The following is a 56,627-nucleotide window of genomic DNA, read 5'->3' as shown; positions in this document are numbered from 1 at the left end:
CATTTGGAATTGCTACCGAGTTAATTGCAAATGGGAATGTAAATAAAATGGGTGTTGTTACGCCTGAAGAAGCTTTCGAAAACCCACAACTTGTTTTTGATGAACTAGAAAAGCGCGGCATTTATATTCATGAAGAGGTTTTCACTGAAAAAGAAAATTATAATTTTGTATAAGCAAGGAACTTTATGAGGTAGATACAAATGGGGTGAAGCTATGTCTGTAGTAGGAGAAGAAAGAAAGCGGACTATTCTTGAAAAAGTAGAGTTTAAAGGAAAAGTAAAGGTTTCAGAATTAGCGAGAGAATTCGCTGTATCAACAGAAACAATTCGTCGATATTTAGAAGAGTTAGATCGTGAAAAAAAGTTGAAGAAAGTGTATGGTGGAGCTGTTCAACTTCCAGGTGCCGGGATAGAGGCGCCGATGTTAGAAAGAGAAATGCTACATATAGAAGAGAAGAAAAGAATTGGTTATAAAGCAGCAACATTTGTAGAAGATGGTGATGTCATTGCAATTGATGACGGAAGTACACCACTTCAGATGGTTCCATATCTTGTTCATCGAAAAAATTTAACGATTGTTACGAGTTCTTTTCCAGTAGCGACACAATTAATCTCTTCTATTAATAAAAAGATGTTTCACGGTGAAGTTTTATTTATTGGTGGAAAAGTATCACCAAAGCATTCGCGTGTATCAGGATCTATTTCTCAGCAAGTGATTCATCAATTTCATTTTCATAAAGCGTTTGTTTCGATTGATGGGTTATTACCTAGTTTTGGCGTTTCCAGTTTTGAATTAGAAAAAGCAAAACTGTCGGAAGCGATGATGAAATTAGCTGAGAAAACATATATTTTATGCGACCATACAAAAGTAGGTGTAAAAGGGAATTATAGAATAGCAGGATTTTCTCGTATTCAACATGTTATTTGTGATAAGAAAATGCCATATAGTTTTGAAGAAGAAGTTAAGAAGCATAATATTCAATGGACAGTGTGTTAAATAAAGTGAAAGCAGTAATGAAATAAAAGGTTTGCATTCATGCAAAAAGTGGACACATTTTCTCATTTCCTTCATATAATTTACCAATATAAAAAAAGTTGGCTGAAGGAAAGAAGGGGGAATATGTCAGAACGCATATATAATAAACTTGTATTGTATGCAAATATTTTACAAAAAATTGGTTTTATTAATGAGAAAGAAAAAAGTGAAATTCTTCATACGATAGGTAAAAAATCCCTTTGAATAAAGGGATTTTTATTGTGTATCGCTAGAAACATATTTTACATGTAATATTGCAGTTATCAATATAAGGGAATTTTATTTTGAAAAAATTATATTAAGGCGCTAGTAGTAGCAACATTAGGCGACAAAGAAACAGAGAAAGCAGATGATAACTCTAATTCATGCCATACGGAAACAAAGAATCAAGTGGATAGCCAAAATATGATAACAGATAAATAATTAAGAGAATTTGTTAATAAAAAAGTATGTAATAGAAAAGATTTAAATACACCAATTACGAAAGAAGAGTTATTGCAAGTAAAGGACTTGTTTTTAAATACGAATGAGATTATTGATTATCGTGCATTGAAATATATGCCGCATTTTAAATTTTTAACAGTTGCGAATGCGAAGATAAAAGATCCGTCATTCTTTACGAACTTAAAGCAAATGAGAAAAATACGTTATTCTTTCATTAGAAGAATAACGTATTTTTTATTGTAACATGAAGTAGGACATGGACGGCGGGATTGGTATGTGAGTAGCCTATTTTTACGAGGAGCGTTGAAATCATATTGACAAAAAAGCATTCTCATGTGATAATTCAATTAAATTTTTAGAATAATCAAAAAATACTCCTTTTACATAGAAAGGATTCGAACATTATATAAATATTACGACGGGGGTGACGAAATGTTATTTTTTCTGAAGAAATGGAATGAATTAAAAGATGTGAAATCTGAATTGGCACTTCGTGATTGGTTTTATGGTACAAAAATTAGTTTATCGTTATGTACGTCAAAAGAGCCATTAACATTTTTAGTGAATGTCGAGGGAAGAGATAAAGGATTGTTTTCAGAAGAGGATTTTATTGTTGTCAATTGCATGTGTGAGCCAGTGTTTGAAAACGAGGAAAAACCAGCGGCAGAGTCATTTATGCATGCGGATATTTATAAAAAAAGCAGTGCGGAATGTATTTTACAAGTACAGACTGTAGATAGCCATTTAATATCAGAGTTATACGGAGAAGAAAGAGAAGTAACATTCGATAAACGTAGCGTGGAACGTGTTTTTGGAAAAGAAGGTATAACAGAAATGACAATTCCAATTGTAGAAGATGAAAAGAAATTTGCTGATTTGTTAGAAAGTAATGTTCCGAATTTTATTGAAGGTGGAGGAGTAGTTCTCGTTCATAATTACGGCATGATTGTGTGGGGGAAAACGCCAGAAGAAGCGAAAAAATGGCTAGAGGGTATAGAATATTTAATGAACTATCATGTAAAGTTGTTAATGATAAAAGGTGCGAAGAGCTCTGTTATATAAAAATGTTTGCGATGTTGTTACAATTCCATAAATAAATGAAAGCGTTTTAAAAATAATTTTACTCATAAAATATAGGTCTCCTTATTATATATAGATTACATGTTGACATGTAAGGAGGAACATATTTTGCGAGTTAAATATCATTTTCTGCCAAAACAGCAGGTGACTTATTGCAAGATAAATGATACTGGTGAAAAAGCATTACAAATTATGAATGAAACGGGATTTCGAGCAATCCCTGTATTAGCAGAAGATGAGAAGCTATTCATGGGGATTATTTATAAAGTAGATTTATTAGAAAAGAAGTGTAATAGCGGATTAGAGCATGTAAGTACAGGAGATATGTTAGAAAATTCCTCTGCATTTATTTTTGAAAAGGATTCTTTCTTCAGAGCTTTTTATGTGATTCGTCGTCTCCCATTTTTAGCGGTGCTAAATGATTATAATGAATTTGTTGGTATCTTAACACATTCCAATGTATTTGATGTTATTGAAGACTCATTCGGTATGCGGACGGGTGGTTATATATTAACAATTGCAACACAAGATTGTAAGGGAACGATTAAAGAGCTTGGGACATTGTTAAAAGCATATAATATCGGTGGGTTGTTTACGCTAGATAACGGTGATCAATATATTCGCCGTATTATCGTAAATATATCAGATGAGTTAGATGAAAAAAGATTAAAGAAATTAATCGAAAAAATAGAAAAAAAAGGATTCAGAGTGAGTCATGTAGATTATATTTAAGTGAAAAGGAAAGGTACCAATCTGCTATATGTAGAGTGGTACCTTTTTTTCGTGTAAGTGATGAATTGTCTCCCACTATTTTTGGGAGCACCGCCGCCCGTAAACGCCCGATTGGTGAGGGCTAATAATTAGTGGTGAATGCCCCACTAATTAAAGTTTCACTTTATTTTGAAACAGCAGGTGGAGATAATGCTAAATCAGACAAAAAAATAAAGTCTGCATGCTCGCGAATTTTGGGAATAGAGGTTTCTATAACACGTGATGTAATTTCACCTGGAGGCCCAACGTGTCCGATAGCTACCATAATTGGTTTTTCTTGAATTTTTTTGATAAGTAATTGAGCTTGTTTTGAAATATGTCCTGCTGTATAAACATCATCAAAAAATAGTTGGTTTTCAATAATAGGCACCCCTAATTCTTTTCCGATTTGTGGGACGACACTATTAGGGTTTGTTTTGCTATCTAAATAAAATAAACCGTGTTTTTTACAAGCTGTAAGTATAAGACGTACAATTCTTTCGTCAGCTGTTACTTTTGATCCCATATGATTGTTCATTCCAATTGCATGCGGTACTTCTTTAATCGCTTGTTCGAGTCGGTTGTTTATTTCTTCATCGCTTAAATCAGTTGTAAGTGCTTTTGGTCCAAGCCATTCTTTTTTACCTTTAATAGGTTCCATTGGCATATGTATAATAACTTCATGGCCTTTTTTATGGGCTGCTATTGCATCTTCTTTTGTAGAAGGAAGGAAAGGCATAACAGCAACAGTCAGTGGAATGGGAAGTGATAACATTTTATCAGTTCCCTTCATATTATTTCCGAAGTCGTCAATGACAATAGCTACTTTATTTGTATGGGCATTGGCTTGAATCGGAAACAAGAAGGATGGTAAGAACATAGTAAAAATGAGCAATGCAATCGTATATTTGCGCATATAAATATTTCCTTTCTATTTTATCCCGCTATTTGCGGGCAGTAAGATTCTCACCTCAAAATTCGGCTGGAGCAAAGAAGTTAGGGGGAGATCCACTGCTCGTAAACGCCCGATTGGTGATTGATAAGGTTTCACTTTATCAATCATCATTATGTTTTGCGTTTTTATATAAATTAAACAAAAAATGTCGAAGAAAAGTATATGTTAAATAGAGAAACCGCTATTTAATTGGTATTTGTAAAAAAAGAAGATGAAAAAAATGTCTATTATTGCGAATGTATTTACAAAGATAGAATAATTTGTAATAATTCTCAAAGTGAGGGTAAAGATTTGTAAATTACAGGGAGAAAATGTTTAATTTTCTGATTCTTCAAATTTGAATATGATTAAGCAGGTAAAAGGTCAATAGTGAAGTTGAGAGCATGGAAGAATAATAAGGGGGATATGGATGTTTACTGTAAAAAGGAAGTACACATTAGAAAAGCTTTCACGTGATATTCATATGAAGCGTGAAGAAATGATTCAACTAGGATTAACAAGCGGGTTAACTAGTAGGGAAACAATTCAAGTTAGTCAAGAATTGGACAAGCTTATTTTACAATACCAGCGCTATAAAGAAAAACAAACACCAAAATGGTTTTCCATTATAAAGGTACCTATTTTCCAAATCGGATATGAAGGAAAATCGAATAATTTTTGGCGAATGCTTGTGGCGGGTTTTATGAAATAAGTATAATTACCCTTTTGTGATAAGGATAATTATACTTTATGTAACGGTATTTCGATATGAACTGTCGTTCCTTCGTTTTCTTTACTGTCAATAAAAATATGCCCATCGTACATCTCTACAATTCGTTTACATATGACAAGTCCAAGACCTGTTCCAGTATCTTTATTAGTAAAGAACGGATGAAAGAGGTGTTTTTGAATATGTTTTGGAATACCTTTTCCAGTATCAATAATTTGCAATTGTGCGTGTGTTTCATTGTCTGTTATGACAATGGTTAGTGTGTCACTAGAAGTCATGGCTTCAATTGCATTTTTTGTAATGTTTAAAACCACTTGTTTCATATGGTCTTTTGAGCAACGGATATGAACAGGATGGTCTGGCAAATGTAGATGGAATACAATGTTATGTAGATTCGCCTCAGATTGAATAATCAATGCTACCTCATTTAGAATAGTTCTCACATCATATGTTTGTTCAATGATAGCAGTTGGCTTTCCAAGAATAAGAAATTCACTTACAATTTCATTAATTCTCTCTATTTCTTGTTCGATGATGGAAAAGTAAAACTGATCCTGTTCATCTTTATATTTTTCTTTTAATAGCGCAACGAGTCCTTTAATTCCCGTAAGAGGATTGCGGATTTCGTGGGCTGTACTCGCTGCAAAAGTTCCAACCAATTCAATTTTTTGCAGTTCATTTTGTTGTCTTTCCAGCTTTGTTTGCCGTTTTAATAACATATATTGAGCGAGTAAAAATAAGATAGACATTAAAAATAAAGTAGCTATACATTCTATTGCAACCCATTGGTATAAAGTTTGCTTGTGGATAGGTAATGGAGAAACAGAGACCTTCCAATTTAACCTTTGGAGTGGGGTAGTGAGCATATTAGAATGCGCATCGCTTGTTTCATTATTGTCATCAGTTAGAAAAACTACATCATGTTTATCAGTTACTTCGAAATGGTATTGTGGTTTAATAGCATTTAAAGAAGATGAAATGTAGTCAAAGCGTAAACTTGCTAACAATAAGCCTGAGAGTTCCTTCTGTTTGTTAAATATTGGGGAAGCGATTATAATAGCTTGATGTCCAAGGACGCGATCTGTAATGACGGATGATACAGTTGTTTTCTTAGTTTGTAATGCGTCTTGAATATACTTGCGGTCTGAGACGTCTACAGGTCTTGATTCGCTTTCTGATGCGATGGTAATGATTCCTTCTGGTGTAACGTAATATAGACCAGAAAAGCGCGCATCGTTTCCATCTGTATCATGTACAATTTGTTTAATCCCATTTATGTTACCAGTCTCGGTACCTACGACTTTTGCAAGCATTTCTAAGGCAGAAATTGCTTCACCAAGGTGATGATCTAAATAGTCTCTATATAAAAAGAGAACCGTATGAGCAGATGTTTTGTTTTCCTGCTTCATTTTATACGTATGATAGGAATAAAATGTAGCACCAATCACTATCGTTGGTAGGATAACAAGCAATATATATAAAACTATGCTTTGGAATTTGACTTTCAAATGTGGTACTCCTTCTTTTTTTATTATCATTATATATAAACTATGTTAAAATTGTCATGTTTTTATTCAAGAATCATTCGTAATATATTAGGGGAGAGGAAATGGATGAGTGAATGCTCATTCGGAACTCACATGAAGTATTAAGCTGTATTTTCTTTTTATTGCTGAGAATTTAAGTGAAGGGTTGAAAGTTGTATGACATCAAATAATGAACGAGAAGATATTTCTCAATCTTTAAAAGTATTTATTGCATTATCTCGTGTACACCGTTCTGTTATGGATACTACAAATAAATCTATACAAAGTAACGGGTTAAATCCAACTGAATTTGCTGTATTAGAACTGCTATATCATAAAGGTGGTCAACCACTTCAGCAAATTGGTGAGCGCATTTTAATAGCTAGTGGCAGCATTACATATGTTGTAGATAAGCTGGAAAAAAAGGGATTAGTAAAGAGAATCCCATGTCCGAATGACAGACGTGTTATTTATGCGCAATTAACGGAGTCTGGGGAGAGTTTTATTGCTTCTATTTTTCCGGGGCATGAGCAAGTTATACATCAGTCTTTTGAAATGTTAACGAAGGATGAAAAGGATGAATTACTTGATTTGTTGAAAAAAATTGGAAAGTATGAAAAGTGATACTATGTTCCAAAGGAGCTTTGGATAAAAAATCCAAGGCTTTTTTGCATATAAGTAAGTAAGATGGCAGCTGCCGAATTTTGTTGAAAACTAAGAGGGGATTTGGGAAGAAGTATTGAATTATAGTAAAGGTATACATAATGGAGAGGAGGCTCGTTCATGTCATTTAAAGACTATGAATATAAACGGCCAAATATTGAAGAATTAAAAGAGAAATTTACTGTTGCTTTAGAGAAATTTGATAACACAAAAACTGTAGAAGAACAAAAACAAGTTATCAATTCAATTAATGAAATTCGCAATGATTTTGGTACAATGGGGAATCTTTGTTACATTCGTCATTCTGTTGATACGACAGATGCTTTTTATAAGGAGGAGCAAGATTTCTTTGATGAATACTCTCCAGTTGTACAAGGATATGGAACAAAATATTATAAGGCGTTAATTAGTTCTCCATTTCGTGAAGAATTAGAAGCCTATTACGGAAAGCAATTATTCGCTCTAGCAGAATGTGATTTAAAAACATATTCAGATGAAATCGTGAAAGATTTACAATTAGAGAATAAATTGTCTTCACAATATACACAGTTGTTAGCATCTGCAAAAATTGACTTTGCAGGAGAAGAAAGAACATTATCGCAACTGATTCCATTTATGCAAGGAAAAGAAAGAAGTGAACGTAAATCAGCAAGTGAAGCATACTACGGATTTTTAGCTGGAAATGAGGAAGAACTAGATCGTATTTATGATGAGCTTGTTAAAGTAAGAACGAAAATTGCGAAATCTTTAGGTTTCAAAAACTTTGTTGAACTAGGATATGCAAGAATGTATCGTACAGATTACAATGCGGAGATGGTTGCGAATTATCGTCAGCAAGTACTTGATTATATCGTTCCAGTTACAACGGAATTAAGAAAGAGACAAAAAGCACGTATCGGTGTAGAAAAGCTAGCATATTACGATGAAAACTTTGAATTTGCTACAGGTAATCCAACTCCAAAAGGAGATGCAGATTGGATTATTAATCATGGGAAAACGATGTATAAAGAGTTATCAGCTGAAACAGATGAATTTTTCAATTTCATGTTAGATAATGATTTATTAGACTTAGTTGCGAAAAAAGGAAAAGCTGGTGGCGGATATTGTACATATATCGAAAATTATAAAGCGCCATTTATTTTCTCAAACTTCAATGGAACATCTGGTGACATTGATGTATTAACACATGAAGCTGGTCATGCTTTCCAAGTATATGAAAGTCGTAAATTTGAAATTCCAGAATATAATTGGCCAACATATGAAGCGTGTGAGATTCATTCTATGAGTATGGAATTCTTTACATGGCCATGGATGAAACTATTCTTTGAAGAAGATGCAGATAAATATTATTTCTCACACTTAAGTTCAGCACTTCTGTTTTTACCATATGGTGTATCTGTCGACGAATACCAACATTATGTATATGAAAATCCAGAAGCATCACCAGCAGAGCGTAAGACAGCATGGCGTAACATAGAGAAGAAATATTTACCGCATCGTGATTATGAAGATAATGATTATTTAGAGCGCGGTGGCTTCTGGCAACGTCAGGGACATATTTATAGCTCGCCGTTCTACTATATTGACTACACGTTAGCTCAAATTTGTGCACTGCAATTTTGGAAGCGCGCAAGAGATAATAGACAAGAGGCATGGGAAGATTATGTGAACCTTTGCCAACAAGGTGGAAGTAAATCATTCTTGGAATTAGTAGAAGTGGCAAATTTAACATCACCATTTGCTGAAGGTTGTGTGAAAAGTGTCATTACAGAAATTGAAGCATGGCTACATGCGATTGACGACACAAAATTGTAAAAAACATGCGCTTTTTTTCACATGTTTAACATCGACATAATGGGGAAATGATGAGATAATAAAAGAAAATTCAGAATACTAAAGAGGTGTTTCTAAGAAGGAACACCTCTTTTCACCAACAAAAAAGGGGGAAAGAAGTATGCTTCAATCTAATATGGATGTGAGTTTAGAAAGTTTGGTGAACTCATTGCAGTCTACCCGAAGCACGCTATTATCAGAAATTGAAATGTTAAATGATACAGAAGTGAATGTAAAGCCACGCCGTGATAAATGGAGTATTATTCAAATTTTACATCACTTACATTTAGTTGAACAATCTGTCACATCTGCCCTTGTATATGCTCTACACAAAAATGAAAGAAATGCGACTCCATTTAAAGACCTCCAACTTACGCTTGATCGCACACATAAAAGAGAAGCTCCTCAGCAAATGCAACCAACAGAAACTTTAATGAAAAAACAGCAAGGAATTCAATTGCTAGAACATTCACGACAAGAACTATTACATGCGCTTCATAGTATCATAGATGAAAAAGAATTAGTTGCAAATGGATTAAAGCATCCTGTTTTTAATGATTTGAATTTGTATCAGTGGGCTCAATTTCTTGATTTGCATGAGCAAAGGCATCTTACACAGTTAAAAGAGGCGAAATACGCAATTTTGCAGCGATAAAGTGGAAGAAGTGGGAAACCACTTCTTTTTTTGATACATGCATAGTTTTCTTTCTTACTTTGGAATACTACATGGAGAAAGAAAAGAAGGAGTTGAAAAGTATGTCCAAGAAAAAGAGAGAAGAAGAGCGTGCTTGGAAAGCACGTAAAGAGAATCAAAAACCACATGGAAAAGTGAAAGCTTTTGCTGAATTAGTTGAAGGAACAGAAAAAACGTGATGATTATTTCATCACGTTTTTTGTATGAGTGGAAAGGTTAATAAGAAGGTTGTACCGATTCCTTTTTCACTTATAATATCAATTTTTCCATTCATAGCTTGAACAACACTGAATACAACCATCATTCCAAGACCAGTCCCTTTTTCTTTCGTTGAATAGAAAGGAGAACCGAGGCGCTTCACTTGTTCTTGATCCATACCAACTCCTGTATCTTTTATATATAGCTGGATATGCTTATGATCAGGAACTAATGTGAAATAAAGATCGCCGCCTTTTGGCATAGCTTCAATGCAGTTTTTTAAAATATTTAATAAGCATTGGTTTAGTTTTTGCTTCTCTCCAGCGATAAAGAAAGAAGTACTTTGCTTTATGTAATGAGTACGGACATTTGTTAAATTGGCAAGTGGTGTAATTAAAGATAGTGCATGCAGTAATTCTTCCTCGAGTTGTAGTGTTTGTTCTTTTTCAATACTCGGTTTTGCAAAGGTTAAATAGTCTGTGAGAACATGATTTGCTTGCTCGATACCATTAATGGCAATATCGATATATAATTTCCGTTCTTGCTCGGTACATGTATCAGACTGCAATAGTTGTAAAAATCCTTTCGTTGAAGTTAAAGGATTGCGAATTTCGTGCGAGATGGAAGCTGCCATTTCACCGATTAAATGAAATTTCTCAGCGTTCATAAGCTCATTTTGGAGACGAACCTGAGTTTGTAATATGTGTAGTAAATATAAAATAAGGATCGTACCAAGCATCGTACATAACTCATACACAATAATATGGGGTATATAATCTACCTTATTTGTAACTTCTGAAAGGAAGAAGGGTATCCAGCTAAATCCATATGTGAGACTGTAAATAATAGCAAGTGCTATTTTTATACGATTAGAAGTTCGATTGAAAAATTTGTACGTTAATAGTAGAACAATAAATAGAACAATAGAAGCGATAAGGGATGGGAAAACACCTATTCCTCCTAATAAGAAGCGATATATGTTTAATACAGCTAAAATAGAACCACCAGCAATAGGCCCTCCTGTCAATGTACCGACAATTAATACGATATGACGCATATCAAATTGAAAACCATTATTTGTTTTTGCTGCAAAAGTGATACATAGTATTGTAGCGAGGCAACACAGTACAATAAATATAGCCGAATTTAATTTAGGAGACCGTTTCCCTTTTTGATTCCAAAATAAGTGATAAATAAGCATTGTAACGAGAATGGATAAAATATTTAAAAAGAGGTAAATAATAAAGTGTTTCAGTGGGATGCCTCCTCTCTCCGAATAGTAAATTAATCATACTATAAAATGAAAGAAATGGAATATAAAATAGCGGAAAAATCAGAAATTTTTTCTGATAGTATACAATATGTTACAATATGTTTTGTCAATGAAAGAAGAAATTCCATGCACCGCATGGGAGAGGTTCGCGAACTCCCTCTATAAAAAACTATGGAAACAACAATATCCTTAGGTATTGTTTTGTTTTTTTATTGTGACAGTTCAAGAACGTTCTTTCTTCTTATTCGTAGTAGAGAAGGAGAATGAGTGAAATGAAAAAAGAAAAAGCAGTTGTTGTTTTTAGTGGTGGACAAGATAGTACAACATGTTTATTTTGGGCAATAGAGCAGTTTGCAGAAGTAGAAGCTGTAACATTTAATTACAATCAACGTCATAAATTAGAAATTGATTGTGCAGTGGAAATTGCGAAAGAGCTAGGAATTAAACATACGGTACTAGATATGAGTCTATTAAATCAACTTGCTCCAAATGCGTTAACGAGAACGGATATGGAGATTATACATGAAGAAGGTGAATTGCCATCGACATTTGTAGATGGACGAAATTTACTATTCTTATCATTTGCTGCTGTATTAGCAAAACAAGTTGAGGCACGTCATATTGTAACGGGTGTATGTGAAACTGATTTTAGTGGTTATCCAGATTGCCGTGACGTGTTTGTGAAATCGTTAAACGTTACATTAAATTTATCTATGGATTATCCATTTGTCATTCATACACCACTTATGTGGATTGATAAAGCAGACACGTGGAAATTATCTGATGAACTTGGCGCATTCGAGTTTGTTAGAGAAAAAACATTAACATGTTATAACGGAATCATTGGTGATGGTTGCGGTGAATGTCCAGCATGTCAACTTCGTAAAGCAGGATTAGATACGTACTTACAAGAACGCGAAGGAGCGAACAACTAATGGATAATTTCTTTGGATTTCGCATCGTAGAAAATTTGCAAAAAATGGACAAGGATATTCAACGTAAACAACTCAAATATCATAATAAAAGAGTAATGGTCAGCAAGGAATTTACATTTGATGCAGCACACCATTTACACTGTTATGAAGGAAAATGTAAAAACTTACATGGTCACACATATAAAGTTGTATTTGGGATTAGTGGATATGTAAATGAAATAGGCCTTGCAATTGACTTTGGAGATATAAAAGAAATTTGGAAAAACGAAATTGAAATATATTTAGATCATCGTTATTTAAACGAAACATTACCAGCGATGAATACGACTGCTGAGAATATGGTCGTTTGGATTTATGAAAAGATGGCAGAAGCATTAACGAAAGATAATCGTGTGAACGAATATAAAGGAGCTCGTGTTGAATTTGTTCGTCTATTTGAGACGCCAACTAGTTATGCGGAAGTAAGACGGGAGTGGATGCTCGATGAGTAAAATCCCTGTCTTAGAAATATTCGGTCCGACTATTCAAGGAGAAGGCATGGTTGTCGGGCAAAAGACTATGTTTATTCGAACTGCTGGCTGTGACTATAGCTGTTCTTGGTGTGATTCTGCTTTTACATGGGATGGATCGGCAAAAGATCAAATTAGACAAATGCCAGCGGAAGACATTTGGAATGAGCTTGTTGAAATTGGAGGAGAAAATTTCTCTCATGTTACGATTTCGGGTGGGAATCCTGTTTTATTGAAAAATATTGAGTCGCTTCTTTCTATATTAAAAGAGAATGGGATGCGAACGGCGATAGAAACACAAGGGAGTAAATGGCAAGATTGGTTACTTCAAATTGATGAGATAACCATTTCGCCAAAACCACCAAGTTCGGGAATGAAAACAGATTATCAAAAGTTAGATGCTGTAATTCAGAAACTAGCAGGAAAAGATATTAGTTTAAAAGTAGTAGTATTCGATGATCGCGACTTTGAATATGCAGTTAAGATGCACGAACGTTATCCATCTGTACCATTTTTCTTACAAGTAGGGAACGATGATACGAAAACAGTGGATGATGCAATGCTTATTAAAAAATTATTAGATAAGTATGAGTGGCTTATTGAAAAAGCTGTTAATTGTAAAAAAATGAATGATGCGAAAGTATTGCCGCAGCTTCATGCGTTAGTATGGGGAAATAAACGAGGCGTATAAAGAGAAGGGATGTTTAAAATGGCAGGAAGATTAGATGAAGATTTAAAAGATGTAACATTATTAGGAAATCAAAATACAAAATATTTATTTGAATATAGCCCAGAAATTTTAGAGGTATTTGATAATAACCATCCAAACCGTGATTACTTTGTAAAATTCAATTGTCCTGAATTTACAAGCTTATGTCCGAAAACAGGACAACCAGACTTTGCAACAATTTATATTAGCTACATTCCTGAACAAAGAATGGTAGAGAGTAAATCTTTAAAGTTATATTTATTTAGCTTCCGCAATCACGGTGACTTCCACGAAGATTGTATGAATGTAATTATGAATGATTTAATTAAATTAATGGATCCGCGTTACATTGAAGTATGGGGCAAATTCACACCACGTGGTGGTATTTCAATTGATCCATATTGCAACTACGGTCGACCAGGAACGAAGTATGAACAAATGGCAGATTACCGTATGATGAACCACGATCTATATCCGGAAACGATTGATAATCGTTAATAGAAAGAAAAGTCCTGTATACTATACAGGACTTTTCTTTCTATTATATTATGCATTTTGATTAATGACAGTATAGTTTTTATGACTTACAACTGTAAGAGGTTCCATATCTAGTTCTCTAAAATTCTCCATAATTGTTATATCAACAATAACAGAGTTTTGATTTACCTTTTGAACACGGCCTTGCATTCCACCTTTAAATTCGATGATATCTCCAGTTTCTGCGATCTGCATAAGCAACTCTCCTTGTTACAGTTTTTCCAAAAAAGAATAATTTGGGATTTTTTATTTTCCTTTATTTTGAACTATGTTTCCTGTTTTGTAAATGTTTTCAAAGGAAAAAGTCGAAAAATATTCATATTTTGTAAGATAATATCCATATTTCATATGATGCTGGAGAAAAAGTGTTTATATCTTTATAATGAAAATGGATGTTGGTCTGTTTAATAAGGGGGAAATAGGAGCGGTAAAATAATGTTTGAAATTATGGGGAGCTTTATAGCTTTGTTCTTATATTTATTTTCTTATACACAGTTGAAGAAAATTCGTCAACATGAAACGAATACATATTTTGATGGAATAGATGCTTCAGTTACTCATAGTAGTGGCGGAGATATGTAACAATATGTAACTTTTATTTTCAGCATGTTATGATGAATGTAAGAAATAGTACATAATATAGTTCGTAAGTGATGAATGGAGAGTGAAAAGAATGTGGATATCTTTTATTCGTCATGGTCGCTTGAATAGTACTATAGAACCGATGACAATTACTTCATTTCATGAATGGCTGAAGAGATATGATGTAGATAGTATGAGTAGGGAATGTAACATACCGATTGAAACAATTGAGGCAGTAGAATCGGCAAATTTAATTGTATCGAGTGATCAAAGACGTGCTGTACAGTCAGCAGCGGAATTAATGAATTCTTTGTCCTTTGTGCAAAATTCTCTTTTTAGGGAAGTAGAAGTACCGTCGAGTTTTTTTGCACCAGAATGGTTTAAATGTAAGCCGGGGACTTGGTTTTTTATTGGACGTGCTTTATGGATGGTTGGGTATCATAAAGATGTTGAGTCGTATAAGGAAGCAAGGGGAAGGGCAAAAGAAGCTGCTAACATGTTACATCACTATGCAATGGTGCACGGGAAAATCGCGATAGTAGGACATAGCTATTTTAATACGATGATTGGTGCGGAACTGAGGGCGATGGGATGGTCTGGACCTCCTATTTTTCATCGGAAGCCGTGGGGATATACAAAGTATACGTTCCATGAGGCGATGAATGGAAGTGTATTAAATACAAAATTAACTTAAAAGCACACGATTTTATATAAAATCGTGTGCTTTTTTTTAAGATATAGAAACCAATGTACGTAATGGTTTTATTAGATGAGCATAAGGTTCGCCAACGAGCATTACGGTTTTATCTTTGTTGTAACCTAGTTTTTCATACAGTGAAAAAGCACGCTTGTTTTCTAAATTAACAAGTAAGGCGATTTTTTCATAACCTGTTTCAGCTGCATGAAGTTCAGCTGCATCGATTAACTTAGAGCCAATGCCACGTCCGCCGTACATATTTGAAACTGACAACGTGTCAATATAATACTCATCAAGTTCAGCTTCTTTTTCTAACGTAATGGATTCATCTTCATGTAGTTCTCTTAAGTGGCGTATGATTGGTGCATCAAGTTGTTGAGCGTCACTACCGTGATAAGCGACAATAACCCCAACTACCTTTCCATCTTGTTCCGCCACTAAACAGTTTTCATAGCTCAATCGATTATTTTCTTTTACGAACCATTTTTCAAGTCCTAGTAATACATTTGCTTCAACTGTGCTACCAGTGATTTTTTCAGCAATTTCATGCAGAGCATTATACAATAAAGGAGATATTGCCTTTGCATCTGTCTTTGTTGCTTTCCGAATCATAGTATCCCTCCTAGTTCTATTTGTATATTGTAACATAGTGGTATGGAACTTTGTATGATTGAATGCCAAAATGTTTGATATAGAGAAGTAGCTATGTTAGTATATGATATTTAGTGGACATATAATAAAGCAATACTGCTTGTAAAATAATGAAAATGAAATGAAGGCATAGCAACAGGAAAAATTTACAGTTGTTGACCTATAAAAGATACGATAAAATAAAATATTGCATAGAGGTGAAATACATGGATGAACAATTAGCAAATACAATTTTGGATCAGCTGAAAAATGGTGAGATAAAGGAGTATGTTGCAACGAAAGATGTATTTTATACGTTTAGGAAAGTTGTAGTAAGTCGAGAAGATTTTAAACATATTATTGGGAATGCACAACGCGGCGGACAGGTAATTTATACATATTCAAAAACGCCACGTTCATAAATAGAAGATAAAGGGGAGGAGAATTATGGGCGATTTTAAACAAGGCATTTTACCGCATTGGGATTATATGTGGAAAGATAGAGCCGGAAATAGATGTATGGGAATGGTTATGTATCCAGAGAAACGAAAATGTTCAACAAAAATGCTTCAGAAAATAAAAAGGGCGTATGAGCAAGCGGCAGAAATTAAAGTAACTGTACAAGTTCAACAGACATATGAGTACGTAGAAGGAATGATCGTATACTTTGATGAAGAAGCTCCTGTATGTACAATGCTTGATAAAGATGAGAATCCGCATCACATATTTGTAAAAGATATTTTGCGTATTGAGCACTCTGAATAAACTTTTCATACATAAATTGAAACGCCATAATAATAATCTTTTTCTATAATAGTTATCTTTTAGTATGTAACGAGCAACGAAAGTATATGTATAATATTTAATAAAGTAAAATTGATAAATGTAATCGTTTGTTAGAACAGATTATCGTTTCATGTCTGTTCTTTTTTGCGTGATGCTGGAGAAATATATTCCTCCAGCATTTGCCGTTTTATGACAAAATATATTGTTAACTTTTTTTAAAATGAGGTTAAATTCGTTGACAACTTTTTTGAAAAGCACTTTATTGACATGAGTTTTAGAATGTTGTTTCATAGTCATTGTATTGAAAAAAATCGGCGGTCTTGTCGAAAAGTAAAAGTTAAAAAAAGAAAGAATTTATACATATATCTTGTGTCTTATTTTGAAACGTAATACAATATATAGAGAAATCAAGAAATGACATACAAAGAGTATAGATTGGAGAGGGAGGGTCGGAAATGTTAGTTGCATATGATTCTATGACAGGAAACGTGAAGCGTTTCATTCACAAATTAAATATGCCGGCCGTTCAAATTGGTGAAGATCTAGTAATAGATGAAGACTTTATTCTTATTACGTATACAACAGGTTTTGGCAATGTACCAGAACGTGTTTTAGAATTTTTAGAGCGCAATAATGACAAATTAAAAGGCGTATCTGCAAGCGGCAATCGTAACTGGGGAGACATGTTCGGTGCAAGTGCTGACAAAATTTCTGCTAAATATGAAGTGCCTATTGTATCAAAATTTGAGTTATCAGGAACAAATAACGATGTAGAATATTTTAAGGAAAGGGTGCGGGAGATTGCGACACATTGAACTGAATAATGAAATCACGCAAATGCAGGACGGTTTTTATCAGCTTCATAAAGATAAAGAGGCATTAGAAGTCTTTATGGAAGAAGCTAGAGAGAATACCGTTCCTTTTAATAGCGTGGCAGAGCGAATGGAGTATATGAAAGAACATGATTACTATTACAATGTTCTGGACGAGTATAGCTTGGAGGAAGTAGAAGGAGTATATAACATCGCTTATGGTGAAAACTTCGAATTCCAATCTTATATGGCAGCATCTAAGTTCTACAAAGATTATGCGTTAAAAACGAATGATCAAAAACAATACTTAGAAAGCTATGAAGATCGTGTAGCAATTGTGTCATTATACTTAGGACGCGGTGATGTTGCGAAGGCAAAACAATTCGCAAGCATGATTGTAAAACAAAACTACCAACCAGCGACACCAACCTTTTTAAATGCGGGAAGAAGCAGAAGAGGAGAAATGGTGTCTTGTTTCTTGTTAGAGATGGACGATAGCTTAAATTCAATCGGCTTTAACATTAATACTGCAATGCAATTATCAAAAATTGGCGGGGGAGTAGCTTTAAACTTATCTAAGCTACGTGCGCGTGGTGAGCAAATTAAAGGGATTGATAACGCTGCAAGTGGTGTAGTACCTGTTATGAAATTGCTTGAAGATTCGTTTTCATATGCGAATCAACTTGGCCAACGAAAAGGTGCTGGTGCAGTATACTTAAACATCTTCCATTGGGATATTATCGAATTCCTTGATACAAAGAAAATAAATGCCGACGAGAAGAGCCGTATTCAGTCTCTATCAATCGGAATTATCGTTCCAAGTAAGTTCTTTGAGCTTGCTGAGAAAAACGAACCTTTCCATGTTTTCGCGCCTTATACGGTGTTTAAAGAATATGGCAAGCATTTAGATGATATTGATATTGATGAAATGTACGATGAATTAATGAGCAATCCGAAAGTGAAGAAGAAGCCGCTAGATATTAGTGCACGTGATATGCTTATTAAAATCGCAATGATTCAGCTTGAGTCTGGTTACCCATACTTAATGTTTAAATCAAATGCAAATAACCAGCATCCACTGAAGGATATTGGAACTGTGAAGATGTCGAACTTGTGTTAAATATGTAGCACCTTCTAGTAGAAATGCTAGTCGAAAACTCCGTTAAACGGGGAAAGCCTCAAGTTTGAGGTAACCTACCGTGCTAAATCTTATCTTAGAATGAGCATAGAAAAGTTCAGAATGTATCTTATTATTTTGTATAGCAGAGTGATCAGACAACATAAAGTAATAAGAGACTTTCTGAAAGATTAAGATAAGTAAAAGCCTAACGACTATCCCTTATGGGAGTAGAGCGCAAGCGATTGGCGTTCGAAAAGCGGAGCACCTAATCAGGTAATGCTGTAGGTGATGATATAGTCTGTCCTGTATGGTGACATACAGCAGTTGCATGAGCAACGGACTGAGGAGTAGCGAACTCGGTTGAACATTCGAGACAGAAATCTTCCAGCTACAAGAAACTTCTGAAATAAATGATTACGGTACAGATGACATTATCCGCCGCGATATTAACTGTAACTTAGGATCACTAAATATCGTAAATGTAATGGAAAATAAAGAAATTCGTGAAGCAGTTCATGCAGGAATGGAAGCTTTAACAGCTGTTTCTGATATGACAATCATTCCGAATGCACCAACTGTGAAAAAAGCAAATGATGAGCTTCATTCAGTTGGACTTGGAGCAATGAACTTACATGGATATTTAGCAAAAAATAAAATTGGTTATGAAAGTGCAGAAGCGAAAGAGTTCGCTCGTACATTCTTTATGATGTTAAATTACTACTCTATTGAGAAAAGTATGGAAATCGCTAAAGAAAAAGGCGAAACATTTAAAGACTTCGATAAGTCTGATTATGCGAACGGCACATACTTTGAGAAGTATGAAACGACAGATTACAGCCCAGTAACTGAAAAAGTTCAGCAACTATTTGAAGGAATTCATATTCCAACAAAAGAAGATTGGACAAGTTTAAAAGAGCAAGTGCAGAAGAATGGATTATATAATTCATACCGTCTTGCTATCGCTCCAACACAATCTATCAGTTACGTTCAAAATGCAACTTCAAGCGTAATGCCGATCGTAAGTCAAATCGAATCAAGAACGTATGCGAATGCGACAACATATTATCCAATGCCGTATTTATCAAAAGATACGTTCTGGTACTATAAATCTTCTTACGATATGAATCAGTTTAAATTAATTGATTTAATTGCAGAAATTCAAGAGCATATTGACCAAGGAATTAGTACAATTCTTTACGTTAATAGTGATATTTCAACACGTGAGTTAGCACGTTACTACATCTATGCACATAAAAAAGGCTTAAAGAGTCTGTATTATACGAGAACACGTAAATTAAGCGTGGAAGAGTGCGTAGCTTGTACCGTTTAATATAAAAAAGTGAGACATTATGAGCAGGGTTTTCTGAACCCTGCTCATGCTTAGTTATCAATTTTTCATGTTTATTTAGAGAAGGGGCGATTGAATGCGTGCGGTAAACTGGAACAAAAAGGAAGACGATTTTAGTTTAATGTTTTGGAAGCAAAACATCGCTCAGTTTTGGACAGAAGAAGAAATCGCGGTGTCTTCTGACAAAAATACTTGGGCACAATTATCAAAAGAAGAGCAAGTTGCTTATAAGCGTGTATTAGGTGGTTTAACACTTTTAGATACGAAACAAGGTGGCGAAGGGATGCCACTTGTACTTGTTCATCTTGAAAATTTACAAGCAAAAAGTGTATTAGCTTTCATGGGAGCTATGGAAGAAGTACATGCGAAGAGTTACAGTCATATTTTCACAACGTTAGCTACTGAAGAAGAAATTGATGATATTTTTGAATGGGTAGACAATCATCCATTACTTGAGAAAAAGGCTGGTATTATTACTCGTTACTATCGTCGTTTATTAAAGCCTCAAGTAACGAAAAAAGAGTTATACATGGCAATGGTAGCAAGTGTGTTCTTAGAAAGTTACTTATTCTATAGTGGATTCTTCTATCCACTTTACTTAGCAGGTCAAGGTAAATTGACGGCAAGTGGTGAAATTATTAACCTAATCATTCGTGATGAGTCCATTCACGGCGTATTCGTCGGTATTTTAGCACAACAACTTTTCGCAGAGCTTTCTGCAGAAGATCAACAAGAAGTGCAAAAAGAAACGCAAGAGTTATTAATGGAACTATATGAAATTGAAATGGCATACACAGAAGAAATTTACACTTCTATCGGTCTTGTAGATGATGTAAATCGTTTCGTTCGCTACAATGCGAATAAAGGACTTATGAATTTAGGACTTGAGCCGAAGTTTGAAGAAGAAGAAATTAACCCAATCGTTTTAAATGGTCTACGTACAGATACGAAAAACCATGATTTCTTCTCTGTAAAAGGAAATGGTTACGTAAAAGCAACGAACGTTGAAAAGTTATCTGACGATGACTTCGCATTCAATTTTTAATATCGTGTCATAGAAAAAGCTGTCTTTATAGAAAAGACAGCTTTTTTCTATGGATAGTTTACATAATGTTATTATTTCATGGAAATATTCCTATCTCATAAAAGCCCAATTTGTAAGGGAGTGAAAATAAAAAACACGAATTAAAGTTTTATTTTTTATATTTAGCAGTATGAGAGATTGAATAACTTATGTCAAAATGAATAAAAAATGAGAAGAAGTGAGGCCTCATTCCACCTATATGTTTTCTTTCGAATTGAATTTTTTAATTACATACATTTTGGCTCGAAAATTGCATGATATTTAAAAACAAAAGGGAACTGTAATAGTTGGTATGATGTATACAGCTATTTGAAAGCGTTTCCTTTTCGCTGTCGATTTTCAAATGAAAATGAGATAGAGAAAGTAGGGGGAATGATAGGTGGGAAAAGTAGTTGGTTTAAAACGTTCGTTAGGGCTTTGGTCAATTGTTATGCTAGGGGTCGGGTATATGACACCGATGGTTGGATTTGATACGTTTGGAATCGTTTCGGAAAAAACGGGTGGGCATGTTCCAGGAGCTTATTTGATTGCATTAGCAGGGATGTTGTTTACCGCTGCAAGCTACGGCAAAATGGTAAAGGTTTTTCCTACCGCAGGATCAGCTTATACGTATACACAGAAAACAATTAGTGCAAGACTTGGGTTTCTTGTTGGATGGTCCGCATTATTGGATTATTTGTTTCTGCCGATGGTGAACGCACTATTAACGAGAATTTATTTGTCAGCATTTTTTCCAAGTGTTCCTAATTGGATATGGGTCATTGGTTTTATTCTACTGATTACACTTATAAATGTTATTAGCGTAAATGTTACTGCTAACTTCAATACGTTTTTAGTAATATTTCAAGTGCTAGTAATGGCCGTGTTTGTTTTTCTAGTTATAAAAGGTTTATTAGCGGGAGAGGGAACAGGAGAAGTTTTTTCCATTCAGCCGTTTTTTCAATCAGATATACAAATATCACCGTTAGTTGCAGGTGCAACAATTCTTTGTTTTTCATTTTTAGGTTTTGATGCAGTAACTACATTTTCGGAAGAGACACCAAACGCGAGGAAGACAATACCTCGAGCTATTTTTCTTACTGCTTTAATCGGTGGAGTTTTATTCATTACAACTACGTATTTTACACAATCTTTCTTTCCAGATACATCTGTATTTAAAGATAAAGAATCAGCGTCTCCAGAAATTGCGCTATATGTTGGTGGAAAACTATTTCAAGCTTTCTTTTTAGTAGGAACACTTATGGGGACACTTGCGTCTGGTTTAGCTTCTCATACAAGTGTGTCTAGATTATTGTACGTAATGGGGCGAGATAATGTCATTCCGAAGAAAATATTCGGATACATTCATCCTCACTGGCGAACGCCAGTATATAACATTATTATTGTAGGAGTTATTTCACTCTCTGCGATATTCATTGATTTAGAAACGGCAGCATCACTTATTAATTTTGGAGCGCTTATTGCATTTACATTTGTTAATTTATCTGTAATTTCCTACTATGTAATTAAGAAGAAAAGATATAAAACGATAAAAGACTGTTTAAATTTTTTAGTTATGCCTATTTTAGGTGCTGGTACTGTAGCAGTACTATGGTTTAATCTCAATGTTCATTCACTTATTCTCGGTATTTGCTGGGCTGCTATTGGAATGGGGTATCTTTTATATATTACAAATATGTTCCGCTTAGCTCCTCCGCAAATGCATTTTGAAGAAGTGCAGGAAATGTAAAAAGCAAAAGACATCGGATAAATCCCGATGTCTTTTGCTTTTTATATTTAATAATCATGCAGTATTGCATAAGTCATTCAAAGCGTCATAAGTAGGAGGGTGACACAATATGATTACCGTAGCATTACCACTTGGCACGATTATTGCTTTGTATAATTAGTAAAAATAAAAAGCGGGGTGTTATCATGCCGATTCAGTCAGAAAAACATATAGGTGAGGTTGAAAATCCTTTAGAGGAATTTCAAGCTATATTAAAAGAGGCGCTTCATTTTTTACATTATCCAGACGAAGTATTTGAATTTCTGAAAAAACCAATGCGTTTTTTAGAAGTAAGTATTCCTGTTCGTATGGATGATGGAACAACAAAGGTATTTCAAGGGTATCGTGCTCAGCATAATGACGCAGCTGGGCCAACGAAAGGTGGTATTAGATTCCATCCAGATGTTACGGCAGAAGAAGTAAAAGCACTTGCTGGCTGGATGAGCTTGAAATGTGGAGTGACAGGACTGCCATATGGAGGCGCAAAGGGCGGGATTATTTGTAATCCACAGGAGATGAGTTTTAGAGAATTAGAGTTATTGAGTCGTGGGTATGTAAGGGCAGTAAGTCAAATTGTGGGACCGACGAAAGATATTCCGGCTCCTGATATGTACACAAATGCGCAAATTATGGCTTGGATGCTAGATGAATATGACCATATTAGGGAGTTTGACTCTCCAGGCTTTATAACCGGGAAGCCATTAATGCTAGGAGGATCACAAGGACGGGAGACAGCAACTTCTAAAGGTGTATTGTATACGCTTCAGTTAGTAAGTGAGTTAAAACAAATTCCACTACAAAATATGAGAGTTATTATTCAAGGATTTGGGAATGTTGGAGGGTATTTGGCGAAATATTTATATGATATTGGTGTGAAAGTAGTTGGGGTATCAGATGCTATAGGAGGAATTTATAATCCAGACGGCTTAGATGTTCCTTATTTATTAGAAAACAGAGATTCTTTCGGTGTAGTATCGAATCTTTTTAGTAAAACAATTTCTAATCAGGAGTTGTTAGAAAAAGAATGTGATGTACTCATTCCAGCGGCAATTGGGGGAGTCATTACGAAACATAATGCAGGAAAGCTTGGATGTAAGATTATCATTGAGGCTGCAAATGGTCCAACAACAAAAGAGGCGATAACGATGTTAGAAGAAAAGGGAATTTTGGTTATTCCAGATATTTTAGCAAACTCGGGTGGTGTTATTGTTTCTTATTTTGAATGGTGTCAAAATAATCAAGGATATTATTGGACAGAGCAATATGTTGATCAATGTTTAAAGGAGAAAATTACATCTAGTTTTTCTAACGTACTTGACACTTCAAAACACTTTGGAGTAAATATGAAAATTGCTGCTTATATTGAAGGAGTTCGTAAGATTGTAGAAGCATCGCGCCTAAGAGGTTGGTTGCATTTTTAACCTAAAGGAGGGCTCAAATGAAACTGGATATTTTATTAGAAGAAGTGGAGAGACAACCAATCGGTTATTATTGTGTTTTGTCGAAAAGTCATCGTTACGATATAGCTGTTACGTATTCACAACAGTTTCTTGGAAAAGCAATGGTTACCTCTATTCAAAATGGGAGAATGATTTTATTAAGTCAAGAAGATATTGTAGAGGAACAATATTGGGCACCGAAGTTAGGAATTGAGATTGAAGACATAGAAGAGTTTCAGAGCTTTTTTTATATGATTCTTCAGTCACAAAGGTTAGAAGAGCAATATTAATAGAATAAAAGAAGGGGATGATTGATTATGTACTATGATATTATTACGAGTCCATGCTATGGAACAATTGAAAAAGTTTCTATTGTTAAGGATTCTCGAGTTTATGAATGGGAGCCATTATTTTCGATTAAAGATATGAATGGTAAACTGGAAGTAATTAAGATGGGATGTAGCGGAGAAGTTCACTCTTTAGAAGTAGAGGCAGGAGATAAAGTAATTCCAGGTATGGTATTAGCTTATATTCAAGAAGACCTTTTCGTTAGTGGTAGTGATTAATGATTAATGATAGAACAATGAGGAAGATGGAGGTGCTCATCTTCCTTTTTTTATTAAGTAAAGGAAAGAATGTTTTATTTTCAGATTAATTAAAAAAATACGCATTTAATGATACAATACAAATTAAGTAGCCCAAAGGAGGAATAGCAGAATGTTTTCCATTGCTCGTAATAAAATTAGACCTATTGTTTCTCTACCTATCGATCAATCCGAAAAGGAATGGAATATAGACGTTGAAAATATAAAAGAACCTTTTCTATTTTTAAAAAAGGGAGAGAAATTATTTGCATACGTTCATGTCAAGGATCTGCTATCAAACAGTAAGGACTTACATTCCAGGGCATTGCTTGCAAATGCAGTTTCGCTAGATACAATATGTTATCTTAGTAAAAATATTTCTTTAACAGCTCTGTTTCAAATTATTGGAGCGCCGATTGCGATAGTGAAAAATGAAATGGATGAGTTAATAGGATATATAAGAAGAGAAGATGTTTTTGCAGAACTATTTAAACAAGAAAATCAGAGTGTTGATATATTAAAAATTATTTTAACGTCTATTCCAATGGGGATTTTTGTAGTGGATCGTGAAAAGAAAATTGTAAATTGCAATGAATCTGGTTTGAAGATGATTAAATCTACACCTGAAAGAGTAATGAATGTACCAGCAGAACAAATTTTTAACGAAGGACATATTAATAACGTATTTGCAACGGGAAAGACAATTTTGAATCAATTACAAATCACAAATGAGATGGGTGTATTAGTTGACTACAGTCCCATTCCAAACTTTGATGGAAATATTGAAGGAATGGTTATTATCGTACAAGATTTGCCGATGGTTGAGGACATGGCAATGGAAATTGAATATATAAAGGATTTAAACAAAGATTTGCATGCAATTTTGTCTAGTATTTATGATGAAATATTAGTTGTTAATCATAAAGGGGAATTAATTCGTTACAGTGAAACCGTTATTAATGATTTTTGGGGGAGTAATTTGAAGGATCTTTTAGGTAAAAACCTTTTAGACTTAGAACAGAAAGGGTTATTTAGTCCATCTGTTACGCGATTAGTATTGGAGCAACAAAAAAAGGTATCAGTTGTACAAGAAACAAAAAGTGGAAGAAAAATATTGGCAGTTGGAAATCCTGTATTTGATGAAAACGGAGAGCTTCATCGTATTATTATTGCTTCAAGAGATATTACAGAAGCTACGAGATTAAAGACGGAATTACATGAAATAAAGAGAATATCAGAGCAATATAAGAAGGAATTAGATGATTTTAAAAATAAAGATCGTTTTCTTAAGAAACTTATTTACTGTAGTCCGAAAATGGAGCAAATTATAAACCAAGCTAAAAAAATAGCAGATTTCTCTTCCAATGTTCTTATTTCCGGAGAATCGGGCGTCGGGAAGGAAGTAATTGCTCAAGCAATTCATCAACTTGGAAAGCGATCTGCAAAGCCATTTTTAAAATTAAATTGTGGTGCAATTCCAGAAACTTTGTTAGAAAGTGAACTATTTGGTTATACGAAAGGTGCTTTTACAGGAGCAGATAAAAATGGAAAAGAAGGATATTTTAAGCGAGCTGATCAAGGTATTTTATTTTTAGATGAAATTGGAGAAATGCCTCTACATTTGCAGGTGAAATTGCTTAGGGTCCTGCAGGAACAAGAAGTAATTCCTATTGGAAGTACAATACCTACGAAAATAAATGTACAAATTATTGCCGCTACAAATAAAAGTCTGGAAAAGATGGTAGAGGCAGGAACGTTCCGTGAAGATTTATTTTATCGCTTAAATGTAATTCCATTGCAAGTGCCTCCTCTACGAGAACGAATGGAAGATGTCCCAGTACTCGCTTTTCATTTTTTACAACAGTTAAATGAAAAATATAATAAAAACTATCATTTAACTCCGGATGCACTTAACTTACTAGAGTTTTATTCATGGCCAGGAAATGTACGTGAATTACAAAATATGATTGAACGTTTAGTAGTATCAGCAGACGATCCAATAATTGAAGCTGAGTTTGTTAGTAAGTTTTTAACCCCCGGTTATGACTTTAAAAAATCAAAACCAGTTATTACGAGAGTATTACCGTTACAAGAAGCACTACATTCTGTAGAAGAACAATTGATTTTACTTGCAATGAAGCAGTATAAAACAACGACTAAGGCAGCAAAAGCTCTTGGCATTAGCCAATCTTCAGTGAGTCGAAAATATCAAAGGATTGTCAGTGAAAAAGGAATGCCAACTGATATAATCTCGTATTCCTAAAAAAGGAGAAGGTCACATAGACCTCTCCTTTTTTGTTAGTTTAGCGAGTTTTCCACTATTCGTGGGTGGCAAGTACTATCATCTCACATTTCAGCAAAATGAAAGATGGTAATGGTACTGATATACGTTTTGTTTTATGCAAAATGGAATAGTGTATGCAACAACGCATATTTCTTTTTTATTACACGTAAGAATATAGTTAGTTTTTATAGGATTCCTTTGTGTTTTAAATGTTGGCATGAAACTTGCTTATAAATATATAAACGATCAATAAAGGAGGATTCAATATAGTGCTAGATTTAAAAATGTATGTAAACGGTGAATGGAGAGAGTCTAGTAATCAAGAAAAAAGAACAATAATTAACCCTGCGAATGGCAAGGGTATAGCATATGCACCTGAGGGAACAATTGAGGATACAAAATACGCGATCGAAGTGGCAAGAGCGACTTTCGATAGTGGAATTTGGTCAGAAACATCCACTGCTGAAAGGGCGTCATATTTATTTAAAATAGCAGATGAAATTGATAAAAATATGGAAGAGTTAGTGTATCTTGAAACAATGGATAATGGAAAAACATACCGTGAGGCAGAAGGAGATATTGGAGATGCAGCGGCTTGTTTTCGCTATTATGCTGGATTGATTACAAAGCCAGATGGGCAAACATATCATGTAGCCGATCCAATGCAAGCAATGGTTGTAAGAGAGCCAGTTGGTGTTTGTGGATTAATTGTTCCATGGAATTATCCGCTATTGATGAGTGTATGGAAAATTGCACCTGCTTTAGCAGCTGGAAATACAATTGTGTTTAAACCTTCTGAAGTGACACCAATTACTGCGACAAAGCTATTTGAAATCCTTGAAAAAGTAGGGCTACCAAAAGGTGTTGCTAATATGGTAATGGGGGCCGGCCCAATAGTAGGAAATGAAATTGCAGCGAGTAGTAAGGTGGATATGATTTCCTTTACAGGTGGAACAAAAACAGGTAAGCACATTATGAGAACGGCAGCTGATAATATGAAAAAGATTTCGCTAGAACTTGGAGGCAAATCACCGAATATTATTTTTGCAGATGCAGATTTTGAAACAGCTATTGATTATGCACTATTTGGTATTTATGCAGGTAGCGGACAAGTATGTTCAGCAGGATCGAGAATCCTTGTTGAAGAAAGCGTTTACGATAAATTTATTAATAGTTTTGTGGAGCGAGCGCAGCAAATTAACGTTGGGCCTGGTGATAATCCTGAATCAGAAATGGGACCACTTGTAAGTCAAGAACATATGGAAAAAGTATTACGCTACATTGAAATTGGGAAAGACGAAGGCGCAGACATTGCTTGTGGAGGTAAGCGAATACTGACAGATGGAAAAGGTGAGGGTTTCTTTATTGAACCAACGGTCTTTGTCAATGTAAAACCCGATATGCGCATTGTACAGGAAGAAATTTTCGGTCCTGTTGTAGTAATTCAAAAGTTTAAAAATGAACAAGAAGCAATTGAGTTAGCAAATGGTACAGATTATGGCTTAGCTGGAGGGGTATTTACAGTTGATGGTGCGAAAGCAATGCGTGTAATTCGCAAGCTTCGCGCAGGAATTACGTGGATTAACAGCTATCATCCAACATACAATGAGGCACCTTGGGGTGGATATAAGCAAAGTGGTATAGGTCGTAGTCTAGGAACGTTTGGTTTAGAGGAATTTCAAGAAATTAAGCAGATTAATATAAATCTAGAAGTAGAACCTATTGGTTGGTTTGCAAATAAAAAGAATATAGGAGTGAAATAAATGGGAACGAACGTGGAAAATAAATTGAATGAACAAGATGTAAAAGGTTCAAATGTAAATGAGTATATTACGAAAGTACTACAGTTAATTGAAAAAGAAAAAGTTTCTGAAGAAGAAGCAAACTGGATTCAAAAAGAAACAGTAGATGGATTTAGAGAGCATGTGAATCCTGGTTTTCTAGCATATAGAAAAACAGTAACAAAGGATGGACAATTTGCGGCAGTAGAATGGTCTGATGAAGGATCTTGTTTTATGGATATTAATGGTAAAAAATATATTGACTGTTTAGGTGGATTCGGAATTTACAATGTTGGTCACCGTAATCCGAAAGTAGTAAAAGCTGTGACAGATCAACTAAAGCGTCAAGCATTACACAGTCAAGATTTACTAGATCCACTTCGAGCGATTCTTGCAAAGATTTTAGCGGATATTACACCTGGTGATTTGAAATATGCCTTCTTCACAAATAGTGGAACTGAAAGTGTAGAGGCAGCATTAAAACTAGCAAAAATGTATAGTGAACGAACAACTTTCATTTCTACAACTCGTGCTTTCCATGGTAAGAGCCTTGGTGCTTTATCTGGGACGGCAAAAGGAATGTTCCGCAAGCCATTTTTACCATTAATTCCGGGTTTCCGTCATGTCCCATTTGGCGATATTGATATGATGAGAAAAACATTTGAGACATGCGCATTAGTGGGAGAAGATGTTGCAGCAGTTATTTTAGAACCAATTCAAGGAGAGGGCGGTATTATTTTACCTCCAGAAAATTATTTGAAACAAGTACGAGAGCTTTGTGATGAGTTTGGATCACTCCTTATTTTCGATGAAGTACAAACTGGAATGGGACGTACAGGGAAAATGTTTGCAGCGGAATTATATGATGTTGTGCCGGATATTATTTGTCTGGCGAAGGCATTTGGTGGAGGCGTCATGCCAGCAGGAGCTATCGTTGCGAAAGAGAAAGTATTCCAAAGTTGGTTTGAAAATCCATTTATGCATACAACAACATTTGGAGGGAATCCGCTGGCATGTGCGGCTGCAATTGCAACAATCCATGTATTATTGGAAGAGAAATTACCAGAACGTGCTGCTGAAGTTGGGGCATATTTCTTAAATGGATTGAAACAAGCAGCAGAAGGACACGAGGATAAAATCTTTGAAATTCGTGGTCAAGGTTTAATGATTGGTATTGAATTCCATAAAGACGAGATTGGTTACGAAGTGTCAAAGGCAATGTTTGATCAAGGTATTCTCGTTGCTGGAACGTTAATTAACTCAAAAACAATTCGTATCGAACCATCTCTTACAATTAGTTATGAAGAGGTAGATACAGTTATTAATACGTTTAAATCTGTACTAGCGCAAGTAAAAGGAAAGTAATTTTTGTATAAAATTATATACGGATTCAAACTAGTAAAACTATCATATTGTTTACTGTACTAGTTTTGATTGCAAGGAGGCAGTGTAACGAAAGTTGCACTGCCTTTTTATTACATTTTATTTGTAAGTATTTACATATACTCTGTCTTAGTGTACTATTTAACTAGTACACTAAGACAGAAGGAGGGAAGAAATGAAAATAGAATTTTCTCCAAATACACCCATTTACATTCAGGTAATGGAATACATAAAAAAAGAAATTGTAGTTGGGCATTTATCGCCTGGTGATAAAATTCCCTCTGTACGTGAATTAGCGAGTGAATTACAAGTAAATCCAAATACAATTCAACGAACATTTCAAGAATTGGAACGGGATGGTGTTGTTGTAACGCGTAGAGGAATGGGACGATATGTAACGAATGAAGGGGAGAAAATTATGGAGCTGCGCAAAGATATGGCGAAGGAATTACTTCATTCTTTTATAGATGGAATGGATAACTTAGGGTTTTCAGAAGACGAAATCCTTTCAATTCTTCGTTCTTCCTTACATGAGAAGAGGGAGGAGAGCAAATGACAGAACTATTAAAAATAGAAAACTTATGGAAGAGATACGGATTAAAAGCAGTGATTCGTGAATTGAACATAGAGATTACGGAAGGGAAAATTATAGGGCTTGTTGGAGATAACGGGAGCGGGAAAACGACGTTATTAAAAATGATTGCAGGTTTGCAGCACCCTTCTGAAGGTAGCATTACAATAGATGATAAAAAGGTAGGATTAGAGACGAAAAAAATCGTTTCATTTATGTCCGATAAGCCAGTCTTTGATGATTGGATGACTGTAAAAGATGCTTTATTTTTCTATCGAGATTTTTATAAAGACTTCGATATTCAAAAAGCAGTAGATACGATTGTGGAATTCAAAATACCGTTAGAAGAAAGAATTACAGCTTTATCGAAAGGAATGGTTGAGAAGCTGCAAATTATTTTAACATTTTCTCGAAAAGCGAAGCTATACGTACTGGATGAGCCACTGGGCGGGATAGATCCTCTTTCTAGAGGACATGTATTGGATTTAATTTTACAGTTTTATAGAGAAGATTGTACTATATTAATTTCAACTCACTTAATAAATGAAATTGAAAATATTTTTGATGAAGTGATCTTTTTAAAAGATGGGGAAATTGTTCTATATGAAAATGTAGAAGAACTTCGTTTTCAGAGAGGAAAAGCAATTCATGAACTGTTTAAGGAGGTGTTTAGTAAGTGAAGTCAATATTTTCCTATTTGTGGAATGTAAATAAGAAAAGATACATTGTTACTTTTTTACTCTTTGTGCTAATTGAAGCGGTTTTATTTTCGCAAATGATTGTAAGAAAGAGTGATGCGGCCATCAATAGACAAGAGGGCATATTTGGGATTATTATGGTTATCTTTCTTTTTTATGTAATTTATATGTTTTTGCAAACAATGAAGTCATATTCTCGCTTACTAACCAATCCAATGTTACGGCTTACAGCAATATCTGGGAAACAATATGTGTTTTCTATGCTTATTTTCTCATATATTACAATGACTATATGGTATGGGATATGTGGAGTTCTTTTCTACGTAAGTTATGTATTAGCTTTTCCTACGACTTCTGTATATGTAGAGGCAAAAGAGATAATGCAAGCGGGCATAATGAATAATTTAATATATGCAGTGAGCGATTTGTTTGATTTTTTGTTTGTGGTGTTACAAATCTTATTAGTAATTACTCTAGTTAAGTTGCTCACTAAAAAGAAAAAAGCACAAAATATACTGATCGTTATTATTTCTCTAGTAGTAAATATAACGATTACTTTAGCGATAACCTTGCTAGGAAAATTAGCTCCAGCTTTCCAAGGATTGCGAAGAGTAGAATATCGTAGTGAAAGTAAAAGTCTTTTTATTGAGATGTTTCAAGAAAATGGATTTAATATTTTTAATATAAGTTTTATGGTAATTGTTAGTGCTCTAATAATATATGTAATTGCTTATATTATCGATAAAAAACTAGAAGTCTAAAGGAGGAATCGGCATTGGGAAATGTAGTAGTAAAATTAGAAAATGTTCGAAAAAAGATTGGTAGAACAGAAATTATTCGAGGTTTATCATTTGAGGTGCGAGAAGGGGAAGTGTACGGATTCCTTGGACCGAACGGTAGTGGTAAGACGACGACAATTCGTATGATGACAGGTCTTATTTCTATGACGGAAGGCGATATTACAATTTGTGGTCATAGCATTCGCACGGAACGTGAAAAGGCGTTAGAGCAAATTGGAGCGATTGTAGAAAATCCGGAACTATATGATTATATGACTGGTATGCAAAACTTAAAGCATTTTGCGAACATGGCAATTACACCTATTAATAAAGAGCGCATCGCTGAAATTGTAAAGCTTGTTGAATTAGAGCATGCAATTCATAAAAAGGTAAAAACATACTCACTTGGTATGAAACAACGTTTAGGAATTGCGCAGGCGTTACTTCATCAGCCGAAAATATTAATTTTAGATGAACCGACAAATGGATTAGATCCAGCTGGTATTCGCCAAATTCGTGATTATTTACAACGACTAGCCAAAGAAGAGAATATCGCGGTAATCGTATCGAGTCACTTATTAAGTGAAATTGAATTAATGTGTGATCGCGTCGTAATTATTAAAAAAGGTGAGTTTGTACAAGAGTACAACTTACATGAACAAGCGAAACATGATGAGACAGTAGTAGTAGCGTTTGAAGTAGATGAAGTTCAGAAAGCGAATGAAATTATTAAAGGTAAAGCACAGGAGAATGTAATTGTGGCATCTGTAACAAAAGAGAGAATTCCACAGTTTGTAAAAAAACTTGTGCATGCTGATGTGCTTGTATATGGTGTTACCGTTCAAAATAAAACGTTAGAGGATGAATTCTTAGCGATTACTGGGGGAGTGAAAGCGTAATGTTTAAATTAATTCAAAATGAATTTTTAAAGTTACATGCGAAAAAAGGTATGTATATTTTAATCGGTGTCATTGCGGCACTCGAAATTTTAGGGAATTTAGCAATGATGAAGTGGGGAAAAGGTGATGAGTTTAAGGGGTCGTATTTAGATTATGCAAACTCAGAGATTGGTTTAATCGTTTTATTCGCTACAATTTTTGGGATCACACTTGCAGCCCGTACTCTTACTGATGAGTTCCAAAAAGGTACAATTAAACAATTGTTAATTCGTCCAAGAAAACGACTTACAGTTTTATTTTCTAAATATATTACTGTGTTATTAGCGATGCTATTTATCATATTTGCTGGTATGTTCATTGCAACGATTATTGGTGGTATTGTAATGGATGGTAGTAAAACAGATTTAACGTTAGGAATTGTTTTAAAAACGATGTTATATCAGCTTGTATCACCATTTTTCTTTGCAACACTTGCCTTTTTCTTAGCAAATGTATTTAGAAAATCCGTATTGCCATTAATTATTACGTTGTTCTTATATTTCTTGCAAGGAGCAATTACTATTGCACTAATGATGTTTGCAAAAGGTGTAGCGAAGTTTGTAGTATTCTTCCATTTAGATTTAAGAGCTTACGACAGTAATAAATTGGTAAGCGGTGGAATGGAGCCACCATTTGCAGAATTTACGTTTACAACTTCATTATTACTTTTAGCTGCATATTTTGCTGTATTACTTGTAGCATCAAGTGCATTATTCCAAAAACGTGACGTATTATAATAAAAGAAATCCCCGTTTGTAAAAACGGGGATTTTTATTACATAGTTTTTTACATTTCTAGTATTCTGTATTGTTAATTTGAGATGCTGTTAGCGATAGAATACCGGATCTTCTCCAGCTATTTAAGTACAGCAAATGTAAGTTGTAACGAAGTTGAAGAACTGTGATATGGTATATCCAATAAATTCGTTATTATATATGTTAAGAGATACGTTGCTCGAAAGCATTTGAGAAAAATAGGAAGATTTTCAACTATATTCATATTATAATATAGTTATCCTGCTATTTGTAGGAGAAGGGTTCCCTATAACTGATTAAAGTTTTACTTTAACAATCTTTGGAGGTGTGCAATATTGCAATATGCATTTTCACGTATAAGACTACGTAGCTTTTTTGGATGGATGATGATAGGGTTGTTTCTTACGATGATTCCATTAGGTTTATCAAATGTTTCTGATAGCACGTTAGAGGTTATTTCACAAATAACTGTATTTTTTGTATTTCCGTTATTTTGGTTGTACGTAAAAGCGAATAAAAATAATGTTGTTTTTAAAAGTTTCTTTGATAAGCCAGGACGTTTACCGTGGGGACTCATTTTATTAGCAACGATAATGGGAATGATTTTTTCAGTCGGTATATCTCATATTCAATTTTACATATTAGCACATACGTTACCGAATTTCTTAGTTACCATGTTAGAAGATGGAACTGTTATTAATACGAGTAACATATATATGACGATATTTACTTTCATTTCAGCATGTGTATTAGCACCTATTATGGAAGAGATTATTTTTAGGGGATTCTTTTTACAGCGAATGGCTTATAAATGGGGAATTAAAAAAGCTGTAATTATATCTTCACTTATTTTTGGTTTAGGTCACTTTGATGTTATTGGTGCTTTCATGTTTGGTGTTGTTATGTGCCTTTTATACATAAAAACGAAAAATATATGGACGAATATTGCTGTGCATGCTCTTAATAATTTAATTGCGACAAGTATGCAATTTGTCGGTGGAGAAGAAGATACTGCAATCTCAATTCCTGAATTACAAGCACAAAGTAATTTATGGATTGGTATCGGTCTTACAGTTGTTGGGTTACTTTGGTTAATTCCTTATGTTTGGAAACAATGGCGTACAGTAAAAGAAGTGGGTGTGCCACCAGTGCGCTTCATAAATGAAGAAAAGGTAGTGAATGCATCACAAGAAAATGAATTGTATAGTCAAGTGATCGTAACAGATAGATTGATGGCTGTAGAACTACCAGATGAAGCGGTAAATAAGCTTCGGTTAGAAGAAAATGATTATGTAACAGTTTCTGTAGAAGAAGATAAAATCGTTATAAAAAAAGCACATGATAGATAATTAAAAAACATCTCTCCTGTATAAAAGGAGAGATGTTTTTTAATTCGTAATAATTTCTACACGAAAATTATTACCGTTCTTTACATATTTAATATCTGTAACAGTGCGGACAGTTTTTAAAAGCTCCACTTTTTCACCAATTCGAGGGATCGTCGGAACATTGTCCCAAATACCAAGCAAGTCATCTAATTGTGCTGTTTTTTCATAAAACCAGATTTTCAATGTAAAGCCCCTTTCTCGAACTTTATGTATTTTAATACATAATATATTATTTTTATTCTTTTTGTAAGGGGTTTTTAGATTTTTTGTGAATAAAGTGAAACTTTAATGAGTTGGAGTTTTATTCATCCTCACCGATTATTAACCTTCACCAATTGTGCGTTTACGGGTAGCCAGACTCCCTATTAACTTTTTGGCTGCAACTGAATTTTGAGGTGGGAGTTTTACTGCCAACAAATAGCGTGATAAAAATAAATTAATTTTCTGGGAAGATATGCTCAATGTCTGGAGTAAGAGATACTTCTGATAATACGATATGAGAAACTGTCGTTGCATATGAAGAAACATCATTGATAAATTCTTCAAGTTCAACGAGTGAAGGAACAGAAATTTTTACAATGTAGCATAAGCTTCCTGTTACTCGGTAACAAAAACTTGCAGATGGATAAGATTGGATAAACTGTTGCATACGTGTTGTATCACCATTTTTTAAAGTGATTTCTAAAATACAATCTAAAACAAGTCCTGCTTTTTTATAATCAATATCGATTGTGTATTTTTGAATAATTCCTTCACTTTCAAGTTTACGAACACGTTCTGTAGTAGACGGAGCGGATAAGTTTACTCGCTTTGCTAATTCGCGCATGGAAAGGCGACTATCATTATATAATTCATTTAAAATCTTTCGATCAACACGGTCTAGTTGCATTTGTAAATATACCTCCAGCAAAATGATAATTTTTGTAAAGAAAAAATATGAATTAAGATTCATATGAAATGTAAAGTGAACTTCATTTATTTTACAATAAAATAGAAGGAAATAGGAGGGGAAATGATGGAGAGAATTTCATTATCAAATGTAGGAGATACAAAGTTTCAAAAGTTATTAGGCCATAATCCAGATATATTACATTCGTGGAGTACGTTAGAGGATACACTGTACAATAAAGGAACACTTTCAGCAGAGTTGAAGGAGCAAGTGAGAAGAACATTAGCGTATGGGAATGAATGTCCGTATTGCATGGCAAAGGGAAGACCTGATGATGTGCAAAAGGCAGAGGAGATTAGTGTAGCCGTTACTTTTGCGCATACATTTGTTCATGATCGAAAGGCGATAGATGATAATATGTTTCATGTATTAAAACAATATTGGACGGAAAAAGAAATTGTAGAACTTTGTGCTTATATTTGTTTTATTACTGCGTCGCAGCAATTTGGTTTTGTATTTCAACTACAACCAAATTAAGGAGAAAATGATGATTAATCAAATAGCACTTATCATAATTGATGTACAAAAGGCGTTTCAATTACCATACTGGGGGGAGAGAAATAATCTTTTTGCTGAAGAAAATATGAAAAGTTTATTAGAAGAATGGAGAAGAAGGAAGCGACCAGTTTTTCATATTCAACATGTAAATAAAGAAAATGTTCAGTCGATGTTTTATCAACAAGCAGAAACAGTAAACTTTAAAGAAGAAGTGAAACCACTGCGAGATGAAATAATTATCCAGAAATCCGTTAATAGCGCGTTCATTGGGACAAATTTAGAAGAACAATTAAGAGAGAAAAAATGTAATACGGTAGTGATTGTAGGATTAACAACAAATCATTGTGTGGAGACTACAACACGGATGGCAGGTAATTTAGGATTTACAACGTATTTAGTGAGCGATGCGACGGCTACATTCAATCGGAAAGGTCTGGACGGGGCAGAGTATAGTGCAGAGGACATTCACAATATGACACTTGTAAACTTACATGATGAATTTGCTAAAATCGTTACGACTGAAGATATCTTAAAATTATTTTAAGAAAATAATTACGGAATTATGTAGAAAAAAATAAGAATATTTCGTATAATCTAAGTATAATCATTTTGAAAATAGGGGTGGCATCATATGGAGCAAATTTCAGTAAAGAAAATAGAAAAAGTACTCGTTTTAGCAGGTGAGGATAAACAAAAGCAAAAGGAATTTTATGAATTGCTCTTATCAACGGAGTTTTATGTTGCTGGTTCACTTGAAGCAGAAGACGGGGCAACGGAAGGAACACTTCGTTTGCGTCATTTCCAAGGAGAGGGTAGATGGATCGTTCCGTTCTTTACACAATTGAAATTTGTAAAAGATGTGTTGCCAGAAGGTACACCCCTTATTACGATACGTGGAAAGGAATTATTTGGTGGCATTGAGAAGGATGCAACAGCTGTATTAAATGTTGGTACTGATATAAGTAAAACATTTATTCCGGAAGAAATTGCAGATATCGCATCTGGACGAATTTTTAATTATTATAAGTAAAAGGAAAAGCTTAATCGCTTTTCCTTTTTAATTTAAACATTGAGTGTTACGCCTGAAGAAATAGAGAGTGTTTTATTATTTGTATTTATTGTTGCTGTAGCTCCAAGGGGAATACCGATATTTGGATTTATATGTCCAATCGGTAAACCGAATAGGACAGGTATATCATATGGCATGAAATATTCATATAATATTGTTTGCAATGATTGAGATGGTTTAGAAGGGGTGCAATCATGACAACTTGAAAAAATAACGCCATTGCATTCATTAAACTTTCCAGATAAAAGTAGTTGATTTAACATACGATCGATGCGGTACGGTTCTTCCCCGATATCTTCAAGCAATAAAAGTGTATTGGCTGTACTTATTTCATAGGGTGAACCAATTACACTCGTTAAAACAGCTAAATTCCCTCCAACTAATGTACCGGTAGCTGTACAGGCTGAGCTAGGTACGATACATTCTGATGCAGATAAGATAGAAGAATACGGGTGGAAGAGCTGATTGAAAGAAGATAAAGAGAGAGAATCTATACCTTTGCCTACTTCTTCAATCATCGGACCATGAAACGTAACAAGCTTTGCATAACGTGAAAAAGCAGTATGTAAAGCTGTAATATCGCTGTATCCCCAAAAAATTTTTGGATTTTGTTGAATGATTTCATATTGAATGTGAGGGAGAAGACGAGCGCTTCCGTAACCACCTCGTGCACAGAAAATTGCTTTTACTTCATTATTTGTAAAGGCTTCATGTATATCATCAAGACGAACTTGGTCACTTCCAGCTAAATACCCATACTTTTCATAAATACTCTTCCCAATTATTACGGATAATCCCATCTCTTGTAATACATTTACACCTTTTAATACACTTTCAATTGTAGGTGGACCAGACGGTGCAATAATCATTACTGTATCACCATGTTTTAACGCATTTGGATAAATCATTGTTTTCAGCCTCCTTCTCTTTCAATATATTCGCTTCATATGAAGTTCAACCCTTGTAAAAGAAGGGGAAAGCTTGTCAAATAAAGAAGATATAAGGGGGATAGGAGGGGAAATGATGTTCACAAGTCGAGTAATAGACATATTGCAAATTAAGTATCCCATCATTCAAGCAGGTATGGCGGGTGCCATTACAACGCCAGAACTTGTTGCAGCTGTAAGTAATAGCGGAGGATTAGGAACGCTTGGAGCAGGCTATATGAGCCCAGAACAAATTCGTAAAGCGATTTATAAAATAAGGGAACTAACAAATAAGCCTTTCGGTGTTAATTTACTGTTAACGAAAGAGGTGCAGATAGAAAAAGAGAAGATAAATGAGGCGAAAGTCTTACTTAATGGAGTGAATAGAGAGTTAGGTATTGAGGAAGAGGATGTAGTAAATCTTCCAAAAAGTTATAAAGAACAATTACAAGTGCTAGTAGAAGAAAAGGTACCGGTCGTTAGCTTTGCATTCCAAACGTTAGAACAAGAAGAAATAGATGAATTAAAAAGAAGAGGAATAAAAGTCATCGGAACAGCGACTCATGTAGCAGAAGCGAGAGCACTTGCCGAGCTAGGAGTAGATATTATCGCCGGGCAAGGTAGCGAAGCAGGAGGTCATAGAGGAACGTTTATCGGGAAAGAACAAGATGCAATGATTGGTACGTTTGCGTTAATTCCGCAGTTAGTAGCGGCAGTTCCGCATATCCCAATTGTTGCAGCAGGTGGTGTAATGAACGGACAAGGGCTTGTTGCGGCATTTGCGTTAGGGGCAGAAGCTGTTCAAATGGGATCAGCTTTTTTAACGAGTGAAGAAAGTATTACACATGACGTATATAAAGAGGCTGTATTAAAAAGTACAGATACGAGTACAATTGTAACTCGTGCGTTTTCCGGGAAATATGCACGGGGTATTCGTAATGAATTTATAGAGAGACACGAAGGAAAAGAAGAAGGGCTTCCGATGTATCCAGTGCAAAACGTATTAACTTCTAAAATACGCCAAGAAGCAGCGACGCAAAACAAGGGAGAATATATGTCACTTTGGGCGGGACAAGCATCAGCATTAGCAAGAATTGAGCCAGCTCAGCACGTAGTGGAGCGGGTCGTGAAAGAAGCAGAGGATGTAATGGAACAATTACAAAAATGTATATAGAAAAAGACCACTTGAATAATTCAAGCGGTCTTTTCATTAGTTTGCTTTATAAAATTGTTGGATGGCCTCGTCGATGTAAACCCAGCCTTTCCAACCTAAGTGCATATGATCTTTTAAGAAGTATTTATCATATTCATGGTTTGAGAAGTCGGCAATTGGATAACCAGCTTTCTCAATTTGCTCATGAACTTTCTTATAGTACGCTTCGCGGCGTTCTTTCGGGAATCCAGCGTAATCGTACCAAGGACCTTTTACAGGAACAGAAATGAAGAGTGGTTTTGCACCAGATTGTTTTAATAAATCAAGTACAAGTTGTAAGTCTTCATACTCTGGTGATTGGTCATAAGCATCATTTTTTAAGTAGCCTTCACGCTGCTTTAATTTCTTCTTAATTTTGCTATTGAAGTAATCGTCTTCAATACCGTATTCATTAGACCCTGATTCTGCTGCACCTGTTTGATCCGCATGTTTACGAGCTTCATCCCAGTTCATTTGTTTTAATGAAGGGTCAAGTTTTTCTTTATGCGGTTTAATATCAAACATTGCTGTAAATAAATCTTTACGATCTAAAATGTTACGATACACATAAGCGAAAGGTTTAGCAGCAAGTGCTTTTACTTTATGCTTTGTATCATCATAAGCGATACCTTCAAGCGAAACTTTAAGTAAAGTTTCTTTCTTAACGATCTCAAAGTTTAATAAACGCTTTGCAATTTGTTTTTTCATTTCAGGCTTTAAGTCATCATTGAAAAGGAAATGATAGCCTTGTTGTTTTGAAAAGTTAGGTGCAAAGTGTGTTTCATCAATACCTTGTGGCACAAACCATTGCGGAGAAAGAACGAATACCATTTTCTTGTCTTTCAATTGATCCATTGTAGATGCAAAGTTTAATACGTGTACAAGGTCTTGTGTTCCGCCGCGTCCAAGAAGGAATGGTGTGAACCCTTCAGGCTTTACTTTGAAATAATTTGATGGATGGAAAGCATCCATACGTGCGAATTCCGATGAACCGTACATCGGAAGATATTTCGGATCTGCTAACATCTTTTGCTGTAAAATCATACTTTGAATCTTTTCTTCTTTCAAAGAAGTTGCAGCTTGTTCTACTTTTTCATCACTTAAAAGTGGAAGTAGGAAGCGCGTCGGAATAAGTAAGAATACAGCAAAAAGGGCCAATGCTAAAAGCATCGGACCAAATTTTGCTTTGTTCATCGGATTTCTTCCAACTTCTTAATAACCATGTTTGGTGTAGCCCACTCGTCACGGTCAAAATCAGAAATAGAAACTTCAATATCTAAACGCTCTTGGAATTCAACTAATAAAGATACTACAGCGAAAGAATCAAGAATACCTTCTTCAAATAATTGAACATCTAAGTTTTCTTTCACAATATCGTTTTCACATACTTCTTCTAAAATATCTAATACTTGCTCTTTGAATTCTGCCATTTTTAAAATCTCCTTTATATCCGAATATATTATATGTGCAACTTCTTAATATAATAAGAAGGGTGCATTAAAAGTATCTGTTAAGGTGTCCAGAGAAAATAAGGAAACCGAAACATACAACGTGGAACGTAATCACAATCGCAAGGACGTGTGTAAATTTATTGTTTGGCCAAAACTTATGCTTCTTGTTTTTTCGTTCGAAAATATCGAATAGAATAAACAGTGCGGCATGATATAGACCATAAATAACATACTGCGCAACAGCGCTTCCTTGGATGTGCCAAATTCCCATAATGAAGAAGTTTAAAAATGCACCGATATACGAAATAGTGTAACGGTTCTTAATTAACTTTTTCTTCGTTGCAAAAAAGACGAAACGCATGTAAATAAAGTCACGGAACCAGAATGATAAACTCATGTGCCAGCGGTTCCAGAAGTCTTTAATGTTACGACTAAGGAATGGCTTATTAAAGTTTTCAGGCGTTTTAATTCCCATCATGTAACTGATACCAATTACGAACGCACTATAACCTGCAAAGTCAAAGAATAATTGCATGCTAGTAGCGTACATGAAAATCGCATTAGATAAAAGTGTATCTTGATTGGCGAATACTGCCTTTACAAGATATGTTGTTATCAAGTGCGCGATTATAAATTTATACAGAAAACCTTGGAAAATACGGTTAAGCCCTGTATATAGTAACTTTTGATATTCCTCAGCACTAGGTGGCTTTTGGATATCTTTTTGGAATCTACGGTAACGATCGATAGGTCCACTTGAAATCGCAGGGAAGAATAAAACAAACTCCCAGAAATTAAAGAAGGAAAGTTCTTTAATTAAATTATCACGAACTTCAAAGACCATTTGTACAGCTCTAAATGTTACGTAAGACATACCTGCGAAAACAATAAAATGCAATTCAGGTACAAATGGTGCGATTTTTGCCAAAATAAGTGGCAAAATCGATAAAATAACAGCTATACAAAACATGAATGTACTATTATTTTGTTTTCTTAAAATTAAATAGCCTTTAATAAGGGCATATTGCCAAATAATAAATGCGGCTAACATAATCGCTTGCTTTGGTTTATCCGAGAAGATAATAGCAATCATGACTAATGTTAAAACGGCATTATATTTACGCAACATTTTACCTTTTAATCCAGCTATGATAGTAGGTATTAATAAAATGCCCACTATAGCGAAAAAATAAAATGATCCATATGCGGTCATGCTGTAACCTCACTCAATAATTTTTTGCGATCTACCTTTCCATTTGGTGTCATTGGAATAGAAGATTGATACATGAATTTACGTGGAATCATGTAGTTTGGTAATCGCTCATTGAGTTCTTTTTTAATTGCAGATGTTAATTTGAATTCTTTTTCAAACGAATGTTCTCCAGGAACAACAACCGCTAATAAATAATCGTATTTCTCACCTTTTTTAATCGGAACAATAACTGCTCCTTCTACGTAAGAACACGCACGAAGATGATGCTCAATTTCTTCTAATTCCATTCGATAACCATGAAGCTTAATTTGGAAATCAAGACGACCATTATAGAATAGAAGACCATTTTCTACATAGCCAGCATCGCCTGTTTTATAGGCGCGCTCACCGTCAATCATAGTAAATGCTTTTTCTGTTAATTCAGGGCTTCCTAAATATCCAACGCTTACACTTGGACCGACAATTACGATTTCACCTTTTTCACCATCAGGTGCAATTGTACCATCTTCTTTCATAATAAGAAGGCGACAGTCTGATTTACAGTAGCCAACTGGAAGTGATTTGTATTGATCAAGCACTTCTTCTGTAACGTGAATACCTGTTACAGCAACAGTAGCTTCTGTTGGACCGTACGTATTCATAATCGTTGCTTTCGGGAAACGCTCAATTAGTTTTCTAGCCACTTCATTTGGTAACACTTCACCGCAGAATAAGAATGTTTTCATGTTTGGTAGCATACTCTCAGAGAAAGATGCTTCCATTAAACACATTTCAGCGAAAGATGGTGTTGAAGTCCATACTTGAGTATCCGATTGCTCTAGAGAAGCAAACAAGTCTTTTGGACGTGCAATCATATCTTTATCGATTGCCCAAAGTGTACCGCCTGTTACTAATGATGGGTAAATATCCATTACAGATAAATCGAATGAGAAAGGTGCTTGGTTTAAGAATACTTGCCCTGTTTGTAAGTTGAAATCTTCTACAGCCCATTTTGTAAAGCTAACAAGGCAGTTATAAGTAATCTGAACCCCTTTCGGATTACCTGTACTTCCTGATGTGTAAATAATGTAGAAGTTCTCATCACCTTTTACCGCATGTTCAGGATTTGGAATGTTCCCTTTATGAGTAAAGAAAATATCTTTTAAGTTGTCTTCACTTACGATGCGAACTGGTAAATCAGTTACAGTTACTTCTGCAGCTGATAAAAGTAATTTCGCACCAGAATTTTCAGCGATACGTTGTACGCGATCAGCTGGGATAGATAAATCTACAGGAATGTAAGCATGTCCAGCTTTTACACACCCTAAAAAGTTTATAATCATTTCAGGTTGCATATGGCCATACACCATAATTGGTGAACGATCATCTGGATATTCAGAAGAAATCCAATGTGCTAACGCATCAGAATCTTCCTTTAATTGTTTGTACGTAATTTTCGCATCTCGCCAAACAAAAGCGGTTTGATCAGGCGTTTCTGCAGCCCACTTTTCAATTTGTTCTAATAACTTCATAACGTTCCCACCCTAGAATTCATTGTAAATAAATGTACTTGTGTTTGTATCATGGAATCCATACAACCAAAGTAATGCAAATAAAATTGCAAGATAATAAACCGTCTTTGCAACCCATTGTGTGAGTGGTCGAGACCATATCTCTTTTAATCTTTCCATGTCTTTCCCTCTCTTAATGAAATAATAGCTCTTTGTAGGTATCATGTCCTACATTATTGTGAAAAAAACAAAATTCCACATTTTAGGTAAAAATAAGACAAAAGGCTCTTTTCTGATATTAGCACTAAATACTAAAAAAGAAAATCCCTAACTTAGCAATTATATTACATTCGGCATGAATTTGTAATGGGTTTGACATGTAAATAGAAAGTGGATTGTATGAATACATAAAAGTGGATTGTGAGAAGGCGTGAAAAATATAATATTTGTTTTTTCATGCAATCAACAAAGGCTGAGTAAACTTTAAATTTCTAGCTCTTTTTTAAAAGGAGGAAATTATCATGAATAGAGTGTGGAAGAGTCTTATTTCAGAAGAAAATATTATGAAATGGAGACGGCATTTTCATAAGTATCCGGAATTATCGTTTCATGAAAAAGAAACTTCGCAATTTATATATGATACGTTATGTACATTTTCTTCTTTTGAAGTAACAAGGCCAACGAAATACAGTGTTTTAGCAATTAAAAGGGGTGTGGAACAAGGTAAAGTAGTTGCGATTCGAGCTGATATTGATGCTTTACCAATTCAAGAGGAGACAAGTAAATCTTATACATCTGTTCATAAAGGAAGGATGCATGCGTGTGGGCATGATGCACATGCGGCTATTTTGTTAAGTACAGCAGAGGCGCTGTCAAATATGAAGGAAGAGTTTGTAGGGGAAATTCGTCTATTCTTTCAGCATGCAGAAGAGGTATATCCTGGTGGTGCTAGGGAAATGGTTGAGGCGGGTGTGATGGACGGTGTTGATTATGTAATAGGTTTACATGTTATGTCTGGATTGGAAAGCGGGAAGATAGGAATTGTATATGGGCCGATGATGGCAGCGCCAGACGTATTTACAGTTGAAATTCACGGTAAAGGAGGGCATGCAGCGCGGCCAGAAGAAACGATAGACCCTATTGCTATTGGAGCGCAGATTATTACAAATTTACAACATATCGTATCAAGAAATACAAGTGCTTTTATGCAGAGGGTAGTTTCAGTTACGCAATTTCATGGGGGAGAGGCTGACAATATTATTCCCAATACGGCAACTTTAATGGGAACTGTGCGTTCTTTTAATCAAACGTTAAGATTGGAAGCAGAAGAGAAAATTGAACAAATCGTGAAAGGAATTACAAAAGCACATGGAGGGGATTACACATATACGTATCGTTACGGATATGATCCTGTTATTAATAATGAATATATTACAAAAGTGGTAGAAGAAAGTGCACTATATTTGTTCGGGAATGAGCGTGTTGTGAAGCTTGAACCTTCTATGGGGGGAGAAGATTTTTCAGCATATTTAAGAAAAGCACCGGGTTGCTTCATTAAATTGGGGACGAGGAATCAAGAGGATAATACTTGTTATCCGCACCATCATCCAAAATTTGATGTAGATGAATCAGCTTTAATTTATGGAGTGGAATTATTTTTAGAGGCGGCCATAAGACTACTAAAATCATAGGTGCATATAAAAAAAGGCAACTGCGCTCTATCGCAGTTGCTTTTATTTCTTTCCGTCAGAGAGGGCTGAGAAAGAACTATGCTCATTTATAGTATATGAATAGCTAACGGACAAGCTTGTACATTTTAATCATTTTTTTAAAAATAGTTATTGACTTTGATAATCAATTTCAATTAATCTAATGTTACAGTTGAAATTGATAATTATTATCAATAGAGTGGATGCGACATGTTAATGAGAAAAAAATATCACCTTCTGCGAAGGGGATTAAAAAATAAAAATAAAGATGTTGATCAGCATATGGAATGGCAACGGAATGTAATTCGTTCTGAATATGTAGATGAGAAGAATAAAATGCAAACAGAAAAAGCGATACATAGTAAAGGGAGAGATTCAGTTGAGTAAGCTAGTAATGATTTATGCAAGTATGAGTGGAAATACAGAGGAAATGGCAGATCATATTGCAGGCGCCATTCGTGAAACAGAGAATGAGATTGAAGTTATTGATATTATGGATTCACCAGAAGCTTCTATATTAGAACAGTATGATGGTATTATTTTAGGCGCTTATACTTGGGGAGACGGGGATCTTCCAGACGACTTCTTAGATTTTTATGATGCAATGGATTCTATTGATTTAACTGGTAAAAAAGCAGCGGCATTCGGTTCTTGTGATTCGGCTTATCCAAAATACGGAGTAGCGGTTGATATTTTAATAGAAAAGCTGCAGGAACGCGGAGCAGCAGTTGTGTTAGAAGGACTAAAAGTAGAATTAACGCCAGAAGATGAAGATGTAGAAAAATGTTTACAGTTTGGAGCTGAATTCGTAAAACACCTTTCTTAATGGCAGAAGGGAGATGAAGAGCAATTGCATGAGAAAATCGCAATAAAAACGATGACAGATTATCATTTGTATGATTTTATGCGTTGTCCACATAAATTTTATTTCCGTCATATAAAAAGAAGAGAACCTTCTTCATTTGAATGGCAACAAATAGCACAAATGATTGTGAATCAAATTATTAATGAGTATTACACGCTACCTGCGAGCCAACAAACGAAAATTGTACTTTTAATATTAATAGAAAAGTATTGGAAAAAGGTAAGGATTAGTATGTTTGCTTCGAAGACGGAGTACTATATTGTATTAGCAAAGCTAACTGATCACTTATTACAGTTTGTTGAAAGAGATGATAGTCAGACGCCACCATTGTTTTTGTATGAGAAGTTTCAAACATATATGGAAGAGTTAGGTGTCCACATGTCATTGACATTTGAAGTTGGTGAGTGGAGTACAGAGTCATTTGTAATTAAAAAATATGTTATTGATGCGGATGAGGAAATGCTAGCTCTTTGTCAGAAGTTAATGACAGTATTCAGTTATAAAGCTTTCGGCATTCTTCCAGGGAAAATTGAAATTATTAATTTAATAGAAGGAACTAAGTATGAATACATTCCGAAACAGGAAGATATTATAACTGGAATGGATGATTTATTTAGAATGAAAGAAATGTTACAGCAACCTGAGCACTATACAGAGCGTCATTTTCGTTCAGAGTGTACGAGTTGTGCTTTTCGTAGTGAATGCCAGGGAGAAGAAGTAAAGGAAGAAGCGAAGCAGAAGGAAAATATCGTACATTAAAGGATGCAAATTTGCATCCTTTTTGTTATTGACATGAAAAGCTTTTCATCATTTACGGTATATTTGTAGCAGATTTTAATGCGGGCTAATAATCAGTGGGGGATGCCCCCGCTGATTAAAGTTTCACTTTATAAGAGGAGGAATAATCAATGAAAGATGAAACGAAAGTATTTCAATGGTTAAAAGAACAAAATGCTCCTTTTGGAATTCAACTGCAAATTTTACAGGCATTTCAATTGTACAAAGTTATTGTTGAAATGGATAAAAAGTTAATGATGTATGAGGAGAAAGAATATAGGGAGAGAATTTAATCTCGTCCCTGTAATATCGCTTTTAGCTGTTCTGTATCTGCTATGAATTTAAGCGCATTCTTTGTTTCAAAGTTATAAATAATATTATGTAGTAAAGGGCTGTATTGATAAAAACTAGTGATACGGTGAATGAGTAATGGATCGTGGTGAGAAATAATTGTACTGTATTGTTCGTATACAGATGTAGTAAATTCACGTCCGAAATCATAATAGAGCCCGGCAAAATCAAAGGCAGGATCTCCAATTTGAGCATCACCAAAATCGATAATCCCTGAAATATTCTTGTTCTGCTTATTAAATAAAATGTGATGATGTGTAAAATCGGCGTGAATAATTGTATTTTGAAAAGTGGATGTAGCTATACAGGCAAAGAAATTTTCGAATAAATGATGTAAGGCTGATTTCTGTAATGAAGTAAACATGTTAGTAAGATACTGATTTAATTTTGTTTGTAGCTCTTTCCAGTAGGTAATTGTTTTTTCAATTGGAAATCCTAACGTTGTAACTTGTTTTACAGGAATATTATGTAGTGCCACAAGGAAAGTAGCTAATTGTGTAATGATTGCTTTCAATTCTTTTTTCTCTAGTGTGGTAACTATTTCTTTTTGTAACGGTTCACCATGAATGAGAGTATAGTAACTACAAAGCGGAATAGTATCAGTATCCTTTTTATATAATAGGTGATACTTTGGAACCTCAATTTCTTGTAGCGAATGAGAGAGAAGTGTGCATAGTTTTTTTTCTAACGGAATTCGTTTAGCATATTCCTGTTTTCGTGGAAAACGAAACAGTAGGTCGTCATTAATTATAACCGCTATATTATCCCATCCTTCTTCACTTTGTTTATATGAATGTATAGAAAGATTAGGCAGAGCCTGTTTTATATACTGTTTGTAAGAGTCCATAATCGTTCCTCGTTTCTAAGTGAAAATTCTGATATTCCATTTTATAATATCAGAATTTTCATTCTATATGTTAATATGTAACTAACATTATGAATAGGGATGGGGTGTATGGTGAAGAAAAGAATAGTAATCATTTCTATATGTATCGCTTTTGGTTTGTTTTGGTCATATAAAGAGGCGGTTTTCGCTACCTTTAAATCGATAGATCAGTACGAGTTAAATAAGGAATTAAAGAATAAAAGTATAGAAACTTTAACTCATAAAGAAATGAAACAGGTAGGAGAGCACTTTGTGACAGCACAATTATCAGTGTTTGAGTTTCATAATAAAGAAGATGTGAAGCGAAAAGGCGAAGAGATATTTGTAAGTAGGGGATATGAACAATTAATACAAAATTATTATCCAAATCGTTTTCGAGATTTAGAGTATAAATTTACAAACGAGGAGATACGTGAAGTGACGGATGAGAGTTTTCTCTATCATGCTGTAGCGTATGTTGCGGGTACTGAAAATGGTAAGAGAAGTGAAATGAAAGTAAATTATGACGTGAAAGTTGTAAAGGTTAATAATATATTTAGGGTGCTCGAACAAAAGCAGTACGTACAATAAAGTGAAACTTTAATCAGTAAGGTGTTCACTCTTACTGTCCACAAATAGCGGGATAAAAAGCCCCCTCGAGGAGTAGAGGGGGTTAAAGATTTTCATTTTGTTGACCAAGTTCTTTTTGAGCAATGTATACATTTCCTTGCTCCACTTGTTTCTGTGTATAAACAGAATCGCCTACATATCCTTTTTCCGTTTTCACAGTTCTTTTTGAGTGATTTGAATCTTGTTTCTTCATATAATATGTCACCTTTCCTTAAAAATAGACGAAAATAATGAGTACGAGTAATACAGCAGCGAAAATAGTAATACCCATTAAAAACGAAGCGTTTTTATATTTAGGTGGTTTATGTATATCTTGCTGGTATCCAGGTGAGATTTCAGGGGCGAATTCTTCATCGAATGATTGATCTGTTTCTTTTTCGTCCATATGATATGTATCCACCTTTCTTTTTCATTATGTTATACGTTACAAGAAAAAATATGCATAAAGAAAACAGCCGCTCTAGCGTTAGCGGCTGTTTTGTGTTGTATATTTTCTTTGAACTTGGAAGAGACGGATTAGAAGGAAGCTAGCACCAAATGCTAGACCGATAATAAGACCAATCCAATATCCTTTTGCTGCCCAGTCAGTGTACGTTGCTAATATGTAACCGAGAGGGAGACCGATTACCCAATAAGCGACTAATGTCATAATTAACGCAACATTTACGTCTTTGTAACCACGTAGTGCTCCTTGTACAGGAGTTGCAATTGCATCTGAAATTTGAAATAAAATCGCAAATATAAGGAACTCTTTTGCTAAATGGTGAACATTTGCATCTGTCGTATAAATAGATGCAATTTCATCATCAAAGAAATAAAGAAGAATCGAATAGAAAAGAGCGAAAGCAAGGGCTAATCCAATGCCGATAAATCCATATTGTTTTGCGTTATCATATCGTTTTGCTCCAACTTCAAATCCAACTGCTATCGTCATTGCCATTGCTAAACTTAAAGGAGTCATATATAACAAGGAAGCGAAGTTCATAGCTGCTTGATGCGCTGCAATTGTTGTCGTACTAAAGTTACTCATCATTAGTGTAACTGCAGCGAAAATACTCGTTTCAAAAAAGATAGCAAATCCGATAGGGACGCCAAGTTTTAAAAATGATTTCCAACTCGAAAGAGAAGGACGATATAACTGTTTAAAAATATTAAAAGATGCGAATGGCTCTTTCGTACGAATAATAATGACGGTAATAATTAAAATGCACCAATAGGTTGCTGCAGAAGCAATTGCTGCACCGACACCACCGAGTTTAGGGAAACCAAAGTTCCCAAAAATTAATACATAATTTAATACTACGTTAATCGGTAATGATAGTAATGTAATGATCATCGTTGTTCGAGTTTTTCCTAATGCATCAATAAATCCACGCAAAACAGTATAAGTAAATAATGGGATAACTCCAATCGCGATAATACTTAAAAATTGTGCTGCAATACGTTCAACAGGTTCTTCTAATCGCATGCCATTTAAAATAGGTGGAACAACGAAGAAGCCAATAAGGATAACAACGAAGCTAGCGCAAACTGCTAAATAAACTGCTTGTATGACAACGTGAGGAACATCCTCTTTTTTCTTGGATCCAATGAGTTGGGCAACAATAGGAGTAGTAGCCATTAAAACCCCTGTTAATCCTGTACTAACTGGGAGCCATATACTCGTTCCGATAGCCACACCTGCTAAATCAATTGGACTGGCATGTCCGGACATTGTCGTATCAAAAAAGCTCATTGCAAATAATGACATTTGGGTTACGAAAATCGGGAAGAATAGTAATACAAAGTGTTTTAGCTTTTGTGAGAATGAAGTAGTTTCTTTCATAAAATCCCCTTTCCGATAAAAAAACAATCCTTCCTATCATACAATTTAATCAAAAAATAAAAAAGAAATACGCACCAGTATATATAAAAGCAATAAAAAAAGGATGCACATTGAAAAGGGATAAGGTATTATGATAAGGTGTGAAAAAATTACATATTCGTTATTAAGGAGGCACTACTCGTGGCTGATTGGTTAATTGGAATAATCATGGGTGCTGTTGAAGGTTTAACAGAATTTTTACCAGTTTCATCAACAGGGCATATGATTTTAACAGGTCATTTACTTGGATTTGACGACGAGAGAGCGAAAGTTTTCGAAGTTGTTATTCAATTGGGATCGATTTTAGCAGTTGTTGTTATATTTTGGAAGCGTTTATGGTCTTTAGTTGGCATAGGTAAAGTAACAGACGGACCGTCGTTGAATTTATTACATATTATTATTGGGATGATTCCTGCTGGCATACTTGGCGTATTATTCCATAGTACAATTAAAAAAGTTTTATTTGGTCCAGGACCAGTTGTCGTTAGCTTAGTAGCTGGTGGTATTTTAATGATTGTTGCTGAGAAATTTTCAAAACCAAGTACAGCAAGAACGTTAGATGAAATCACATATAAACAAGCATTTACAATTGGAATGTTCCAATGTTTAGCGCTTTGGCCAGGGTTCTCTCGTTCTGGATCAACAATAAGTGGTGGTTTATTAGCTCGCGTGTCTCATACAGCAGCAGCTGAATATACGTTCATTTTAGCAGTTCCAATGATGGTGGCTGCAAGTGGTTTAGATTTAATTAAAAGTTGGGATATATTAAGTACGGCTGATATACCGTTATTTGCAACAGGATTTATTACAGCATTTGTTGTTGCGATGTTTGCAATTGTTTCATTCTTAAAATTATTAGCACGTGTAAAACTAACACCGTTTGCTTACTATCGTTTCATTTTAGCTGCGGTATTCTATTTCTTCTTCATTATGTAAGAAGAAATCACCAGAAATACCCTATAGATTAGACGCTTGAAAAAGTCTACTCTATAGGGTATTTCTTTTATAGCAGGAGAAAATAAAGTTTTTGCTCTCATTTACTTGTATTTCACTATGTAAAATATGACATAATGATTTTGTTACATTAATATAGAGAAAATTTATAGGGTATTTGAGAGGAGCAGTTTAGTGAGTTTTGCAATAGAGATAGTAATTCCGGCACCAATTGATGTTGTGTTTGATTATGTACATAATGACGAGAAAATACTAGAATGGAGTACCTTTATGGTAGAAAATAGGTATCCTTCAAATATAGATGTTGAAAAACCTCGTGAAGGTGATAAATATATATCTGTGCAAAAGATGGGGAAGAAAATATATGAATTTGAGGCGGAAATTTTAGAGTATGATGAACCGTATATCGTATCAGTTGGATGTGAAATGAAACAAGGTTATACTGCTGCAACTTATATGTTAGAAGAGGATGAAGAAGGTACATCGCTTACTTTAATCGTAGAATTTGAACCGAAGAACTTTATATATAAGATTATGTACAAGTTGACTGGATGGATGACGCGTGCGGTATATATGGGTGAGATGGAGCGTTTAGCAGAGTGCGTAGATGTTGCATATTCTCAGAAAAAAAGATTATGATTTTGCAAAAAAAAACTGCCGATTTCGGCAGTTTTTTTATTTTACTATTTTTTCAATCATACTTTCCATTACATGTTCCCAAAGAGAAGTATCATCAGCTAATGTAGCACGGAAATTAGCATACATTTCTTTCTGTTTTTCTTCGAATGTTGGATCTTCTTTTTCAGGCAATGTAGCGCGCATTGAAGTTACTAATTCTTGTACTTTTGGAGCGCGTGGTCCAAAGACAGCTTGTTCATTTCCGTCTTTATCAATGAAAATAAAGATTGGAATTGCACGTGCTGTTCCATTTGTTAAGTATTGATCCATTAATTCTAAGTTTTCATCACGAATTAATAAGCTCATATCAATATTTGCAACTTCAGAAATTCGTTTCATAACAGGTACGCATAAAAGAGCGTCTCCGCACCAATCGGCTGTTAATACGATAACACGCCAGCCATCATTTTGGCGTTCTTCTAAAACTGGGAGTAATTCATTTGGAATTAAAAAGTTATTGTAAATATGTAATAGCTCATATTGGTTTACTTTCATTTCATTTACATATGTATCAAAGGATATACCTTTATCAGCCCATTGTTGTAAGTTCATAATTAACACCTCTTTAGTATGATTTGCTTTTATTGTACCAATTTTTATATAGAAAAGCTTGTATTCTTACTCTTTCTTATCACTAAATAATATATTTAGTGTGTAAAGGAATAGTGCGACACATAGTTCAGCTATGTTGGACATTTGTACGCTCTCTATCCAGTCGTCGGCAGTATGAATGACGAACCAATCTAGTGTAATTTCAATAATGGAGAGAAGAGCAATTGAGAGTCAATTTGGCATACTTGTCATCATTGGCTGTAGGAGCGATTTAAAGAAAATGAATATAAAATATGTAATACCATCTAATAAAAGAATAAGTAAAAAAAGAGTAGTATAGCTGTTCGTGAAGAGTATTCTATACCCGTAATTTGAAAGATTCCTACATATACAAAAAATATAAATGTAAAAAATGTAATGAGAATAAAAACAACAAAACTAATAACGATAGTCCTATCTTTTAGACTGAGATTAGAAAATTTGTCTTCCTCACTCACTACTTAAACTCCTTTTTCTGGAAAATCAAGTTCATTGTATCACGAAATGCATATTAAAAAACTACGAATTATGGGAAAATAAGGTGACAAAAAGTAAGATTTCATGTAAAATTATTAATAAGGTTTTTATTTAATCAAATGAAATAAAAGGGGCTGTCAAAGTTGTCTCAAAATAGAGAACAATTAATGGAAGAACTATCGACAAATGTTTTTGCGATGTTTCGCACGTTGCGTAATGACATTGGAAAAATATTTGGTGGTTACATACCGTGGAATGAGTTCATCGTCCTTAGAATATTGAATCGTACAAATAAAGAAATGGTATCACGTGTCGCTAATGAGTTAAATGTGTCGAATAGTCATATTACAGCTGTTACAGAAAAATTAATTAATAAAGGTTTCGTAACCCGTTCACGTTCTACATCAGATCGCCGAGTTGTATATTTAGAGATTACAGAACAAGGGAAAGATTTAGTTGCGAAAATGGAAGAGGCGAAAAAACGATACTTACAAGAAAGATTTTCCGCACTTTCAGAAGATGAAATGAATGTAATGATTTCTATTTCCCAAAAACTTATTTAATTAATTACAAATAAGAAAACGTTTACCTAGTGAAAAAGAAGACCTTCCTTATATGTGGAAGGTCTTCTTTCTTGTGTAATAGCTTATAAAAATAAAATGTGTATGAAAAAAGATAGAGCGCCATACTACTAATAATGGAAGGAGGGAGAAATATGACGAATCGTAATGGTAGTAAAGGAAGCGCGAATCAAGGTTCACCAAAATCAGGAAAGTTTAATCAGGAATTTAGTACTGAATTTGAAACTGGTAACGATAATAAAGGGAAAGAATATCGTTCAAAAAAAGGAAGTAAATCAAAAAAGGAGTGAATCATTTCACTCCTTTTTTGATTTAAGATGCTGCCGATTGATCTGTATTATATTTTTCTTCTGATTTTGCGACAATCATTGCGCAAATTGCATCACCGGAAATATTTACAGCTGTTCTAGACATATCTAGGATGCGATCAATACCGATAATTAAAGCAATACCTTCTACTGGTAGGTTTACTTGATTTAAAACCATTGTAAGCATTACAAGTCCAACACCTGGTACACCAGCAGTGCCGATACTAGCTAGTACAGCAGTTAATACGACCATGGCTAATTGTGCTAATGTAAGTTCAACTCCGTACACTTGAGCGATAAATACAGTTGCCACACCTTGCATAATGGCAGTGCCATCCATATTAATCGTTGCACCTAGTGGTTGTACAAAGGAGCTTATCGCTTTTGGAACTCCAAGTTTTTCTTGTGCCGTTTTCATTGCGAATGGAAGAGATGCATTAGAGCTAGATGTACTAAATCCAATTGCCATTACTGGTCCGAAATGTTTAAAGAAACGAATAATACTTTCTTTTGCTAATATCTTTAATAAGCCGCCATATATGAAGACACCGTGAATAATGAGTACTAACATAACGACTATCATATACTTGAACATCGCAGCGACGCCTGCAAGCCCCATTTTACCAACGGATGAAGCAAGCAAACCAAATGTTCCAATTGGGGCTAATTTCATAACGAGATTAACAAGATACATCATTAATTCGTTGCCCTGTTCAAGTAATGAATGGATACCTTGAACTCGTTTTCCTAAAACAGCTAAACCGAGTCCGATTAATGCAGCAAAGGCAATAATTTGTAACATGTTACCATCAGCCATCGCTTTAGCTGGATTATCTGGCACAATATTCAGCAATGTATCGACGAAAGATGTTTCAGTTTTTGCACCTTCATACGTAAGCCCGTCTGTTTTAAAGTTACCGCCAGTTCCTGGTTTGATGATAAGTGCAAATGTCACTGCAATAGAGATAGCAACTGCTGTTGTGACGAGAAAGAATGAAATTGATTTTAAACCGATTCTTCCAAGTTGTTTCGGATCTCCAAGACCAGCAGCCCCTAGTACGATGGAAATGAATACAACAGGAACAACTAGCATTTTAATGAGTCGAATAAACAGTTGGCCAATTGGGTTAAACACATATTGATTTAAAGGTTCAAAAATAGATGGTGCAGCTAAATTTAAAGTGAGTCCAACAATTAGACCAAGAAACAATGCAAGTAAGATCGCTTTTGTTTGCTTCAATAAAATCCCCCCTTGTTTTTGTACAATTACTTTCTAAATGAATTGTACCGAAAAAATCCCTGTTTTGACAATATTTTCTGAATATTTCGCAAGGTTTTATTTGTTTTTGTATGAATAGTCTGATTTTCCTGTAGTTTATAGAAAGAATAAATTTCAGAAAATAAAATAGACCATCACATAGGATGGTCAAAGGAAGGGGACAATTTATGTCAATTTAATTAGGGATGGAAGCTATTCAGAGACACTGGGGAATGTCTTAAATTAGGGAGGAACAGCTTCGATACATATACTATAAAAGATAGATGTGACCCTCGTGTGAATATAGAGTGAAAGAGAGAGGGAGTTTAAAAAAGGATAGAAAGACAAAAAAATAAGACCATCGTATAAAAGATGGTCAAAGGAAGGGGACAATTTATGTCAATTTAATTAGGGATGGAAGCTATTCAAAGACACTGGGGAATGTCTTAAATTAGGGAGGAACAGCTTCGATACATATACTATAAAAGATAGATGTGACCTTCGTGTGAACATAGAGTGAAAGAGAGAGGGAGTTTAAAAAAGGATAGAAAGACAAAAAAATAAGACCATCACATAGGATGGTCAAAGGAAGGGGACAATTTATGTCAATTTAATTAGGGATGGAAGCTATTCAAAGACACTGGGGAATGTCTT

At 34.6% G+C, this 56,627-nt stretch carries 65 protein-coding genes, 4 pseudogenes and 1 riboswitch (1 of these 70 running past the window's edge); of the genes and pseudogenes, 49 read left to right on the top strand and 20 right to left on the bottom strand.

The features are described from left to right. From JDS95_RS12875 to cbpA, 5 genes and pseudogenes are all read left to right on the top strand, one after another. Positions 1-173, top strand: partial view of a saccharopine dehydrogenase family protein gene (locus JDS95_RS12875; protein WP_085450003.1) — the 3' end only. The gene continues 1,012 nt to the left of window position 1, outside the view; 173 of the gene's 1,185 nt are visible here — the last part of the coding sequence; the start codon falls outside the window, past its left edge; it ends in the stop codon at positions 171-173. A gap of 40 nt (positions 174-213) precedes the next feature. Next, complete coding sequence (locus tag JDS95_RS12870) at positions 214-996, top strand: DeoR/GlpR family DNA-binding transcription regulator (protein WP_000117656.1); 783 nt, start codon at positions 214-216, stop codon at positions 994-996. Positions 997-1,353: 357 nt separating this feature from the next. Beyond that, positions 1,354-1,680: pseudogene (locus tag JDS95_RS31130) on the top strand (NEAT domain-containing leucine-rich repeat protein); the annotation flags it as partial. 231 nt (positions 1,681-1,911) lie between these two features. Continuing rightward, a complete protein-coding gene (locus tag JDS95_RS12860; protein WP_000895994.1) occupies positions 1,912-2,541 on the top strand; it encodes a class II aldolase/adducin family protein in 630 nt (209 codons plus the stop codon). Between the two features lie 126 nt (positions 2,542-2,667). Further along, positions 2,668-3,291: a cyclic di-AMP binding protein CbpA gene (cbpA, locus tag JDS95_RS12855; protein ID WP_001264227.1), complete on the top strand. Its 624-nt coding sequence runs from the start codon at positions 2,668-2,670 to the stop codon at positions 3,289-3,291. Between the two features lie 163 nt (positions 3,292-3,454). On the opposite strand, the gene JDS95_RS12850 is transcribed toward cbpA, so the two are convergent. Further along, positions 3,455-4,225 carry a divergent polysaccharide deacetylase family protein gene (locus JDS95_RS12850; protein ID WP_001234113.1) on the bottom strand — a complete coding sequence of 257 codons (771 nt, stop codon included), beginning with the start codon at positions 4,223-4,225 and terminating at the stop codon, positions 3,455-3,457. A 448-nt stretch (positions 4,226-4,673) separates the two neighbouring features. On the opposite strand from JDS95_RS12850, the gene JDS95_RS12845 reads away from it, so the two are divergent. Further along, the gene (locus JDS95_RS12845) at positions 4,674-4,955 is read left to right on the top strand and encodes an aspartyl-phosphate phosphatase Spo0E family protein (protein WP_000495542.1); all 282 of its coding nucleotides are present in this window, start codon (positions 4,674-4,676) and stop codon (positions 4,953-4,955) included. Positions 4,956-4,984: 29 nt separating this feature from the next. On the opposite strand, the gene JDS95_RS12840 is transcribed toward JDS95_RS12845, so the two are convergent. After that, the gene (locus JDS95_RS12840; RefSeq protein ID WP_000865074.1) at positions 4,985-6,481 is read right to left on the bottom strand and encodes a DUF3149 domain-containing protein; all 1,497 of its coding nucleotides are present in this window, start codon (positions 6,479-6,481) and stop codon (positions 4,985-4,987) included. 195 nt (positions 6,482-6,676) lie between these two features. On the opposite strand from JDS95_RS12840, the gene JDS95_RS12835 reads away from it, so the two are divergent. The 4 genes from JDS95_RS12835 to JDS95_RS31125 all read left to right on the top strand — a co-directional run bounded on the left by JDS95_RS12835 (position 6,677) and on the right by JDS95_RS31125 (position 9,868). Further along, positions 6,677-7,123 carry a MarR family winged helix-turn-helix transcriptional regulator gene (locus JDS95_RS12835; protein ID WP_000203343.1) on the top strand — a complete coding sequence of 149 codons (447 nt, stop codon included), beginning with the start codon at positions 6,677-6,679 and terminating at the stop codon, positions 7,121-7,123. 159 nt (positions 7,124-7,282) lie between these two features. Continuing rightward, positions 7,283-8,977 (top strand): M3 family oligoendopeptidase, encoded by a 1,695-nt coding sequence (locus JDS95_RS12830; RefSeq protein WP_000008590.1) that lies wholly within the window; start codon positions 7,283-7,285, stop codon positions 8,975-8,977. Positions 8,978-9,116: 139 nt separating this feature from the next. After that, a complete protein-coding gene (locus JDS95_RS12825) occupies positions 9,117-9,650 on the top strand; it encodes a DinB family protein (protein ID WP_000941966.1) in 534 nt (177 codons plus the stop codon). Positions 9,651-9,751: 101 nt separating this feature from the next. Continuing rightward, positions 9,752-9,868, top strand: coding sequence for a DUF6254 family protein (locus tag JDS95_RS31125; RefSeq protein ID WP_000038354.1), 117 nt, complete (start codon positions 9,752-9,754; stop codon positions 9,866-9,868). A gap of 11 nt (positions 9,869-9,879) precedes the next feature. On the opposite strand, the gene kinB is transcribed toward JDS95_RS31125, so the two are convergent. After that, positions 9,880-11,088 (bottom strand): sporulation sensor histidine kinase KinB, encoded by a 1,209-nt coding sequence (gene kinB, locus JDS95_RS12820; protein ID WP_002038243.1) that lies wholly within the window; start codon positions 11,086-11,088, stop codon positions 9,880-9,882. Between the two features lie 207 nt (positions 11,089-11,295). Next, positions 11,296-11,339, top strand: a riboswitch (PreQ1 riboswitch). A 93-nt stretch (positions 11,340-11,432) separates the two neighbouring features. Here kinB and queC point away from each other — a divergent pair. Genes queC through queF form a run of 4 tightly spaced genes read left to right on the top strand, consistent with a single transcriptional unit; the run spans position 11,433 to position 13,811 of the window. Next, positions 11,433-12,095, top strand: a complete 663-nt coding sequence (queC, locus tag JDS95_RS12815; RefSeq protein WP_000711600.1) for a 7-cyano-7-deazaguanine synthase QueC — start codon at positions 11,433-11,435, stop codon at positions 12,093-12,095. After that, positions 12,095-12,586, top strand: a complete 492-nt coding sequence (queD, locus tag JDS95_RS12810; RefSeq protein ID WP_000368413.1) for a 6-carboxytetrahydropterin synthase QueD — start codon at positions 12,095-12,097, stop codon at positions 12,584-12,586. The genes queC and queD overlap by 1 nt, the downstream gene beginning before the upstream one ends. Then, the gene (queE, locus tag JDS95_RS12805) at positions 12,579-13,295 is read left to right on the top strand and encodes a 7-carboxy-7-deazaguanine synthase QueE (RefSeq protein WP_000036310.1); all 717 of its coding nucleotides are present in this window, start codon (positions 12,579-12,581) and stop codon (positions 13,293-13,295) included. Before queD ends, queE begins: the two co-directional genes overlap by 8 nt. Positions 13,296-13,313: 18 nt before the next feature. Next, the gene (queF, locus tag JDS95_RS12800; RefSeq protein WP_000918895.1) at positions 13,314-13,811 is read left to right on the top strand and encodes a preQ(1) synthase; all 498 of its coding nucleotides are present in this window, start codon (positions 13,314-13,316) and stop codon (positions 13,809-13,811) included. Between the two features lie 48 nt (positions 13,812-13,859). Here queF and JDS95_RS12795 read toward each other — a convergent pair whose 3' ends face one another. After that, positions 13,860-14,045 (bottom strand): YkvS family protein, encoded by a 186-nt coding sequence (locus JDS95_RS12795; RefSeq protein WP_001165081.1) that lies wholly within the window; start codon positions 14,043-14,045, stop codon positions 13,860-13,862. A 240-nt stretch (positions 14,046-14,285) separates the two neighbouring features. Here JDS95_RS12795 and JDS95_RS12790 point away from each other — a divergent pair, with 240 nt between their 5' ends. Both JDS95_RS12790 and JDS95_RS12785 read left to right on the top strand, forming a co-directional pair. Continuing rightward, the gene (locus JDS95_RS12790) at positions 14,286-14,432 is read left to right on the top strand and encodes a hypothetical protein (protein ID WP_000461689.1); all 147 of its coding nucleotides are present in this window, start codon (positions 14,286-14,288) and stop codon (positions 14,430-14,432) included. A 91-nt stretch (positions 14,433-14,523) separates the two neighbouring features. Continuing rightward, the gene (locus tag JDS95_RS12785; protein ID WP_000264991.1) at positions 14,524-15,126 is read left to right on the top strand and encodes a histidine phosphatase family protein; all 603 of its coding nucleotides are present in this window, start codon (positions 14,524-14,526) and stop codon (positions 15,124-15,126) included. Positions 15,127-15,162: 36 nt separating this feature from the next. On the opposite strand, the gene JDS95_RS12780 is transcribed toward JDS95_RS12785, so the two are convergent. After that, positions 15,163-15,741, bottom strand: coding sequence for a GNAT family N-acetyltransferase (locus JDS95_RS12780; protein WP_000619577.1), 579 nt, complete (start codon positions 15,739-15,741; stop codon positions 15,163-15,165). A 245-nt stretch (positions 15,742-15,986) separates the two neighbouring features. Here JDS95_RS12780 and JDS95_RS12775 point away from each other — a divergent pair, with 245 nt between their 5' ends. The 19 genes and pseudogenes from JDS95_RS12775 (at position 15,987) to JDS95_RS12685 (ending at position 35,238) form a co-directional block, all read left to right on the top strand. Next, positions 15,987-16,181 (top strand): hypothetical protein, encoded by a 195-nt coding sequence (locus JDS95_RS12775; RefSeq protein WP_000344285.1) that lies wholly within the window; start codon positions 15,987-15,989, stop codon positions 16,179-16,181. 25 nt (positions 16,182-16,206) lie between these two features. Continuing rightward, positions 16,207-16,524, top strand: a complete 318-nt coding sequence (locus JDS95_RS12770) for a hypothetical protein (protein ID WP_000502193.1) — start codon at positions 16,207-16,209, stop codon at positions 16,522-16,524. Positions 16,525-17,000: 476 nt separating this feature from the next. After that, positions 17,001-17,360 carry a class Ib ribonucleoside-diphosphate reductase assembly flavoprotein NrdI gene (gene nrdI, locus JDS95_RS12765; RefSeq protein WP_000959449.1) on the top strand — a complete coding sequence of 120 codons (360 nt, stop codon included), beginning with the start codon at positions 17,001-17,003 and terminating at the stop codon, positions 17,358-17,360. Then, a pseudogene (locus JDS95_RS12760) lies at positions 17,347-18,474 on the top strand (ribonucleotide reductase N-terminal alpha domain-containing protein); the annotation flags it as partial. The gene nrdI and the pseudogene JDS95_RS12760, both read left to right, overlap by 14 nt. A gap of 382 nt (positions 18,475-18,856) precedes the next feature. Then, complete coding sequence (locus JDS95_RS12755) at positions 18,857-19,807, top strand: ribonucleotide reductase large subunit (protein WP_073990709.1); 951 nt, start codon at positions 18,857-18,859, stop codon at positions 19,805-19,807. A 94-nt stretch (positions 19,808-19,901) separates the two neighbouring features. After that, positions 19,902-20,870: a class 1b ribonucleoside-diphosphate reductase subunit beta gene (nrdF, locus tag JDS95_RS12750; RefSeq protein WP_001203017.1), complete on the top strand. Its 969-nt coding sequence runs from the start codon at positions 19,902-19,904 to the stop codon at positions 20,868-20,870. Positions 20,871-21,288: 418 nt separating this feature from the next. Further along, positions 21,289-22,638, top strand: coding sequence for an APC family permease (locus JDS95_RS12745; RefSeq protein WP_085450001.1), 1,350 nt, complete (start codon positions 21,289-21,291; stop codon positions 22,636-22,638). Between the two features lie 185 nt (positions 22,639-22,823). Next, positions 22,824-24,098, top strand: coding sequence for a Glu/Leu/Phe/Val family dehydrogenase (locus JDS95_RS12740; protein ID WP_001122429.1), 1,275 nt, complete (start codon positions 22,824-22,826; stop codon positions 24,096-24,098). Positions 24,099-24,115: 17 nt separating this feature from the next. Beyond that, positions 24,116-24,406: an SAV0927 family protein gene (locus JDS95_RS12735; protein ID WP_000762557.1), complete on the top strand. Its 291-nt coding sequence runs from the start codon at positions 24,116-24,118 to the stop codon at positions 24,404-24,406. Between the two features lie 27 nt (positions 24,407-24,433). Beyond that, entirely contained in the window at positions 24,434-24,682 is a 249-nt protein-coding gene (locus tag JDS95_RS12730) for a biotin/lipoyl attachment domain-containing protein (RefSeq protein ID WP_000291046.1), read from the top strand. 151 nt (positions 24,683-24,833) lie between these two features. Further along, entirely contained in the window at positions 24,834-26,963 is a 2,130-nt protein-coding gene (locus tag JDS95_RS12725; protein WP_085449999.1) for a sigma 54-interacting transcriptional regulator, read from the top strand. 290 nt (positions 26,964-27,253) lie between these two features. Then, positions 27,254-28,747: an aldehyde dehydrogenase family protein gene (locus tag JDS95_RS12720; protein ID WP_000886180.1), complete on the top strand. Its 1,494-nt coding sequence runs from the start codon at positions 27,254-27,256 to the stop codon at positions 28,745-28,747. After that, the gene (locus JDS95_RS12715; protein ID WP_000537092.1) at positions 28,748-30,130 is read left to right on the top strand and encodes a putrescine aminotransferase; all 1,383 of its coding nucleotides are present in this window, start codon (positions 28,748-28,750) and stop codon (positions 30,128-30,130) included. It begins immediately after the preceding gene. 193 nt (positions 30,131-30,323) lie between these two features. Then, positions 30,324-30,704: a GntR family transcriptional regulator gene (locus JDS95_RS12710; protein ID WP_000687521.1), complete on the top strand. Its 381-nt coding sequence runs from the start codon at positions 30,324-30,326 to the stop codon at positions 30,702-30,704. Continuing rightward, positions 30,701-31,399, top strand: a complete 699-nt coding sequence (locus JDS95_RS12705; RefSeq protein WP_199690532.1) for an ABC transporter ATP-binding protein — start codon at positions 30,701-30,703, stop codon at positions 31,397-31,399. The genes JDS95_RS12710 and JDS95_RS12705 overlap by 4 nt, the downstream gene beginning before the upstream one ends. Continuing rightward, a complete protein-coding gene (locus JDS95_RS12700) occupies positions 31,396-32,178 on the top strand; it encodes an ABC transporter permease (protein ID WP_144466994.1) in 783 nt (260 codons plus the stop codon). Before JDS95_RS12705 ends, JDS95_RS12700 begins: the two co-directional genes overlap by 4 nt. A gap of 14 nt (positions 32,179-32,192) precedes the next feature. Beyond that, positions 32,193-33,095 carry an ABC transporter ATP-binding protein gene (locus tag JDS95_RS12695; protein WP_000528807.1) on the top strand — a complete coding sequence of 301 codons (903 nt, stop codon included), beginning with the start codon at positions 32,193-32,195 and terminating at the stop codon, positions 33,093-33,095. Continuing rightward, a complete protein-coding gene (locus JDS95_RS12690; protein WP_000475420.1) occupies positions 33,095-33,871 on the top strand; it encodes an ABC transporter permease in 777 nt (258 codons plus the stop codon). Before JDS95_RS12695 ends, JDS95_RS12690 begins: the two co-directional genes overlap by 1 nt. Positions 33,872-34,224: 353 nt before the next feature. Continuing rightward, a complete protein-coding gene (locus JDS95_RS12685; protein WP_001198833.1) occupies positions 34,225-35,238 on the top strand; it encodes a CPBP family intramembrane glutamic endopeptidase in 1,014 nt (337 codons plus the stop codon). Positions 35,239-35,277: 39 nt separating this feature from the next. Here JDS95_RS12685 and JDS95_RS12680 read toward each other — a convergent pair whose 3' ends face one another. Together JDS95_RS12680 and JDS95_RS12675 are read right to left on the bottom strand one after the other, a co-directional pair. Continuing rightward, the gene (locus tag JDS95_RS12680; protein ID WP_000707110.1) at positions 35,278-35,460 is read right to left on the bottom strand and encodes a DUF3913 family protein; all 183 of its coding nucleotides are present in this window, start codon (positions 35,458-35,460) and stop codon (positions 35,278-35,280) included. A gap of 253 nt (positions 35,461-35,713) precedes the next feature. After that, positions 35,714-36,166: an Lrp/AsnC family transcriptional regulator gene (locus JDS95_RS12675; protein WP_001175506.1), complete on the bottom strand. Its 453-nt coding sequence runs from the start codon at positions 36,164-36,166 to the stop codon at positions 35,714-35,716. Between the two features lie 126 nt (positions 36,167-36,292). Between JDS95_RS12675 and JDS95_RS12670 the strand changes: the two genes are divergently transcribed. From JDS95_RS12670 to JDS95_RS12660, 3 genes are all read left to right on the top strand, one after another. After that, positions 36,293-36,703, top strand: a complete 411-nt coding sequence (locus JDS95_RS12670) for a carboxymuconolactone decarboxylase family protein (protein WP_000439731.1) — start codon at positions 36,293-36,295, stop codon at positions 36,701-36,703. Between the two features lie 10 nt (positions 36,704-36,713). After that, positions 36,714-37,268 carry a cysteine hydrolase family protein gene (locus JDS95_RS12665; protein WP_000609833.1) on the top strand — a complete coding sequence of 185 codons (555 nt, stop codon included), beginning with the start codon at positions 36,714-36,716 and terminating at the stop codon, positions 37,266-37,268. An 87-nt stretch (positions 37,269-37,355) separates the two neighbouring features. Beyond that, positions 37,356-37,754 carry an SseB family protein gene (locus tag JDS95_RS12660; protein WP_000435260.1) on the top strand — a complete coding sequence of 133 codons (399 nt, stop codon included), beginning with the start codon at positions 37,356-37,358 and terminating at the stop codon, positions 37,752-37,754. 32 nt (positions 37,755-37,786) lie between these two features. Here the strand turns inward: JDS95_RS12660 and JDS95_RS12655 are convergent, their stop codons facing one another. Then, positions 37,787-38,701 (bottom strand): S66 peptidase family protein, encoded by a 915-nt coding sequence (locus JDS95_RS12655; RefSeq protein ID WP_199690531.1) that lies wholly within the window; start codon positions 38,699-38,701, stop codon positions 37,787-37,789. A gap of 115 nt (positions 38,702-38,816) precedes the next feature. Between JDS95_RS12655 and JDS95_RS12650 the strand changes: the two are divergent. Then, positions 38,817-39,912, top strand: a pseudogene (locus JDS95_RS12650) (NAD(P)H-dependent flavin oxidoreductase). Positions 39,913-39,929: 17 nt separating this feature from the next. Here the strand turns inward: JDS95_RS12650 and dltD are convergent. The 5 genes from dltD to JDS95_RS12625 form a co-directional block, all read right to left on the bottom strand. Next, the gene (gene dltD / locus JDS95_RS12645; RefSeq protein WP_001030274.1) at positions 39,930-41,105 is read right to left on the bottom strand and encodes a D-alanyl-lipoteichoic acid biosynthesis protein DltD; all 1,176 of its coding nucleotides are present in this window, start codon (positions 41,103-41,105) and stop codon (positions 39,930-39,932) included. Next, positions 41,102-41,341: a D-alanine--poly(phosphoribitol) ligase subunit DltC gene (gene dltC, locus JDS95_RS12640; RefSeq protein ID WP_000807310.1), complete on the bottom strand. Its 240-nt coding sequence runs from the start codon at positions 41,339-41,341 to the stop codon at positions 41,102-41,104. Before dltC ends, dltD begins: the two co-directional genes overlap by 4 nt. A gap of 67 nt (positions 41,342-41,408) precedes the next feature. Continuing rightward, the gene (dltB, locus tag JDS95_RS12635; RefSeq protein ID WP_000127922.1) at positions 41,409-42,575 is read right to left on the bottom strand and encodes a D-alanyl-lipoteichoic acid biosynthesis protein DltB; all 1,167 of its coding nucleotides are present in this window, start codon (positions 42,573-42,575) and stop codon (positions 41,409-41,411) included. Beyond that, on the bottom strand, positions 42,572-44,086 hold the full coding sequence (dltA, locus tag JDS95_RS12630; protein ID WP_000770500.1) for a D-alanine--poly(phosphoribitol) ligase subunit DltA: 1,515 nt from the start codon (positions 44,084-44,086) through the stop codon (positions 42,572-42,574). The genes dltB and dltA overlap by 4 nt, the downstream gene beginning before the upstream one ends. Before the next feature lie 12 nt (positions 44,087-44,098). After that, positions 44,099-44,245: a teichoic acid D-Ala incorporation-associated protein DltX gene (locus JDS95_RS12625; RefSeq protein ID WP_000440293.1), complete on the bottom strand. Its 147-nt coding sequence runs from the start codon at positions 44,243-44,245 to the stop codon at positions 44,099-44,101. A gap of 341 nt (positions 44,246-44,586) precedes the next feature. Here JDS95_RS12625 and JDS95_RS12620 point away from each other — a divergent pair, with 341 nt between their 5' ends. The 5 genes from JDS95_RS12620 (at position 44,587) to JDS95_RS12600 (ending at position 47,709) form a co-directional block, all read left to right on the top strand. Beyond that, positions 44,587-45,756, top strand: a complete 1,170-nt coding sequence (locus JDS95_RS12620) for a M20 metallopeptidase family protein (RefSeq protein WP_085449994.1) — start codon at positions 44,587-44,589, stop codon at positions 45,754-45,756. A 228-nt stretch (positions 45,757-45,984) separates the two neighbouring features. Next, the gene (locus tag JDS95_RS12615) at positions 45,985-46,161 is read left to right on the top strand and encodes a hypothetical protein (protein WP_000929017.1); all 177 of its coding nucleotides are present in this window, start codon (positions 45,985-45,987) and stop codon (positions 46,159-46,161) included. Next, positions 46,154-46,600, top strand: coding sequence for a flavodoxin (locus JDS95_RS12610; protein WP_000041161.1), 447 nt, complete (start codon positions 46,154-46,156; stop codon positions 46,598-46,600). Before JDS95_RS12615 ends, JDS95_RS12610 begins: the two co-directional genes overlap by 8 nt. A gap of 24 nt (positions 46,601-46,624) precedes the next feature. Further along, positions 46,625-47,398, top strand: a complete 774-nt coding sequence (locus JDS95_RS12605) for a hypothetical protein (RefSeq protein WP_000544543.1) — start codon at positions 46,625-46,627, stop codon at positions 47,396-47,398. 149 nt (positions 47,399-47,547) lie between these two features. Beyond that, positions 47,548-47,709: a hypothetical protein gene (locus tag JDS95_RS12600; RefSeq protein WP_000651091.1), complete on the top strand. Its 162-nt coding sequence runs from the start codon at positions 47,548-47,550 to the stop codon at positions 47,707-47,709. Here JDS95_RS12600 and JDS95_RS12595 read toward each other — a convergent pair. Continuing rightward, positions 47,706-48,614 (bottom strand): aminoglycoside phosphotransferase family protein, encoded by a 909-nt coding sequence (locus tag JDS95_RS12595; protein WP_000379019.1) that lies wholly within the window; start codon positions 48,612-48,614, stop codon positions 47,706-47,708. The two genes, JDS95_RS12600 and JDS95_RS12595, sit on opposite strands and share 4 nt — an antisense overlap. Before the next feature lie 99 nt (positions 48,615-48,713). Between JDS95_RS12595 and JDS95_RS12590 the strand changes: the two genes are divergently transcribed. Next, positions 48,714-49,223 (top strand): hypothetical protein, encoded by a 510-nt coding sequence (locus JDS95_RS12590; protein ID WP_002038211.1) that lies wholly within the window; start codon positions 48,714-48,716, stop codon positions 49,221-49,223. An 82-nt stretch (positions 49,224-49,305) separates the two neighbouring features. On the opposite strand, the gene JDS95_RS12585 is transcribed toward JDS95_RS12590, so the two are convergent. From JDS95_RS12585 to JDS95_RS12575, 3 genes are all read right to left on the bottom strand, one after another. Beyond that, the gene (locus JDS95_RS12585; RefSeq protein ID WP_000743730.1) at positions 49,306-49,455 is read right to left on the bottom strand and encodes a hypothetical protein; all 150 of its coding nucleotides are present in this window, start codon (positions 49,453-49,455) and stop codon (positions 49,306-49,308) included. Between the two features lie 18 nt (positions 49,456-49,473). Beyond that, the gene (locus JDS95_RS12580) at positions 49,474-49,647 is read right to left on the bottom strand and encodes a hypothetical protein (protein ID WP_000343564.1); all 174 of its coding nucleotides are present in this window, start codon (positions 49,645-49,647) and stop codon (positions 49,474-49,476) included. 81 nt (positions 49,648-49,728) lie between these two features. After that, positions 49,729-51,087 carry an MATE family efflux transporter gene (locus JDS95_RS12575; protein WP_000665536.1) on the bottom strand — a complete coding sequence of 453 codons (1,359 nt, stop codon included), beginning with the start codon at positions 51,085-51,087 and terminating at the stop codon, positions 49,729-49,731. A gap of 180 nt (positions 51,088-51,267) precedes the next feature. On the opposite strand from JDS95_RS12575, the gene uppP reads away from it, so the two are divergent. Together uppP and JDS95_RS12565 are read left to right on the top strand one after the other, a co-directional pair. After that, positions 51,268-52,062: a bacitracin resistance undecaprenyl-diphosphatase gene (uppP, locus tag JDS95_RS12570; RefSeq protein ID WP_000796247.1), complete on the top strand. Its 795-nt coding sequence runs from the start codon at positions 51,268-51,270 to the stop codon at positions 52,060-52,062. A gap of 192 nt (positions 52,063-52,254) precedes the next feature. Continuing rightward, positions 52,255-52,719: an SRPBCC family protein gene (locus JDS95_RS12565; protein WP_000006430.1), complete on the top strand. Its 465-nt coding sequence runs from the start codon at positions 52,255-52,257 to the stop codon at positions 52,717-52,719. Positions 52,720-52,755: 36 nt separating this feature from the next. Here the strand turns inward: JDS95_RS12565 and JDS95_RS12560 are convergent, their stop codons facing one another. After that, positions 52,756-53,343: a thioredoxin family protein gene (locus JDS95_RS12560; protein WP_134853366.1), complete on the bottom strand. Its 588-nt coding sequence runs from the start codon at positions 53,341-53,343 to the stop codon at positions 52,756-52,758. Positions 53,344-53,376: 33 nt separating this feature from the next. Next, positions 53,377-53,807 (bottom strand): annotated as a pseudogene (locus JDS95_RS12555) (YrvL family regulatory protein). 162 nt (positions 53,808-53,969) lie between these two features. Here JDS95_RS12555 and JDS95_RS12550 point away from each other — a divergent pair. Both JDS95_RS12550 and JDS95_RS12545 read left to right on the top strand, forming a co-directional pair. Next, the gene (locus JDS95_RS12550; protein WP_000081437.1) at positions 53,970-54,389 is read left to right on the top strand and encodes a MarR family winged helix-turn-helix transcriptional regulator; all 420 of its coding nucleotides are present in this window, start codon (positions 53,970-53,972) and stop codon (positions 54,387-54,389) included. 152 nt (positions 54,390-54,541) lie between these two features. After that, positions 54,542-54,697 carry a hypothetical protein gene (locus JDS95_RS12545; RefSeq protein WP_000184925.1) on the top strand — a complete coding sequence of 52 codons (156 nt, stop codon included), beginning with the start codon at positions 54,542-54,544 and terminating at the stop codon, positions 54,695-54,697. A 22-nt stretch (positions 54,698-54,719) separates the two neighbouring features. On the opposite strand, the gene JDS95_RS12540 is transcribed toward JDS95_RS12545, so the two are convergent. Beyond that, positions 54,720-55,955, bottom strand: coding sequence for a dicarboxylate/amino acid:cation symporter (locus JDS95_RS12540; RefSeq protein WP_000814824.1), 1,236 nt, complete (start codon positions 55,953-55,955; stop codon positions 54,720-54,722). Between the last annotated feature and the right edge of the window lie 672 nt (positions 55,956-56,627).

The sequence above is a fragment of the Bacillus cereus group sp. N24 genome (assembly GCF_016483345.1).
Taxonomy (GTDB): domain Bacteria; phylum Bacillota; class Bacilli; order Bacillales; family Bacillaceae_G; genus Bacillus_A; species Bacillus_A toyonensis.
This window is presented reverse-complemented; position numbering and strand designations above follow the sequence as displayed.

What these genes read in the sequence shown, in the direction of transcription:
- JDS95_RS12870 (WP_000117656.1), top strand. Translation starts at nt 214, where the DNA reads ATGTCTGTAGTAGGAGAAGAAAGAAAGCGGACTATTCTTGAAAAAGTA.
- JDS95_RS12860 (WP_000895994.1), top strand. Translation starts at nt 1,912, where the DNA reads ATGTTATTTTTTCTGAAGAAATGGAATGAATTAAAAGATGTGAAATCT.
- JDS95_RS12850 (WP_001234113.1), bottom strand. Translation starts at nt 4,225, where the DNA reads ATGCGCAAATATACGATTGCATTGCTCATTTTTACTATGTTCTTACCA.
- JDS95_RS12845 (WP_000495542.1), top strand. Translation starts at nt 4,674, where the DNA reads ATGTTTACTGTAAAAAGGAAGTACACATTAGAAAAGCTTTCACGTGAT.
- JDS95_RS12835 (WP_000203343.1), top strand. Translation starts at nt 6,677, where the DNA reads ATGACATCAAATAATGAACGAGAAGATATTTCTCAATCTTTAAAAGTA.
- JDS95_RS12830 (WP_000008590.1), top strand. Translation starts at nt 7,283, where the DNA reads ATGTCATTTAAAGACTATGAATATAAACGGCCAAATATTGAAGAATTA.
- JDS95_RS12825 (WP_000941966.1), top strand. Translation starts at nt 9,117, where the DNA reads ATGCTTCAATCTAATATGGATGTGAGTTTAGAAAGTTTGGTGAACTCA.
- JDS95_RS31125 (WP_000038354.1), top strand. Translation starts at nt 9,752, where the DNA reads ATGTCCAAGAAAAAGAGAGAAGAAGAGCGTGCTTGGAAAGCACGTAAA.
- kinB (WP_002038243.1), bottom strand. Translation starts at nt 11,088, where the DNA reads ATGCTTATTTATCACTTATTTTGGAATCAAAAAGGGAAACGGTCTCCT.
- queC (WP_000711600.1), top strand. Translation starts at nt 11,433, where the DNA reads ATGAAAAAAGAAAAAGCAGTTGTTGTTTTTAGTGGTGGACAAGATAGT.
- queD (WP_000368413.1), top strand. Translation starts at nt 12,095, where the DNA reads ATGGATAATTTCTTTGGATTTCGCATCGTAGAAAATTTGCAAAAAATG.
- queE (WP_000036310.1), top strand. Translation starts at nt 12,579, where the DNA reads ATGAGTAAAATCCCTGTCTTAGAAATATTCGGTCCGACTATTCAAGGA.
- queF (WP_000918895.1), top strand. Translation starts at nt 13,314, where the DNA reads ATGGCAGGAAGATTAGATGAAGATTTAAAAGATGTAACATTATTAGGA.
- JDS95_RS12795 (WP_001165081.1), bottom strand. Translation starts at nt 14,045, where the DNA reads ATGCAGATCGCAGAAACTGGAGATATCATCGAATTTAAAGGTGGAATG.
- JDS95_RS12790 (WP_000461689.1), top strand. Translation starts at nt 14,286, where the DNA reads ATGTTTGAAATTATGGGGAGCTTTATAGCTTTGTTCTTATATTTATTT.
- JDS95_RS12785 (WP_000264991.1), top strand. Translation starts at nt 14,524, where the DNA reads ATGTGGATATCTTTTATTCGTCATGGTCGCTTGAATAGTACTATAGAA.
- JDS95_RS12780 (WP_000619577.1), bottom strand. Translation starts at nt 15,741, where the DNA reads ATGATTCGGAAAGCAACAAAGACAGATGCAAAGGCAATATCTCCTTTA.
- JDS95_RS12775 (WP_000344285.1), top strand. Translation starts at nt 15,987, where the DNA reads ATGGATGAACAATTAGCAAATACAATTTTGGATCAGCTGAAAAATGGT.
- JDS95_RS12770 (WP_000502193.1), top strand. Translation starts at nt 16,207, where the DNA reads ATGGGCGATTTTAAACAAGGCATTTTACCGCATTGGGATTATATGTGG.
- nrdI (WP_000959449.1), top strand. Translation starts at nt 17,001, where the DNA reads ATGTTAGTTGCATATGATTCTATGACAGGAAACGTGAAGCGTTTCATT.
- nrdF (WP_001203017.1), top strand. Translation starts at nt 19,902, where the DNA reads ATGCGTGCGGTAAACTGGAACAAAAAGGAAGACGATTTTAGTTTAATG.
- JDS95_RS12740 (WP_001122429.1), top strand. Translation starts at nt 22,824, where the DNA reads ATGCCGATTCAGTCAGAAAAACATATAGGTGAGGTTGAAAATCCTTTA.
- JDS95_RS12735 (WP_000762557.1), top strand. Translation starts at nt 24,116, where the DNA reads ATGAAACTGGATATTTTATTAGAAGAAGTGGAGAGACAACCAATCGGT.
- JDS95_RS12730 (WP_000291046.1), top strand. Translation starts at nt 24,434, where the DNA reads ATGTACTATGATATTATTACGAGTCCATGCTATGGAACAATTGAAAAA.
- JDS95_RS12725 (WP_085449999.1), top strand. Translation starts at nt 24,834, where the DNA reads ATGTTTTCCATTGCTCGTAATAAAATTAGACCTATTGTTTCTCTACCT.
- JDS95_RS12715 (WP_000537092.1), top strand. Translation starts at nt 28,748, where the DNA reads ATGGGAACGAACGTGGAAAATAAATTGAATGAACAAGATGTAAAAGGT.
- JDS95_RS12710 (WP_000687521.1), top strand. Translation starts at nt 30,324, where the DNA reads ATGAAAATAGAATTTTCTCCAAATACACCCATTTACATTCAGGTAATG.
- JDS95_RS12705 (WP_199690532.1), top strand. Translation starts at nt 30,701, where the DNA reads ATGACAGAACTATTAAAAATAGAAAACTTATGGAAGAGATACGGATTA.
- JDS95_RS12690 (WP_000475420.1), top strand. Translation starts at nt 33,095, where the DNA reads ATGTTTAAATTAATTCAAAATGAATTTTTAAAGTTACATGCGAAAAAA.
- JDS95_RS12675 (WP_001175506.1), bottom strand. Translation starts at nt 36,166, where the DNA reads ATGCAACTAGACCGTGTTGATCGAAAGATTTTAAATGAATTATATAAT.
- JDS95_RS12670 (WP_000439731.1), top strand. Translation starts at nt 36,293, where the DNA reads ATGGAGAGAATTTCATTATCAAATGTAGGAGATACAAAGTTTCAAAAG.
- JDS95_RS12665 (WP_000609833.1), top strand. Translation starts at nt 36,714, where the DNA reads ATGATTAATCAAATAGCACTTATCATAATTGATGTACAAAAGGCGTTT.
- JDS95_RS12660 (WP_000435260.1), top strand. Translation starts at nt 37,356, where the DNA reads ATGGAGCAAATTTCAGTAAAGAAAATAGAAAAAGTACTCGTTTTAGCA.
- JDS95_RS12655 (WP_199690531.1), bottom strand. Translation starts at nt 38,701, where the DNA reads ATGATTTATCCAAATGCGTTAAAACATGGTGATACAGTAATGATTATT.
- dltD (WP_001030274.1), bottom strand. Translation starts at nt 41,105, where the DNA reads ATGAACAAAGCAAAATTTGGTCCGATGCTTTTAGCATTGGCCCTTTTT.
- dltC (WP_000807310.1), bottom strand. Translation starts at nt 41,341, where the DNA reads ATGGCAGAATTCAAAGAGCAAGTATTAGATATTTTAGAAGAAGTATGT.
- dltB (WP_000127922.1), bottom strand. Translation starts at nt 42,575, where the DNA reads ATGACCGCATATGGATCATTTTATTTTTTCGCTATAGTGGGCATTTTA.
- dltA (WP_000770500.1), bottom strand. Translation starts at nt 44,086, where the DNA reads ATGAAGTTATTAGAACAAATTGAAAAGTGGGCTGCAGAAACGCCTGAT.
- JDS95_RS12625 (WP_000440293.1), bottom strand. Translation starts at nt 44,245, where the DNA reads ATGGAAAGATTAAAAGAGATATGGTCTCGACCACTCACACAATGGGTT.
- JDS95_RS12620 (WP_085449994.1), top strand. Translation starts at nt 44,587, where the DNA reads ATGAATAGAGTGTGGAAGAGTCTTATTTCAGAAGAAAATATTATGAAA.
- JDS95_RS12615 (WP_000929017.1), top strand. Translation starts at nt 45,985, where the DNA reads ATGTTAATGAGAAAAAAATATCACCTTCTGCGAAGGGGATTAAAAAAT.
- JDS95_RS12600 (WP_000651091.1), top strand. Translation starts at nt 47,548, where the DNA reads ATGAAAGATGAAACGAAAGTATTTCAATGGTTAAAAGAACAAAATGCT.
- JDS95_RS12595 (WP_000379019.1), bottom strand. Translation starts at nt 48,614, where the DNA reads ATGGACTCTTACAAACAGTATATAAAACAGGCTCTGCCTAATCTTTCT.
- JDS95_RS12590 (WP_002038211.1), top strand. Translation starts at nt 48,714, where the DNA reads ATGGGGTGTATGGTGAAGAAAAGAATAGTAATCATTTCTATATGTATC.
- JDS95_RS12585 (WP_000743730.1), bottom strand. Translation starts at nt 49,455, where the DNA reads ATGAAGAAACAAGATTCAAATCACTCAAAAAGAACTGTGAAAACGGAA.
- JDS95_RS12580 (WP_000343564.1), bottom strand. Translation starts at nt 49,647, where the DNA reads ATGGACGAAAAAGAAACAGATCAATCATTCGATGAAGAATTCGCCCCT.
- JDS95_RS12575 (WP_000665536.1), bottom strand. Translation starts at nt 51,087, where the DNA reads ATGAAAGAAACTACTTCATTCTCACAAAAGCTAAAACACTTTGTATTA.
- JDS95_RS12545 (WP_000184925.1), top strand. Translation starts at nt 54,542, where the DNA reads ATGACGAATCGTAATGGTAGTAAAGGAAGCGCGAATCAAGGTTCACCA.